We start from the raw sequence: 44,995 nt of genomic DNA on the forward strand, positions 1-44,995 counted from the left end.
CGCTCAACGCCTTCGCGATCGCCTTCGAAGGCCGCATCACCCCAACCGGAAACTAACCAATGCCAAGCCGGATCCACCGTTCATCGGACACTCCCATCGCCGACCGTGCCCGGCTCGCGGGTGCCGAGCGTCCCACGGCGACTAGGTGATGGATGTACGGCATCCATGCTCATGTCGAGCAGTGTGGCAAGCTCTCGGTGCTCGTCAGGTGCCAGCCATTGCGCTTGTGCGGTGTGCAGGCAGGCGATCGCCGCCGCGGCAAGGGCTTGTGCGCTAAGTGATCTGTCGCCGGTGGCGTCGGCCGGAAGGCGGGTTTCGAGAGCTGTGGCGATCTCCGTCTGCCATGCGGTGTGTTTGCCTTGTTGGAGGCTGGGGCGTTCGAGCATGAGCCTGCCCAGGGCTTCAGCGTTCGGGTCCGTACCTGCTTGGTCGAGTAATGGGTCGAAGGCGCGGCGCAGGGCGTCCCATGGCGACTCGCTCAGTGGCCGCTTGGCGAGTGTATGGCCGATCGCCTGGCCGATGGAGGCGAGTGCTCCGGCAAACACCTCGTCCTTGCTAGCGAAATAGCGGAAGTAACTACGCCTGGAGATGCCCGCGGCCTGTGCGATCTCCTCGACCGTGGTCACCTCGAACCCCTGGCTCAGGAACAGTCTCATCGCCGCATCGATCAACTCGGCGCGCACAGCGCGCCGAGTCCGTTCCCGAAGTGACACGTCTCTTTCCCTCACCCCGTCATGCTAGCCTGTCTGAGACATGTGTGGCACCCGAGTGTCACTAGTAGCACTAACGTGCCATATGAGGTGAGATCATGACTAGAAAGACGATCGTCATCACGGGCGGTTCCGATGGGATCGGGGCAGAGGCGGCGCGGCAGATCGCGCGTGCACGACCCGAGAGCAGGCTCATCATTGTGGGACGATCGGCCCAGAAGACCGCGGCCGTTGCCCGCGAGGTTGGGGCAGCGGCTTACTTCGTCGCGGACTACACGCGGTTGGACGATGTGCGACGCCTAGCCGCGGACATTCGAGGCTCAGTCGATCAGATCGATGCCCTAGCGAACAACGCCGGAGGCGTCTTTGGTGAACGTACCGTGACCGTTGATGGCAACGAGAAAACCTTCCAGGTCAACCTTCTCGCCCCATTCCTGCTCACGCATCTGCTCCTAGATTCACTGCGGGCAGGGGAGGGCGCCGTGGTCAACACGTCGAGTGCCTCGGCGAAGCTCGTGGGAAGGGTCGATGTCGACGACCTCAACCACGAGAAGACCTATGCGCCGATGCGGGCCTACGGCGATGCGAAACTTGCGAACATCCTGTTCGCGCGAGGCATGCATACCCAATATCAGTCGACGGGGATCAACGCAGTCGCATTCGATCCCGGCAACGTTCGCACCAGTTTCGGAGCGGAGAACAACGACCTGCTCACCCGACTGTTGTATCGGACCCCGCTGTCACGGTTGGCGTTGATCTCACCAGAAAAGGGCGGAGCGAACCTCGCGTACTTCCTGACTGGCACCCCCGGCAGCGACTGGGTGCCGGGGCGTTTTTACGCACAACAGAAGCTCGCGAAACCGCGACAGACCAACAAGCAAGTCAACGACGAGACACTCATCGACCGGTTCTGGCGCCAAACGGCCCAACTCGCTGGGGTAAAGCTCTGAGTCACGGGTTGATGGCGGCCGACGGCGGGTACTGATTATCTCGATTGCGGCTGTCCCCAATCGTTCAATGATGTCGTGATGCTGCTGATTAGTCGGACGAAGCTTCTGTCGCCCCGTCGATGCGGTGTTCGCAAAGCGAATCGCGACCCAGCCGATCTGTCGCGTCACGGATCGGAGAGTGGGTTCGCGGTGTCAAATTGACCGACCTGGGGCACTGAAATCGATTTCTACTGCCGCAATTCGCAGGCGTCGGCGTCATCGTCGTCTTGGAGAGTGCTCGAAACAAGCTGCCGTAAGCAGCGCCCATAGCGGTCGACCGGCAGATATGACAGCTCCCGCAATCGCTGCTGCGTGTTGGCTAGATCCAGGTCAATGCTCAGCTCCAGTGCCCATCCCACACTGTCCCGGTCGTGAATCTGGCCGCATTCACCCGGTGGAGTAGAACGCCGCCACGATCGCACGCGATGGGCAGCCACTGGTTTAGAAACCGGGACAGCGGGGCGTTGGCGTGCGCAGCCTGTTTCTGAACCCTCCCACGGCACACAGATGACTGGTTACCGCGACAAGAGCAACCGTGGCTGTCCGACCACGGAACACAAGGCCGTCAGGGCTGCGACGATAGACCCTGGCGCAAGTGTTCTCGGATCTCGATAACCCGGGCAGATCGCCGCGGTCCGGCAGGTGCATCGTCGTCGCCAGTGCAAACGCGAGCCCGATCAATGGTCGGCGATCACTCATCGCCTTCCGTAGCACGCCGGTGCGCCAGACTGCCCTCGCGGTAGAAGACGTAGCCCGCGTGGTGCAACACGTCGCCGTCGAACTCGCCGTCGGCGCTGAACCCGGTGTCATCGCGGTACTCGATGCGGTCACCGGTGATCCAGTACCGGCCGGTGTAGGCGCTCTGGCGGTTGCCGCGCGCCTCGTCGTACCGGCCATCAGGCAGGAGCTCCTGCCTGATGTGTCCATCGGCGGTGACCCACATGCCCACATAGGGATGCTCGGCTGCCCACTCCGAGCCTCCCGAACGGGAGGTGGCTGAGTCGTTCATCGTCTCCTCGGACCTGGATGCTTCCGCCATGGTGGGCGTGTCGTCGCGCTCTGGCGAGTTGTCGGCACACGCGGCCGCCAGGAACGCGGCGAGGCACACTGCCACAGAACCGAGAATAGTCTTCATGCCTCGACCATGGCTCGGATCGCCGACGTCTCCCAGGACGCACACAACCTGGGAGCACCACACCCGGGATGCCGATGAGTGTCGTGGACATCGCGCACCCGCAGGCAGTTCGCGGTGAGGTCTATTCGTTGGCGTATCAAGGCCGTTGCGTTGTGGGGCGGATGACGATTTCGTTGACGTCAGTGCCGTCGCTGGCGTTGATGGCGTAGCTGATCCCTTGGGCGATGGCCACAGGAGGCAGGGTGTTGGCGCGGTATTGGCGCATTGCCTCACGCGTTTCCGGGTCGGAGATCGAGTCGGCGAGTTCCGATTCGGTGACGCCTGGGGTGACGGTGGTGACCCGCAGCCATGGTTCGGATTCGACGCGCAGCCCTTCACTGATAGCCCATGCGGCGTATTTGCTGGCGCAGTAGACCGCCGCGGTCGGCAGTACTTCGTGCGCGCCGGTGGAGGCCACGGTGATGATCTGTCCGCTCCTTTGCCGGCGCATCACCGGCTGTGCCGCGGTGATCCCGTGCAGCACGCCGCGGATGTTGACGTCGATCATGCTGTTCCACTCCTCGACGCGTGCCTGTTCAAGCGGTGAGAGGGGCATGATTCCAGCGTTGTTGATCAGCACATCGAGTCGCCCGAACCGTTCGACGGCGTAGTCGACGGCAGCTCGTACGCTGCTGAGGTCGGTGACATCCAGCGAGGCGGCGACTGCGGTGCCCCCCTGACGGCTGATCTGCGAGACCAGCGCTTCCAACCGTTCTTGACGACGTGCGCCGAGAACTACGGTGTGTCCCTGTTCGGCCAGGTGTAGGGCGGTTGCTGAGCCGATACCGCTGGAGGCTCCGGTAATCAGCACTGTCTTGGGGTCCGTCTGTCGCGGTGATGTGCCGGGTTCGCTGATGTCGCTGTTCATGCTGGTACTCCGGGTTCTTGGTGACGTGCCGGGCGATTGCCCTGTGTATGCGAACCCCAAGATTTCCCGCAGGTGACGAATCCGGCCAGGCCCTGATGAGCCTGGGTGTGGCAGGGCCACGCGACACCGTTCGATGAGGCGCTTGTCGAGCTGACCTCCCTTCCGTGGCTCGAGTCCGCTCGGTTAGGACCGTCCCCAATCGTTCAATGATGTCGTGATGCTCATGATGAGTCGGGTGAAGCTTCTGTCCAGGTTTCGGGGTAGCTGGAAGGCGTTGGTGGTCTCCAGGTCGACGAAGCCGTGCAGCGACGATCGCAGGAAGCGAGTGGCGTCGATGAGGTCATCCCCGTCGAGCCGGTAGCCCGCGAGAATCGTGTAGAGCACGTTGACCAGCGTGGCGGAGACTTCTTCGTCGTCTTTGTCGCCGGGTGCGGGTGCCCGCATGGTCAACGGGTACTGGCCAGGATGGGTCTTCGCCCATTGCCGGTAGGCGATGGAGATGCCGTGGACCGCCTCCTCGCGTGCCTTGCCGATGGCGGCTTCCCCGAGAACGGTAGCGAGTTCAGCTTTGGCGTGCAGCATGATTCCGCGGCGAAGCCCTGTCGCCCCTTCGATGTGCTTGTACAACGAGGGCGGCCGCACTCCCAGGTGTTCAGCCACGGCCGCGATACCTAGCTCTTTCCCTGGCTGCTGATCGAGCATCTTGGCCGCGGACTCGATCACTGCCCGGGTACTCAGACCGGCTCTAGGCATGGCGGTGCACGTTGCGCAGAAATCCGATGATGGCGTCCCCCGTAGTCCGTGGTTGTTGCGCATGTGGGTAGTGACCAGCATTGTCGACGATCGCTATGGCACTTCCCAGGGCGTTGCTGACCCAGGACGCCTCGGCGGCTGGGTCAGCGAAATCGGGATCCTGGTGGCCCATCACCACCAGGGAGGGTGCCTGCACGCCGCCCAGCGCGTGCTCGGCGTGCTCGTGGTCGGCGCGGGTGGTGAGCTTGAAAGCTTTGGTGTAGCCAGGGCGCTTCATCGCGGCCAGTACGGTTTTCCGGTAATGCTCGAAATCGTCAGGTTTACGTCCACTGTAGAGTGTTGGTAGATAGGCGTTCCACATCGCGCGAGCCCACGGCCCGCCCAGTGCGACTCGGAGTAGCAGTCGTTGGAATGTCGACACGTGCGTCGGGTTCCGAACGAACGGGCCAATCAACACGAGTGCCTCGGTCAGCTCAGGATGCTCGGCCGCGGCGATCACCGCCGAGGCCGCCGACATCGAGTTTCCGACGACGACGGCAGGCGAACCAACATGGCGCAACAGCGCCGCGATGTCCGATGCGGTCTCGACGTCGCCGTAGGAGTCGAAGGTCGGATCACTGTCCCCGTGTCCCCGGAGGTCTACCGCGGCGACCTGGTATCCGGCTTCCACCAGTTGGGGCGCCAGAAAGCGGTAGGACGAACGCAGCTCGCCCATCCCGGGAAGCAACAGGACGAGTGGTCCTTCGCCCTGAAGATCGTATGCGATCCGGCCGCCGTCAACGGTGAGGTACCGGGGGTCCTGCTTCCTGCCTGAAGCCGTGTTTACCATAAGGCTATGGTAATTAGCTAAATGGTGAATGTCAATATCCGCCGTCGAGCTGGCAGAGTTTGCGTACTGGCCTCATTTGTTCAATGTGGACTCAAGGAACGTGTGGATGTGGGCGGCGACTTCGTCGAGATGGGATTCGAGCAGGAAATGTCCGCCAGGTAGTAGTTTGATGTGGGCGTTGGGTAGATCCCGGGTGAACGCAGTGGCACCGGCTGGTCCGAAGATCTCATCGTTTTCGCCCCAGACGGCCAGAAGCGGAACCTGCGATGCGCGGAAGTATTCGTGCAGCCTGGGGTATAGCGGTGGGTTGGTGGCGTAATCGCGGAAGAGTTGGAGCTGGACGAGGTCATTGCCTGGCCGTGAGATCAGCGCGACGTCGTGCTCCCATGTGTCTGGATCCACCAGCTTCGGGTCGGGTACGCCGTGCACGTACTGCCATTTGATGGCGTCGAAGCTCAGAGCAACACGGATGGCGCTCTCGGTCTGCTCGTTCTGATTCTCGGCGTATGCCCAGACGTCGGCCCAAAAACCGTCGACGAAGCCTTCGTCGTAGGCGTTGCCGTTCTGACTGATGATCGCCGTGATTGCCGACGGGTTCTCCAACGCCAGTCGCCATCCGATGGGGGCGCCGTAGTCCTGCACATAGATCGCATAGCGCGTGATGTTCAGGTTTGCCAGCAGCGCGGCGGTGAGCTGGGCGAGCCTGTCGAAGGTGTAGGCGAAGTGCTGGATGCTGGGTGCGTCCGAGAAGCCGAAGCCCAGGTGATCCGGTGCTACCACGTGATATTGCTCGGCGAGCAGCGGGATGAGTCGACGGAACATGAATGAGCTTGTCGGGTAGCCGTGCAGCAGCACAATCGTCGGTGCATCGCTGGGGCCTGCCTCGCGGTAGAAAATCCGGTGTCCGTCGACCTCGGCGAACTGGTGATGGATTGCAGTCATCAGCCTAACCTTCTAGATATATGTTTGATGGTTATACGGACAGTCGACCAGCGGAGTGCTAACCTGTCAAGTGAACGCAAGGGGGTTAGCTGTGAATTCGGTGACACGTGAAGACGAAGATTTGCTGTTGGAGCTGCTGAACACCACGCCTGTGGTGGGCAACGAGCGGGTCGATCACCTTGCTGATTCACCTACGGCTGAGAACTGGGCGAGAGCGCAGGGTGGCGCCGGTACGGCCGGCGAGATCAGGTCGCTGCGGAGCGTCCGTGGCGCGATCCAAGATGTCACCCGTGGTAGGTCGCCAGCACAGGTCCTTGCGAGGCAGCTTGAACGGATCGCGCTACGTCCCCGATTGCACGAGGGATCGCTCACGTGGGAGTTGGACGTGCCGGCAGACGAGACCCTCGCGGCACGAGCACTGCTTGCGTGGGCGACGATCAACGAGCGTGCTCCCGGTCGACTCCGTCCTTGCGCCAACTCCGAATGCTGCCGGTTTCTCCTCGACCGCAGCAGGGCCAACACCGCCCAATGGTGCTCGATGGCGATTTGTGGCAACCGATTCAAGGCCCGCCGTCATTACCGGCGTACCCGGTCGGCTAGCGACTAGGGAAGCCGCGCATTTGGTGAATCTGTCGCGTCACAGGTCGGTGAGGTGGATTCGTTCGCCTTGGTGGCCGTAGATGGCGATGATTTCGGCTGGTTGATCGTCACGGGCATTGGCGATCCAGTGTGGAGTCATCGTGTCGAACTCGGCGGCCTCGCCGGTTTTGAGCAGGGTTCGCTGGTCGGCGAGAACGAGGTTGACCGAGCCGTCGAGGACGTAGAGCCACTCGCGTCCGGGGTGAGTGTTGTAGTGCGGAGGCCGAGACTTCGAGATCGGTTTATAGATCACTTTGAAGGCTTGGAGACCACCAGCGCGCACGCCGAGTGGGATGAAGGTCAAACCGTGCTTACGGACCGCTTTGAGATGCACGCGTGGATCACCGACACGAGGCGCCGCCACAAGTTCATCCAACGGCAGACCGTAAACCCGCGCCAAAGGGAGGAGCTGTTCAAGCCCGGGGCGGACTAGACCACGTTCGAGCCGAGAGATCGTACTTATCGAGATTCCGCTGCGGTTGGCTAGTTCAGCCAGATTCAATCCCAGTGCTTGGCGGAATCCGCGCAGCCGAGAACCAACCGCGTCGAGGACCTCATCGTCATCCATGTATCGCTCCGGCCGTCGTTCCTCGCCATACATCCTGGCCGTGTGGGATCGATTTGCAGTTCTGCAAAGACGTTAGCAATTTCGCAAGTCCTGGTGCAATCCTCACTGATGTCACGGCAAGGCGGGGAACCGCGATGATCGACGAGGGGTTCAGCTATGCGTCACGAAATTCCGGCGGAGTTCTGGGAAAATCTCTACGCTTCCAGATCAACTCATGCTCATCCAGACGAATGCGCGTCTCGCTGAGATGGTGCCCGACTTGCCTACCGGCGATGTCTTGGACCTGGGGTGTGGCGACGGTGGTGATGCGATCTGGCTGGCCAGCCGTGGCTGGATGGTCACCGCCATCGACATCTCGGCCACTGCGGTCCAGCGACTTGACTACCTAGCCAACGTACGTGGACTCGATGACCGGATCACTGCGACCGTCCACGATCTACAGACTTCGTTTCCAAGCGGCATGTTTGATCTGGTCAACGCGCATTATTTGCGCACCCCCTTCGCTCTGGATCGTGCACAACTCCTGCGAACCGCGGCACACGCGCTTGTCCCGGGTGGACGTCTGCTTGTGGTCGATCACGGATCGGCTGCCCCCTGGTCATGGAATCGAGACTCGAACGTCCGATATCCCGGCCCGCACGAGATCTATGCAGAACTCGACTTGGACCCACTCGTCTGGAGCGCCGAGACAACAGCAACGCTCCAGCGTACCGCCACCGGCCCTGGGGGACAGACCGCTCAGGTCACTGACCATGTCCTGCTCGTCCGCCGTACCACCGGACCCTAGAAATCACAGCGATCCCATCGCACAGAAAGGAACCGACCGTGCCTACTACCTCCCGCCGCGACACCCCACCGCCTCGTACCGGCGAGAGCGAGAGCGACGTCCTGCGAGGTTTCCTTGACTATCTTCGGATGTCTATTGCCGGCAAGGTCGAGACGGCGCCTGAACCTGAGGTGCGTCAGCCCCAGGTGCCCTCGGGCACGAGTCTGCTCGGCCTGCTCAATCATCTGACCTACGTGGAGCGTTCGATGTTCCTCGGCGCCGAGGTCACCGACTGGCAGGCAACGTTTCGGGCCGCTCCAGCGGACAGCGTTGCCGACGTCATTGCTCGCTACCGGGAGACCGTGGAGCACGTGAACAAGGTACTCGACCGTTGTACTGATCTCGCCGCACCTGTCCCTCGGCCGCGCGCGGGACGCCGCACTCCCAGCGTCCGTTGGGTACTTGCCCACATGATCGAAGAGACCGGTCGACATGCGGGACACATCGACATTCTCCGCGAGTTGATCGACGGTGCGATCGGCCGCTGATCCCACCACACCGCGAGGGCGGGAAACGATGACCACCGCAACCCACCAGGCTGAATCTGTGTCGGACTGCGGCTGCAGGCGCACGAGCGGAGCCGTCACGTATAGGAGGACTGGTAGCGCCATCCTCGCTACCAGTCGCCGCCATCCTCGATCAAGCTCGACTTCAGTTCGCGAAGACGTAGGGCTTGAGCTCGGGTTCCTTGTCGGTGCGTTGTTGCAGCACGAGTTCGCTGGCGATGCCGCTCATCGCGTTGACGTACTCGGTTGGGAATCGGGTCGCTTCCACGCCGGGCATGAACGGCTGGGTGCATACCGACCGCGGCACTCGGCTCGGCCGCGTGGGTCCGTCGTGATCTAGTGCGTCCATCGCTAGCGCGTAGGCGACCGGGTCGTAGGTTCCGACGGCGATGTGCTCGGATGTCAGGCCCAGCGGGCAGACGTCCTGGATGGCGACGTTGGTGATGCGGCCGTCGCCGCTGTGTAGTGAGCTGGTGCCGGTGTCGTCCAATGCGGGGCGCACGAACTCGTCGGTGTGCGTGTACACGTTGGTGTAGGAGATGCCTGCGAAGGTTTCCTGGCCGGAGTTGGTGGCCTTGGTGAAATTCGAGTCGGAGGTTTGCTGCCACAGCGACGGTGCGCAGCCGAGCACCGGCGGGCACAGCGCGTTGACCAGGAATGAGCCGTGATTGGTGGCGCCGAAGCTAACGTAATCGTCCACCATCGGGCGGATGTCCGGCCAGAAGCGCATGGCGAAGCGTGGCACCAGGCCGCCCTGGCTGTGGCCAAGGACGTCCACCTGGCGGCCGCTGGTCTCGTGGATGTGCCGCACGGCGTGCACCACGTATTCTGCGGAGACCTGGGCGTCGCTCATTGCGCGGTTGGGCAGCGTGACCGCGCAGTAGGGCCGGTCGAGCCGGTCCAGGGCGCGGAACCAGTTCCACTCGAAGCTCTCGCCAGGATTGCTGGTCGTCCCGTGCACAAGCAAGACCACGTTGTGCTTCGAATTCTGGGTGTTGGCGGTGCAGTTGAGGCTCTTGGCCAGGGTCGGCGCGGAAACTGACAGCGCCGGGCCGGGGCGGTTGATCGGCGCGAATTCGCGGCTGTCGTTCCCGGCGGCTGGGCTGGCCGATCCCGCAGGGGCGATAAGGACACTGAGCGCCAGCGTCAGCATTGCCGTGATCAGCGCGGCCGGTGCGTGCCTGCGTGCGGTTTTGCTCACCAGGCTCCTCCAGTGGTGAATGCGCGGGTGGGACCCCTCGTCGTCATTGCCGGTGCGGGCGGACAACGCCCGTTCAGCAGCTTTGTCTACCCCATCTGAGCTAGGGATGCAACAGATTCGATTATGTTTCAACTGAAGCATATATCGGCAGTTGGAACTCATGACCCAAGGTCATGATGCTAATCTGACTCATAGATGAGTCTCTTCAGTTGTTGAAGCAGCAATTGCGTAAACTGGGAGGTGTCGGATCGTCGACACGCCGCTAGCGCGACGCCTGGCCAAGGTTGAGCGGCAACCAGATCCGCTGACCGCGTTCAAGATCGCCCGGCGCTGGTTCAAGGCGGGTGAGCGCATCGAGATGCAGGATCTCGCCGCCAATGTCGGTATCAGCAGGGCGACATTGTTTCGCTGGGTCGGCAGCCGCGACGAGTTGCTGACGGAGGTGCTCTGGTCGCTGGCTGAGCCGACGCTGCGCGACGCGGTCGCCTCGGCGCAAGGGGAGCGCGGTGCCCGGGTCGCGGCCGCCCTCGGCAGCTTCGCCGAGGCACTGCACGCGGCGGACTACTTCCGTACCTTCCTGCGGCGCGAGCCCGAACGCGCGCTGCGCGTGCTAACCACCAGGGCAGGCTCATTGCAGGGGCGGATGACCGCGGCTATGCAGGACCTGTTGGTCGCCAACCTGGACGCCGACGCACTCCCACTCGACCTACCCGACATGGCCTACCTGCTGGTGCGGGTCGCGGAGTCGTACATCTACGCTGACATCATCATCGGTGCCGAACCGGATCCGACGAAGGTGTATCAAGCGGTGGCGACGCTCCTACGTGACTGAGGTCGTTCGGCAGGCAAAGACGTCGTGTGGGTCCTTCGTCGAGATCGCAGAGCGGTGAGCAGGCAAATATCGATGCCTGCGCTGCGTTTCGACGGGTGTGCTGGCGCCAGTACCGCATCCCCGTCGTGCACGAAGAACTTCTCGGCTGTGGGAGTGAGGTGCGGCCCCACCGCCTTGACCGCAACTCCCGATAGACGTCATGGGTACGGGATCGGCGTTTCCGCGAGTCTACATAGGATAGATAGGCGGGAGGAGTTTTCTGCGCGCGTTGTCCGGGCCGGGTCACGCGCCCCCGATTGTGTCCTTGATCCAGGGCTTGTGGGCCACGGTGTCGGTCCATATCATTGGGCCGACGCATCGAGGGTTGGTGTCGAAGTCGCCGTCTCGGCTCATGACGCCGCTGAGTTCCCATCCGCGCCAGTTGTGCTGTATTACGGGTCCGCCGGAGTCCAGGGTGCACGCCTGTGCCTTGCCGCTTGGATGTTCGGAGCACGTGTCGCTTTCTGGTTCGAATCCCGTGCATGCCTTATCGCGCACGATTTCGGTGTCCAACTGTTGCAGAGTGGTCGGAGGTTCTGGACAGTCGGTGCCGTCCTCACAGGTCATCCCCCAACCCATGATGCGTACGGGGGAGGAGGGTTCGGTTCTCGTGTCGGCGATCCGGATCGGTTCCTGCCTGACTGGCGCGTCCAGCTTCAGCAGGGCGATGTCGCGTCGTAGTGCTAGGGGCTCGGGATCATAGTCGGGATGTTCGACGATCTTCGTGACATTGCGTTCGGTGCCGCCTTGCTGTCGATCATTGCTACCGATCTGGACCGACATGTCCTTTGCGGACAGATGGGTGCAGTGGCCGGCGGTCACAACCCAGTCGGGGGCGATCAGTGCGCCGCCACAGTAGTGTTGCCCCTGCGCGTCACGGATCGTCGTGACGAACGAGTAGTCCTCGGTGGCATCCGTGCCGTTGATGATGGCGTTTGCTGGCGTTGCCATCGCCAGCGCGGCCATACCGGCCATGCCCACCGTTGTAGCCAACGCAGCGAACCGCCACAGTCGCCGATGAGCCTGCTGTCCCATTCGTTGCCCGCTTTCTCCGCGCTCGTATCGAACTTCGATCAGTAGTCACCACCTTCGCGTCGAATGCATGCCGAGTGCGTCAGGCGTGAGTCGGATCGTTCTAGTACTTTCGGCTGAGAGTTTGCTCCGCAACTCTGGCCGAAAGTTCCGTGCTGGATAGGCGATTCCGGTAGTGGTGACCCGGTCACGGGATTGAGCTAACCCCGGCTGGTCACCAGATTGCCGTCGCGACCTGCAGCGCGACGATGAGGACGCAGATGGTGATGTTGGCGGTGCGGTGTTCGAGGAAGATGGCGATGAATTCGCGGATAGTGGCGCTTGGCCAGAAGTACCATGCCGTCGGTGATCCGATGACGTGGCCATTGACCTTCGCTTTGCGGGCGAGCAGGGCGGCGCGTAGGACGTGGAAGTTGTTGGTGACGATGACACACCGGTAGTCGGCTTGGTGTGTCCGCATGAGTTCCTTGCTGTAGGTGAGGTTCTCCCACGTCGTTTGTGACTGTTGCTCCAGCAGGATGTTGTCTTGGGATACGCCATTGGAGGTCAGGTAATTGGCCATAGCCTCGGCTTCGGGTATCGCTTCGTCCGCCCCCTGTCCGCCAGAGGTGATCAGTACCGGGTTTCTGCCCTTTGCCGTTTCGGCATCGAACACGCGATGTCCACGATCGAGCCGACTGGCCAGCAGCGGCGATACGCGCTTGCCTTCGAGGAGTCCGGCCCCGAGCACGACGATGAAATCGACCGCGTGCCGGATCCGGATCCGGCCGTACACGAAAACGTAGAGCAGGAAACAAATGAACAGCAACGACATGTAGGCCAGTACACTGTTGACTGCGGATGACGTTACCCAGAGTGGTTTCCAGCCGATCCGTCCAATGAGGAAGTTGACTGGGACAAACGCGGCCATGGCGATTCCGGCTAGCAGGGACAACAGGTTCGCAGGACGTCGCCCCTCGCGACGAAGCATGGTGATGCCGTTGCAGATCAAAAACACGGCGACGGCCAATATTGACAACGAGGCGAGCGCGACGCCCACGAACAACAGGAACGCGGCAGCGGCCCCTGACACCGAAGCCACCACGAACAACACGCCCATCGCGAGGAACACGAGCGCGAAGAACAGGTAAAAGCCGTTGCGGAGCTTACGTTGGTCTCGCCCGAAGCTGACCAAAAACACCAGCAGGAACAGTCCAGCGATGACGAACGGAACAGGCGAAATCGTCATGCCACCCACCACGATCCACAGTGGTCGCGTGTTGAACCCAACGCCGAATCGCGCTGTGTCGACGTGGCGGGGTCATCTCCAGCGACGGTCACCGGCAAGCCGCCAGTGGAAATGATCGCCCACCGACGAGCCGCCATTCCCGCCACGTCAACTGCTCTCTGTGAGTAACACACGGCGGCGATTAGACCATACAGAGTAATCGGAATGGTGACCGTGGTGCTGATGTGGTCATAACAGGCGCACCGATCTTCACCGGCGTTCTCCCGCTTGGCGGGCTCTGCGTGTCGCCGCGCTGATTCTCGACGAAGTGAGCCAGCTCCTCGCGCCGAAGTTGGTTTATGCGGTGGTGCGCGCATTTCAGTGCTTGCGGCCGTCCATGACGTTCACGGTGACTGGTCTGATGCCGGCAGGTCGTTGACAAACAAACAAGTCTGTTTGTTTAATGTGTCGGACATGCTGATCGACTATGCGAGGTGTACGGGTGAGCAGCCGGGTTGCGATCGTGACCGGAGCGGGCGCGGGGCTCGGCCGTGCCTACGCGCTGGACCTGGCGCGAGCCGGACTACGGCTCGTGGTGAACGACCGGGACGGTACAGCCGCCGCACGGGTCGCCGGCGAATGTCACGAGATTGGTGTGGAAGCCGAATCCGACGAATCGGCCGTCGGTGCGCTCGGCGTGGCAGGGGAGTTGGTCGGCCGGACACTGGAGCGGTTCGGCCGCGTGGATGCCTTGGTCTGCAACGCCGGTGTGGTACGTGATCGGACAGTTCATCGCTTGACCGACATGGATGTGCAGGAGGTGCTGTCCGTGCATCTCGGTGGCGTCATCGACCAGGTGCGGGCGGTCTGGCCGCACTTCCGGCGGCAGCGATACGGGCGGGTGGTACTCGTCTCGTCGGCGGCCGGCCTGTTCGGCAGTGTGGGGCAGGCCAACTATGCAGCGGCGAAAGCGGCGGTCGTGGGTCTGGGGCGGACGCTCGCCGCGGAGGGACGTTCGTACGATATCGCGGCGAACGTCGTCGCGCCGGTGGCGCAGACTGACATGGCCATGACGGCGCTTGGCGACGCTTTCGCCGGCTTGTCGGCCGATGACGTGGCCCCGTTGGTGACCTACCTGTGTTCGGAAGGCTGCATGGTTTCCGGCGAGCTGTTCGCCGCGGGCGGTGGCCGGGTAACGCGCATCGGATGGGCGGAGTCGGCGGGTGTGCGGCTGCCGCACGGTTTCACTGCCGCCGATATCGCCGCGGAGATCGACACGATCCGGGATATGTCCGGCTGTGCGTTTCCAGCGGACGTGGCTGAACATCTGAAGCCCCTGCTACGTCAGAAGCAGCCGCAGTGAGCGCGCGGCTGGAGCGTCACGGCGGAGCCCTGTATGTCGTGCTGGATGTCCCCGCGCGGCGAAACGCCCTCAACGCAGAGGGTTTCGCCACCCTGCGGGAGGCCTGCCGCGTGGCCCGCGATGAGCACCCCACCGCGCTGGTCATCACCGGCGCCAACGACACCTTCACCGCCGGCGGTGACCTCGAGTGGTTCACCAGCCTGGCCGAGAGCCCAGACAGTCTGCGGGAGGTGTTCAGCCAGCTCGCCCAGGTGATGTGGGACTTGGAGGACCTGCCGTGCCCGATCGTTGCCGGAGTCGGCGGTGTGTGCGTGGCGGGCGGCCTGGAGATCGTGTGCCTGGCCGACATCGTCGTTGCCGCGCGGAGCGCGACGTTCGCCGACGGGCACGCCCGCGTCGGACTGTTGCCGTTGGCCGGGACCGTGCACCGGCTGGCCGCAAGGGTCGGATCGGCGGCGGCAAACCGGTTGTTGCTCACCGGTGCCGTCATCGACGCCAACGAAGCACTGCGGATCGGTCTCGTCGGCCAGGTCGTCGAGGACGGCCGGCTATCCGCCGCTCTCGACGACACATGTGCGGCGCTTTCGGCCTCGCCCGCGCGCGTGCTCGCCGCGCTCACTCGGCTCTCGCGGCAGACGGACGGCAACCGCGTGCGAGCCCGCCGGAAGGAGCTTGACGAGGCACTCGCCAACGCGGGCAGCCCCAGTGTGCTGGAAGGCCTGAACTCCTTCCTGGAACGCCGCGAACCCCGCTTCGGACGGAACGCGTAACCCACCCGCCGCTTCAATGAGGAGGCTGCAGTGAGCGGATCGACAGTTATCACCCTGCTGCGAGAGCACGCCGAGAAGCATCCCGGCGCGCGCTTTGCGACGTGTGCTGACGCCACCTACACCTATGGAGAGCTGGACCGACGGACCGATCGGCTCGCCGCCGGTCTGCAGCAGCTCGGGGTAGCCCGAGGCGACCGGGTCGCGGTGTTGTCGCCGAACCGCGCCGAGGTGCTCGAGTTGTTCTTCGCGCTGCCGAAAACGGGTGCCGTGCAGGTTCCGCTGAACGCGTACCTCAAGGGAGATTTCCTGTGTCATCAACTCACCGACTCGCAGGCCGACGTCGTCGTGGTTGACCGGCCGGGGCTGGCAGCTGTCCGCGGGGTCGCCGACTCCCTGCCGGGGCTGCGTGCTGTGGTGTGCCTGGACGGCCCCGATAACGCAGATGACCCCGGCGACGCGCTGCCGTTGACGGCCTACCGGCGACTGGCCGTCGATGCCGAGCCGGAGCCAGTAGAGCTGACAGCCTCGGATTTGATGTCCGTCGTCTACACCTCGGGGACGACTGGTTTCGCCAAGGGCTGCATGCTCAGCCATGGGTACTACACCCGCGTCGGCCAGGTGATGGCCGACGCGGTGGACATGGCCGAGGGCGACGTGCTCTACACGGCACTGCCAATGTTTCACGGTGCGGCGCGGATGATGGTGCTCACCGCGGGCCTGGTGCACGGGTTGCCTGTGGTGATCGAACCAGCGTTCAGCGCGAGCACCTTCCTATCGAGGGCAGCCGATGTCGGGGCGACGATCGCGTTCGGAGTCGGCGCCATGGGGATGGCGTTGCTGGCGCAACCGCCCGCCCCTGCCGACGTCGAGCATCAGCTGCGGACCTTTGTACTCATTCCGTTCCCGCCCGAGCGGCAACGGGAGTTCACCGAGCGCTTCCGGGCTGAGGCATGGGCCGAACTGTACGGTCAGACCGAATGTGTACCGATCACCTGGAACCCTATCGCCGGTGCGCGCGAGCCGGCCAGCTGTGGACGCGCGGGCAGCGACCTCACGGTGGCTATCCTGGACGACGAGGACCGTCCGGTGCCACCCGGCGTGGTCGGCGAGATCTGCTTACGGCCACACGGTCCGCAAACCATGTTCAGCGGCTACTGGAACAACGCCGAAGCCACCGTGCGGGCCACCACGTCACTCTGGTATCACACCGGCGACTACGGACGCAGCGACGTCGACGGCCACATTTACTTCGTCGACCGCAAGAAGGACGCCGTGCGACGCCGAGGAGAGAACGTCTCGACACTTGAGGTCGAGGCCGCGATCGTCGCCCATCCCGCGGTCGCTGAGGCCGCGGTGCACGCGGTGCCCGCCGCGACCGAGGACGAGATCAAAGTGTGCATCGTCGCAACAGGTGACGTGCGCCCCACGCCAGCCGAATTGTTCGACTACTTCCGCGAAAAACTTCCCTACTACGCGATGCCCCGCTACGTCGAGATCGTCGACGACCTTCCCAAAAACGCCGTCGGCCGGGTCATGAAGTTCCAACTCCGTGAGCGGGCGTTGTCCGATGACGTCTGGGATTTCGAGCAGCTTGGTCTCACGGTCGACCGGCTCCAACGTCGATAACACCCACTCGGCTGGGCACTACTAACCCGCTCAAATCAGCACACCGGGAGACACCGATGCTCAACGACGAGCTCCGCACCGGATTCGCGCTACCTGGCCCGCCGGGCGATGAACCCCCCACCGGCGTCGGCCGTCGCAGGGTATTGACCTGGCTGGTTGCGGCTCCCGCGCTGACCATGGCCGTCAAACTCGGGCTGGACGGTAAACCTGCCGCCGCCGATCCGTTGGGTCTCGGCGAGTTCGTCGACATCGGTGATCTGCTGTACGCGGTCAACCTGCCCACCGCACTCGACCTGGTAATCGAGGTGACGCCGGACAATCGAGTGGTCGCCGCGCTGACCCGACTCGAGTCCGGTCAGGGCATCACCACGATGATGGCCATGCTGCTGGCCGAGGAACTGGGCGCTCGATTGTCCGATGTGGATATCACGCTCGCCGACGCGGACCCACTTGAGGTGTTGATGTTCACCGGTGGTTCGAACACTGCCAGGGTGCTCTACGAGCCGACGCGCATCGCCGCCTCGGGTATGCGGGCGCGGTTGGTCACCGCGGCCGCCAACCGCTGGGGCGTGCCGGCGGGCCGGCTGATCACCAAGGACACCAAGGTGTATGCCCCGGACGGGCGGTCGGCCACCTTCGCCGAACTCTCGGGCGACGCGGCCAAGGTCCTCACTCCCGCTATCGCGCCGAAACCCAAGCCGGATTCGGAGTGCACGGTTATCGGCAAGCCTACGGGTCGCATCGAAACTCCCGAGTTGGTGCGTGGCCAGGCGAAGTACACGCTGGATCTCGACGTTCCCGGCGCCTTGCCGACCGTAGTGGCCCGCCCACCGACCATCGGCGGCACGGTGCAGTCAGTGGACGACTCCGCGGCGCGAGCGCTGCCAGGGGTGGTCGCCGTGACCCGCCTGCCAACCGGGGTAGCGGTCACCGGCAGGACCTTCCACGACGCGTTCCAAGGTCGCGACGCGCTGACGGTGCGATGGAAGCCGGGCCCGGTCGCGGGTATGTCCGATGGGGACATCACGAAGAAGCTCAAAGCGGCCGCGTTGCCTTTCCTGGTCCCGCCGGTGCTGGGCAAGGCAGTTGATGGCACCTTCGACTTCGCCTACCTGAGCCACTCGCCGATGGAGGTGCGAGTAGCTATTGCCGACGTGCAAGGCGGCAAGGCGACGGTATGGCTGCCGAGTCAGGCACCAATCGACGCTCAAAACAAAATCGCCGCCGCCGTCGGATTACTGCCCACCGCCGTGACGGTGCACGTTCCGCGGGCAGGCGGCGCCTTCGGCGGACGCCTGACCCACGAGCCAGGGATCGAAGCTGCGGAAGTGTCGAAGAAAATTGGCCGTCCGGTCAAACTGATGTGGAGCCGCGTTGACGACATGAAGCACGGCCGGTTCCGGCTAGCCAGCCACCACGAGGTTCGCGCCGTTGTGCAGGGCACGAACGTCACCTCGTTCGAGCACCGGTGCGCCACCCCGGAGATGGAGTTCGACCACGGGCTCGGCGAAGCCGCGACGGCCGCCGGCTTCAGTCTGCCGCCGACCAGAGCGGCGCTCATCCAGGCCGCTTTCCAGCTCACCCAGCAGACGCCCTACCACTTCGGCCTGGTCAACCAACTGCTCAGCGAGGTCAATGTACCGATACCGAACGCCACCTGGCGCTCGGTCTACTCCGGACAGGTCGCGGTGACCAACGAGATCATGGCCGACGAGATCGCCAAGGCCGTCGGCCAGGACCCGCTCACCTTCCGACGGGCGAAGGTCAAAGCCGACGCCGTCCGCGGAGTGCTGGACACCGTCGCGGACAAGGGTGACTGGGGGCGGTCCATGCCCGAGGGCACCGCCCAGGGCATCGCACTGCACGCGGAATACAAGTCAGCGGTCGCCTTCCTCGTGGAGCTTGATTGCCGAGAGGAACAACCCAAGGCGACGAAGATCGTCGCGGCCGTCGACGTGGGACTGTGCATTAACCCGCGTGGCGTCGAAGCCCAGATGCAGGGCGCGGCCGTCGACGCCCTGTCCACTATCTTCTGGGCCGGTAACCATATCGACGACGGTGCGGTTCGGGAGAGTAGCTTCAGCGACTTCCGCTATGCCCGCATGCGCCAGGTCCCGTCGACCACGGTGCACATCAACTCGACCTCGTCGCACATCGGCGGTGTCGGCGAGCTGGGCTATCCCGCCGCCGCGGCGGCCTTCGCCAACGCCTACGCCAGAGCCACCGGTAAGAAACCTCGTAGCTTTCCGATCTTCCATGGAGCCTGACGTGCCTGAACAGAACCTCACCGTCAACGGCGAAACCGTCGCTGTCGACGCGCCCGACGACATGCCGCTGTTGTGGGTCCTGCGTGACCTGCTTGGCGTAACCAGCCCCAAGTACGGCTGCGGTGTGGGCGTCTGCGGCGCCTGCACCAGTCATCTCGATGGCGATGCATTCCGTCCCTGCGTCCAAACCGTCGGCGAGACCACCGGCAGGGAAGTCACCACACTGGAGGGCCTGGCCGCGGACGCGCTGCACCCCGTTCAGCAGGCCTGGATCGACGAGGACGTCGCACAGTGCGGTTTCTGCCAAGCCGGACAGCTCATGACCGCGGCCGCTCTGCTTGTGCGCAACCCGAACCCGAGCGACGCCGACATCGACGAGGCCATGAGTGACAACGTGTGCCGTTGCGGGACCTACCACCGCATCCGGTCGGCGATCAAACGTGCCGCTCGCGGCTGACGGTCGCTTTCTCGCGGTACCCACCTGCCGAATCACACGGCGGAACAGGCCGGCCTGTTTGCTAACGTCCCAGCCATGACGGCGTCCCCAGGACAAACGCAAGACGGTGCCGGACAGGTCCGGCAAGCGCGCTCCGAGCAAACCCAGGCGAAGCTGCTGCAGGCTACTATCGATCTTCTGGTCGAGGTCGGGTTCGCGCACGCGTCGACACCGTTGATAGCCCGGCGCGCCGGGGTGTCGCGAGGCGCCCAAACGCATCACTTTCCGACTCGTATCCAACTGGTCACCGCAGCCATCGAATGGTTGGCCGACCGGCGACTGGCTGAGCTGGAACTCGCCGGTCAGGACCTTCCTGGCGGCACGCGGCGGATCCCGGCGGCGCTGGATCTGTTGTGGACGACGTTCGGCGGCGACCTATACAAGGCGGTACTCGAATTGTGGATCGCTAGCCGGACAGATCCAGAACTCCGGCATGCGGTGGCATCGGCCGAGCGCCGGCTCGGCCGACAGCTCAACGCATCCCTGGACCGGCTCTTCGGCGAACCGCTGACCGCGCGGCCACAGTCCGCAGAACGGGCCCAGTTCGTACTGTCACAGCTGCGCGGACTGGCCCTGCTCGACACCTTCGACGGAGTCAGCAAGGCACACCGGGACGCACAGTGGGCGTTCACGCGTCAAGCGCTCATCACGTTCCTGACTGGTGACTCCGCCCGGACCTAGGGCTTACCGGAGAGAACGGCCGTCGCGTTTGCGAGAGGTCCCGCTGATCAAGGACTCGTCCGATCCATTGATCACTCATCGGCGGTCAATACTTTGCGGTGGGCCGAAGGCCAGGACTCTGGCGACATAGGTCGCCAGTTGTGCCCGCATTCTTTCCCGCGGAACACGCTTTTCTCCCGCGAGGTGTTCGACGAGATCGGCCCGTGTGGCGGCGAGCAGGGCATGGGCGGTGAAGTCGCTGTCAGTCAGGCCGGGGATCTGCTCCAGCACATCTCGGAGCAGACCGTGCCACCGCTCGTAGTGCTCCGCCCCGTACGGGCTGCTGCTCCCGCCTTCCTCTAGTGCCAGCGCGAGGCGCCGGTTGTCGAGTTTGAAGCACAGGACGGCATCGAGCAGAGCGGGCACGCGATCCTGCGGCGGGGTCGCGGGCCCCAGGGGCGACGTGCCGGCCTCGACCGCCTCCCTGATCGGTTCGAATCGTCCCTCGTACAGCGCGCGGAGCAGCCCGGCGCGATCCCCGAAAGCCCGGAAGAGCGTGCCCTTGCCGACGCCAGCCGCAGCCGCGACGTCGGCCATGGTGACGTCCTCGGGACTTTCGTGGCGAGCGAAAAGGGTGTCGGCGGCCTCGAGCACGGCCTCCCGGTTGCGGGCGGCGTCCTTACGGGACCTGTGCTCTGGCATACAGCTCCTCTATTTGCAAAGCGGACCCATGGTCCGTATTCTTGAACCGGACCGGAGGTCCGGATTGCCTGAACTGGAGGATACCCATGTCCGCACCGATTTCGCCAACGGAGCTGTACCGCTACAGCCTCCGGCTGCTGCTCGACAAAGACATTCCCGCGTGGGTCGACCTGTGGGCCGACGACGGCATCATGGAGTTCCCGTTCGCTCCCGACGGCTGGCCCCGGCGCCTGGAGGGTAAGGATGCCGTCGCCGCCTATATGCGCCACTATCCCGACCACATCGACCTGCACGACTTTCCCGTCCTGCGGATCCACCAGACAACCGATCCGGAAACCATTGTGGTGGAGATGCGCGGCGTCGGCCGCCTGGTGGAGACGGATGCCCCCCTCGACATGACCTACATCGCGGTCGTGACCGTGCGGGAGCGGCGCATCACCTCCTACCGCGACTACTGGAACCCGCTCACCGTCCAGGAACCCGGCGCCGACTTCACCGGGAGCACCCGATGACGACCAACGGCATCACTCTGGTCATCGGTGCCACCGGCACCACAGGCAGACCGACAGCAGCACAGCTGATGGCCGCGGGCCACCGGGTCAAGGCCGCCAGTCGCCGGGCCACCCCGGTCGCCGGCGCCGAGGCGGTCCCCTTCGACTGGTACGACGCGGCCACCTACGCGGCTGCTCTCGACGGCGTCGACCGCGTCTACCTCATACCGCCCCTGGGGGACACTGACCCCGCGGCCACCATGCTTCCGTTTCTCAAGCAGGCCAGCACCGCCGGTGTGCGCCGCGCGGTGCTGCTGAGCTCTTCAGCCATTGCCGAGGGCGGCCCGGCGGTGGGAATGGTGCATCGGGCGCTGCCCGAGCTCGTCGAGCAGTGGGCGGTACTGCGGCCCTCGTGGTTCATGCAGAACTTCATCGGCACGCACGCGCATGCCCGCAGCATCCGCGACGAGGGCGTCATCTGGACCGCCACCGAGAACGGTCGCGTCGGTTTTGTCGCCGCTGAGGACATCGCGGCTGTCGCCGTACGCGCGCTGACCGACGAGCAGACACCCAACACTGATCTCGTACTGACCGGCCCTGAAACACTCGGCTACGACGACATCGCCACGATCATCAGCGAGGTCACCGGCCGGCCAGTCGTCCATCGCCGGCTGTCCTACGAGCAGATGCGCGATCGCCTCACGGCAGAGGTACCGGTGGAGTTCGCTGCCATCTTGGCCGGCATGGACCGTTCCATCGCCGAAGGGGCGGAGGACCGCGTCACCGACACCGTCCAGCGGCTCACCGGGCGCCCCCCGTACACCTTCCGGGCCCTCTTCGAGAGGGAGATGCGATGCGGCAGCTGGTCGTCTATGGGGGCACAAATGTCGGTGAAGTAGTCGCAACCGCCTCCCGCGACTACGACGGCTGGCACGACGAGGTGGTCTGGGCCTTCGGCCAGTACGCCCGGAGGCGTCCGTCAAGGCTCAAAGATCGTCATTGCCGTCGAATGCTCGACGAGCCTGCTGCACCTGTCCGATGTGCCGGGTGGCCCACAGAAGCAGGGCATCGATGAGGTCCTGCAAAGTTCGCCCGAGCGTGGAGATGCGGTATTCCACAGCGACTGGTCGGGTATCGATCACCGACCGCTCGATCATGCCGTTGCGTTCAAGCCGGCGCAGCGAGGCCGTGAGCGACTTCTGCGAGACAGTAGGAATGGCACGACGCAACTCGTTGAACCGCCGCGAACTCTCGCAGAGCTTGTCCAATATGAGCAACGACCATTTGTCGAGAATCTGGTCGAGCAACTCACGATGCTCACCAGTGATCTGCGAATGGAGGGCCTCGTCAGGGGCGGTTTCCTTCATGACACTTGGTTCCTTTGAAGTGCTCTTATGACACCAGGTACATAGGAGATACCTGATTACTCCACGAAAGGAAGGTACTCCGTGCCTGTTCACACCTTCACCCCGGAAGGAATGTTCCAGCCGGTTCCCTATCACCACGTATCCGTGGCCACAGGTAGCCGATACGTCAACATCGCGGGCCAGATCGCCCGTGACGAAAACGCCAACAGGCTGGCCCCCGGCGACCTCGCAGGCCAACTGGCCCACGCTCTACGCAATACGGCAAAAGGGCTAGCGGGGGCCGGAGCCAGCTTCGCCGACGTCGTTCGCCTGCGGTTCTACGTCACCGGCTGGGAGCCAGCGATGTACGCGGACTTCATGCGCGGCATCGAGAGTGTCGTGGAAGAACTGGCGATTCCACAGCCGCTGCCGCCGCTGTCGTGCATTGGCGTGGACTACCTGTTTGAGCCCGATGTTCTTGTGGAAGTGGAAGCCGAAGCCGTACTCGAATAGCCGCCTCATCGCTGCCGACGCGCTGGGCACGAGCTCTAGCTTGCATACGGTTCCCGTGAGTTCGCGGGCACGAATCCGATCCACCGGGGCGTGCGCAAAGTGACCGCTAGTGAACCAGTGCGTGGGTGGCGTCGGGTATCTGATGGTCGGTTGCGGGTATCGCGGAGTTGCTCGACCGTGTCCCGAGCAGATTGCGGTGGTTGCTTTCCTCCGCGCCCCCTCGCGCGTAGGCGGGGCGGCCGCTCGTGCCGTCGATCGCGGCCGGACGGTGGCTGCCCTTATATGGTGGGCGCATGGCGTTGTCAGACGTAACGAGTGTCGACGTTCGCCGCCGACCTCGCGACCGGAAGTCGCAGATCCTGGTAGCGGCGCGTGGCTTGTTCGTGGAGCAGGGCTATCCCAATGTGACCATGGCACAGATCGCGGAGCGGGTGGGCATTACCGCGGGAGCGCTATACCGGCATTTCAACAACAAAAGTGTCCTGCTGGAAAAGGTTGTCGACGCGAGCTTCGCCTGGGTCGACGAACCACTGGCGGTCGAGGACCTTGGCGGCCAGATCGAGATCATCCTCTCCTTGGCCGCCGACAGCCCCCATCTCGCGGACCTCTGGGCGCATGAAGTCCGATACCTTCCCGAGCAGCGACTACACGATCTCCGTCGGCGCATGAGTGCATGGCGCGGTGTGGTTGCCGCCGCACTGGGCCGACGCCGACCTGATCTGGCCGAGGAACAGACCCACGTTCTGGCGTGGGCGATACAGTCGCTGATGTCCTGCCTAGGGCGCCGCGCCTTGCGCGCACCGATGTCGCTTCGCGTTCCGGCTGTGCGAGCGGCCATGCACGCCGTCGCCACGGCGGGGCTCGTGCCGCTTCGTGGCTCGGTGGCTAATGATCGCCAGGCTTCCGCGCGACTCGCCTCGGTGTCGGTACGGGAACGTCTCCTGGTCGCGGCCTTCGAACAGTTCGCGGAGCGCGGGTACTCCGAGACGACGATGGCCAGCCTCGGGGCGGTCGCGAATGTGACCGGTCAGAACCTGTACAGCTACTTCGAGAGTAAGGCCGACGTGCTCAAGGCCGTCATCGACCGGGGCCATCACGCGCTGTGGCTCGGGCTCGACGACGCTTTCGCGTGCTCGACGACCGCGTCAGAGGCGCTTTATCGCTTGGTCGAGAACTACATCGCGCGCGCCGGTTCCTGGATCGCGGCGGTGGAGGACCCTACCGGTGAGGTCGTGCTCGGTGAGACCGCGGTAGCGGCCCAGCGGGAATACGTCGCGGAGTGGATCGCCTTGCTTGTTCGGGCCTGCCCGGATCTTGGTGCGGCCGAGGCCCGGGTTCGGGTGCAGTTGGCGCTGTTCGTGATCTCCGACCTGCACGGTGCCCCGCCGCTGAGGCGGGATGCCGCGTTCCGCGAGAACCTCATGCTGATCGTGATGACGATCCTCTTCGACGGCGCCGAGGTCGATGCCGAGCCCATTCGGGGCAGCAACAGCTGACGCGGAGCACACATATACGAGGTGGCGGCGGGTTGAGGTCGTTGCCCGGACCGGCCTGACCTAACAACTCCCGCCGGAACATCGCCGGGTTCCGAAGTTCGCCGCGCCACCTTCCCTGCCCCACGGACGGCACCCCGATCTCCGCTGCCGCTTGACGGTAAGTAAATGATGTGTAACCGTAGTGTTGAGTCGATCCGGCAAGTGTGCCCGGGTAATTCGCCGCGTAAGTATGCTCTCTATGTTCATTATTCAGGGCATGGTTCGGATTGGCTTGAACGATCCCTCGACGAATTATGTGAACTACTGTTCAGTGGTAAGCAAGGGAGCTGGCCGTAGTGGGTGACGCATACGTGTCCTCGTGGCAGGACGCCTCCGTCCTGGCGCTTCGCGAGGTCGTCGACAAGTTCGTGGCGAATGAGCTGGTCGCCCACCGGGCGATGTGGGGGTGACGGCCTGATCCTGACGGTTGCCAAGACGGACCCCGGAGCGGCAATCACCGTCCATATCGGACGTGTCTGTTTCGGCTCATGCGTCGAACGTCATCCGGCCGGCACACTCGATGTCGTCACAGCCGCGATGACCAAGTGGTGGGTGATCGAGCAACAGGTAGCTCTCATCGACCGGTGTCTTCATTGTCGTGGCGGATACGGCTACATGCGGGAATACCCGGTCGCCAGGGCGTACCAGGACGCGCGCATTCAGAAGATCCCGGCGGCGCCACCGAGATCATGAAGGACATCATCTCCGTGCTCTGTGATGTCGACCGTTCAACTCCATCAGGATCCGAAAGGCGGCGAGGATGAAGGAACCGTTTGTTCGCTCGGGACACAACGAGAAAACGCTGGCTGAGGTCAAGGAGCGCGCCGCACGGTTCGCCGGGGCACTGCGGACGCTCGGTCTTGAGCACGGCGACCGGTACGCCATCGTGCTTCGCAACGAGATCGCGTACATGGAGGTCAGCCTCGGGGCCGCGTCGATCGGCGCTGTTCCGGTTCCGGTGAACTGGCACTGGACCGGCGCGGATCTGCGGCACCTGCTCGCCGACTCTGGTGCCAAGGTCGCGGTCGTCCACACCGACCTTCTTCCCGCGGTGGAGGCCCAGAAGCCCGATGAGCTGAAGATCATCGAAGCGGAAGTGCCCGACGAGGTCCGCACGGCTTACCGCCTCGGTGATGTGCCGCTGAGCGGGCGATACCCGGTGCTGAGCAAGTTGATCGATCGCGGCGACCCGCCCGCTGATCCGTCGACGACGGCGCCGATGGCGGTCATCTACACCTCTGGCACCACCGGGCTCCCGAAGGGAATCCTGCGTGAACCGATCCCGCCCGAGAACGCCGCGGACCTGGTCACACTCGTCGCGGACTTCCTCAGTCTCGCACCAGGGCGAACGACCGTGCTGCCGGCGCCGCTCTATCACACCGCTCCCAATGTCAACTTCACCTTCGCGGCCGCGCTCGGCATGAGCATGGTGATCATGCCCAAGTTCGACGCGGACGGGTTCCTGCGGCTGGTCGAGGAACACCGCGCCGACACCGTGCAAGTGGTTCCGACCATGTTGGTGCGCATGCTCCAGCTGCCGGAGGAGGTGCGGCGTAAGTACGACCTGTCTTGTCTGAAGGCTGTCGTGCACGCGGCGGGGCCGTGTCCGCCCGACGTCAAGCGGGCGGCCATCGACTGGTTGGGACCGATCGTCAGCGAGTACTACGGCGGTTCTGAGGGTGGTGCGTGGGTGTATTCCACGTCGGAGGACTGGCTCGCACATCCCGGCACTGTGGGAAAGCCGCTAGCGGGGGTGGGTATCCGCATTCTCGGACCGGATCGGACGGAGCTTCCCGTGGGGGAGACCGGGGTGATCTACGGTCGACCGCCCGCGTTCTGGCCGAACTTCACCTATATCGGCAACGAGGACAAACGTCGGGAGATCGATGGCGGCGAGGGTTACTACACCATCGGTGACATCGGATATCTCGACGAGGACGGGTTCCTTTACCTCACCGACCGGGTCACCGACATGGTGGTCTCCGGCGGAGTGAACGTGTATCCCGCCGAGATCGAGGCTGCGCTGCTGTCGTTGGAAGGTGTCGCCGACGTCGCGGTGTTCGGCATACCCGACCCCGATCTGGGCGAGGCGGTCGCCGCCCACGTGCAACTTCTACCGGGCACGGCACTGACTGAGCAAGACGTACGAGACCACGTCCGGCGCCACCTGGCTTCGTACAAGGCGCCCAAGGTCATCGTCTTCGACGACGACCTGCCGAGGGAGGACACCGGCAAACTCTTCAAACGACGACTCAAGGCCCGGTACTGGCCAGCGAAGACGGAGGTCGTCTCGTGACGGGCTTGTCCTCCACGTCCGGCGTGACGACCGAGTTCGACGACGCGATCGCGGTGGTGTCTTTGGCCCGTCCCGATCGACTCAACGCACTGAATCGCGACGTCTTGGCTCAGCTTCTCGCTGCGCTGCGCGAGGTGGCGGATCGACGCGACATCCGCGCGCTCGTGCTGACTGGGGAAGGCTCGTCGTTCTCCTCGGGTCTCGACCTGGACTCAGGTCTGATCGACTCCGGAGATCCCGACCCGGTTGCGGGATCCCAGGCGGCCCTGCAAGCAGGCGTCGACATCATCCGGACGATGCGGGACATGTCCCAACCCGTCATCGCCGCCGTCCGGGGTCATGCGATAGGCGCCGGTTTCGCCATCACCGCCGCCGCGGACATTCGCTTCATCGCCGCCGACGCACGGTTTTCGGCACCGTTTCTCAGACTCGGCGTCACCGTCGGCGATCTCGGTCTGTCGTGGACACTTCCCCGTATCATCGGCCAATCGCGCGCGGCGCACCTACTCTACTCGGCAGGAACCATGACCGCCGAGGACGCGGTGAACTCCGGTTTCGCACCCCACGTTTCGGAGTCCCCATTGGACGAATCACTCGACTTCGCCAAGAACCTCGCCGGCTGGCCGCCGTACGGAGTCGAGCACAGCAAACGACTCCTCGACTCCGCCCGAGAAACGACGCTGCGCGCCCACCTCGACTCGGAGGCGCGCGCTCAGGTCATCGGCACACTCACTGAGCCCGCTAAGGCCGCGATGAAGGCCGCGCTCGCGCGCGATTCCCGGAAGGGCGCCTGACCTTGAGCGCAGGCCCACTCGCCGTGATCCGCATCGAGCGACAGGGCTCCGGCCTTCGGCGGATCGTGGACGCGGTCACGGTGGGCGGCGCTAGCCTGCTGGCGCTGAACCACTAACCGTCGCGCTCACCCTGAAATTGCTCGTCCTCGGACAGCCGGTGACCGCAGCACCGAAGGCACGTTAGATCAGCGGAAAACCTAGGAGTGACATGGCAAGCAACGTGATGGTGGCTGGTGTCGGCATGATCCCGTTCACCAAGCCGGGCAGGAGTGATCCATACGATCTCATGGGCGCGGAAGCGGCCCGCAGGGCACTCGCGGATGCGGGGATCGGCTACGACGCGATCCAACAGGCGTACGTCGGATACGTCTTCGGGGACTCGACATCGGGCCAGAAGGCCTTGTACCGCGTGGGGCAGACCGGAGTTCCGGTGATCAACGTCAACAACAACTGCTCCACCGGGTCCTCAGCGCTCTTCCTCGCGCGGCAGGCGGTGCAGAGCGGCACCGTAGATGTCGCCCTCGCCCTGGGGTTCGAGCAGATGGTCCCCGGTGCGATCGGCCAGGCCTTCCCTGACCGTCCAGCGCCGTTGGAGCGCTTCGAGCGCGTGCGGGACGAGGTTCGCGGAGTTCCCGATTCCCAGGTACCCAACGCCGCGGCCTTCTTCGGTGCCGCGGGGCAACAGTACGTCGACGAGCACGGCATCGACCCCGCCGTCTTCGCGCAGATCACGGTCAAATCCCGCAAGCACGCCGCGAACAACCCCTACTCGGTGTTCCGCGACCCGCTGGCCGTGGAAGACGTCCTCGCCTCGCCGCACATCTACGGCCCGCTCACGCGATTCCAGTGCTGCCCGCCGACCTGCGGCGCCGCCGCGGCGGTCGTCGTTTCCGAGGCGTATGCCAAGAAGCACCGCTTGCGATCCGATGTGGTGATCGTGGGGCAGGCCATGACGACCGACGATGCGGCTTCCTTCGACGGTGACATGCATCGTCTGGTCGGATACGACATGGCGGTCTCCGCCTCCCGGGCCGTCTATGAGCAGACCGGAATCGGCCCCGAGGACGTTCCCGTCGTCGAGTTGCACGATTGCTTCACCACCAACGAATTCATCAGTTACGAGGCGCTCGGGCTCACCGCTGAGGGAACCGCGGAGAAGTTCGTCCTCGACGGTGACAACACCTACGGAGGCCGGGTGGTCACCAACCCTTCCGGAGGGCTCATCTCCAAGGGGCATCCGCTCGGCGCAACCGGCCTGGCGCAGTGTGCCGAACTCGTCTGGCAGCTCCGGCGCCAGGCAGGGGACCGGCAAGTCGAGGGCGTGAACGTGGCCCTTCAGCACAACCTCGGGCTCGGTGGCGCATGCGTCGTCACGATGTACCAGAAGGTTGGTGGCTGACGTGCCTTTCGACCCCTCGATCATCGGCACCAGCCGGAACGGCGGCACACTACTCGTCACCCGCGACAGGCTCCGGTTGTTCGCCAAAGCCACCGGACAGACGGACCCGGTGTTCATCGACCTCGACGCCGCGACGAAAGCCGGGCATCGTGACTTACCGGTGCCACCGACGTTCTTCTTCGCCGTGTCGCTGGAAGCACCCGATCCGTTCGACTACCTCGCCGATCTCGGTGTCGACCTCAGAGCGATCCTGCACGGCGAACAGGCCTTCGTCTACCACCGGGTGGCGTGTGCCGGCGACGAACTGAGTACCCGCGCGACGATCACCGACACGTACTCGAAGAAGGGTGGGGCGCTGAACTTTCTCGTCACCGAAACCGTAGTGACCAACCAGGACGGCGCGGTGGTCGCCACCCTGACGGAGACGCTCGTCCAGCGCCAGATCCAGGAGGTGAACGCCTGATGGCAACGGCACTCGACGCCGGGGGCGAGCTGGAACCACTGACCATCCCACCGATCAGCCGGACCACCCTCGCGCTCTTCGCCGGAGGTTCCGGCGACCACAACCCGATCCACATCGACCTCGACGTGGCGGCGTCGGCGGGACTCGACGACGTGTTCGCGCACGGGATGCTCTCGATGGCCTACCTGGCACGACTGCTCACCGACAACTTCCCGGTCGAGCGCATTCGCTCCTACACGGTGCGCTTCGCGGCGATCACACCCATCCACGGGCAACCGACCTGCGCGGGCACCATCAGGCAGGTCGACACGGTTGACGGCGAGCGACGGGCGACCCTTGACCTGACGGTGACCCTCGCCGACGGAACCACGACCCTCGCGGGCGAGGCCGTCGTAGCGCTTTCCTGACGTCACAAGAAAACCGGCAGTCGCGTCCACGACGACGCGTTCGAAAGACAAGGCAGAACATGGGAAAACTGGAAGGCAAATCGGCCCTGGTCACCGGAGCGGGCAGGGGCATCGGCCGGGCCATCGCGCTCAAGCTCGCCGCTGAGGGCGCGTGTGTCGTCGTCAACGACCTGGACGGTGACCCGGCCAAGGAGGTTGTCAAAGCGATCGGAACGAGCGGCGGGAAGGCGGTCGCCGTGCCCGGGAGCGTCACCGCCGACGGGTTCGCCCAGCAGTTCGTCCAGACGGCCGTCGACAGCTTCGGCGGTGTCGACATCGTGGTCAACAACGCCGGGTACACGTGGGATTCGGTGATCCAGAAGATGACCGACGACCAGTGGCGCGCGATCGTGGACCTTCATCTCAAAGCTCCCTTTGACATTCTCCGTGCTGCCCAGCCGGTTATCAGCGCGGCGGCCAAAAAAGAGCGAGCCGAGGGACTCGTCGTCCATCGCAAAGTCGTCAACATCTCCTCGGTTGCCGGAATCTTCGGCAATGTCGGCCAAGCGAACTACTCCGCGGCGAAGGCGGGCGTCGTCGGCCTGACCAAGACGCTCGCGAAGGAGTGGGGCCGCTACAACGTCAATGTCAACTGCGTCGCCTTCGGCTTCATCCGCACCAGACTGACCGAGGCCAGCGCCACAGGTGATTCGACGATCGAGGTCGAAGGCCGGGAGATCAAGGTCGGTGTGAATCCTCAACTGCTGGAGGCGCTCAAGACAACGATCCCGCTCGGGCGGGCAGGAACCCCCGAGGAGGCGGCGGGAGCGGTCGCGATGCTGACCTATCCCGAGGCGGACTACGTCTCCGGTCAGGTCCTCGTCACCGGCGGCGGCTTCGAGGGCTGACGCCGTCCGCGACGTCCCTCACCCACGAAAGGCTATGAGGATGACCAGGACTGAAGAATTCGGCGAGGCTGAGGTGCGGACCCGCCTCGCGCAGGCCGGCACCGTGCGGGATCTGTTGTTCGACACGATGACCAGCCATCCCGACCGTGTCGCTCTGCGGTCGCACGAATCCGGAGCCGAGTGGACCTACGCCGCGGTGCGAGCGCGGATAGGCGAGGTCGCCAACCGACTTCGTGAAGCCGGAGTCGGCCATGGCGAGCCGGTGGCTCTCATGATGCGCAACGTGCCGGAGTTCCATGTGGTGGACGCCGCCGCCATGGTTCTGGGTGCGGTGCCCTTCAGCATCTACAACACCTCCTCGCCCGAGCAGGTGGAGTTCGTGCTGTCGGATTCCGGGGCACGGGTGGCCGTGGTCGAGTCCTCCTTCGTCCCGCTACTCCGGGATGCGGAGCGGCTGGGAGGCTCGATCACCACGATCCTGGTGATCGACGGGACGGTCGAGGGATGCGAGGACCTGCTTGGTGAGCTCTCCTCGGACACGACGACATTCGACTTCGCCGCATCCGCCGCCATCGAGCCGCATGATCTTCTGACACTGATCTACACCTCTGGGACGACAGGCTCACCCAAGGGCGTCGAACTGACCCACGCCAACATGCTCGCGCAGCTGCGCGGCGTTCACACCACGATGCCGCTTCCCGGCGGGGGACGGCAGGTCGGTTTCCTTCCCGCCGCGCACGTCGCGGACAGGTGGTCTTCGCACTACTCGTCGTTCATGACCTATGGCAACACTTTGGTCACCGTCGCCGACGCGGCGAACCTCGCCGCCGCCGTCAGGACTACCCGCCCGACGCTGTTCGGCGCCGCACCACGGATCTGGGAGAAGTTCAAGACGGCACTCGAGGAGTCCTATCCCGGAGACCTGACAAGCGATGTCGCGACCGACCCGGCGCTGGCCGCCGCGCTACGTGAGAAGCTGGGGCTGACGGAGGCTCGATGGCTCATCTCGGGCGCGGCCCCGACGCCCGTCGCCGTGGTCGAGTTCTTCAACGCGCTCGGGCTGCCGCTCTGTGAGCTTCTCGGGATGTCGGAGGTCTCCGGCGTACCGACGGTGAACACGCCTACGGCGAATCGGGTGGGCAGCGTGGGGCGGCCACTGGAGAACGTGGAAGTCGCGGTAGCCGAGGACGACGAGTTGCTGCTCCGCGGCCCGCAGGTCATGAAGGGCTACCGAGGTCAGGCGAGTCGTACGGCGGAGACGCTCGACGCCGGCGGATGGTTGCGCACAGGAGACCTCGCGCGGATCGATGACGATGGCTTCGTGTGGCTCACCGGCCGCAAAAAGGAGCTGATCATCAGCGCGGGCGGAAAGAACATGTCTCCGGCCAACATCGAACTCGCGCTGCGGTCGGCGGGCCGGCTGATCGCCCATATTTGCGTGATCGGCGATGCGCGGCCCTACAACGTCGCACTCATCGTTGTGGAGCCTGACGCGGCAGGTGGTCGTGCGTTCGACGATCCTGGACTGATCGCCGAGGTAGGCGCTCAGATCGACCAGGGCAACGCCGCTCTCTCGCGGGTCGAGCAGGTCAAGAAGTTCACCATAGTGCCGCGACCGTGGGAACTCGGCGTCGAACTCACCCCCACCATGAAGGTCAGACGTGCGGCCGTGCTGGATCGCTACGTCGACGACATCGAGCGAATGTATGCGAGGCCCGCTGGTCCGCATGCCGTGTGAGTCCCAGTCATCCGCCATTGATCGCGCTGCTCGGCATGAGCCTGGGCGGCTATCGGGCACCTCGTGCCGCAGCCATCGAGTTCGCAGCGCCAGTTGTTGTCCAATTCGCTGTGGACGTCCGGAGTCTCGTCGGCGAAAAGACTTGTACGCCGAGATGGTCAAGTACGACCTCACCGGTGTCGCTCGAAGAAACCATCGCGTAGGCACGGACATTCCTGAACGTCGAACGAGAGTGGGTACGTGACGATGAAGCTGGGCCTGGTGGTCGACTACGCCGGTGGTTTTCAGCAGACCGCCGAACTCCTGGTGGAATACGAGCGCGCCGGAGTGGATGTGATCGCCATTCCAGAGGCATACTCGTTCGACGCCGTGAGCCAACTTGGATACGTCGCGGCGAAGACCAAACGAGTCCAGTTGATGTCGAGTGTGCTTCCGATCTACTCGCGAACGCCGACGCTGATCGCCATGACCGCGGCAGGCCTCGACAGTGTCTCGGATGGACGGTTCATACTGGGCTTGGGGGCCTCTGGCCCTCAAGTTATCGAAGGTTTCCACGGGGTCAGATACGACCGGCCGCTCGGTCGTACCCGTGAAGTGGTGGAAATCTGCCGACAAGTGTGGCGGCGAGAAACGCTACGCCACCGCGGCCGCGACTACCGCATTCCTCTGGCTAAAGAGGACGGTGGTACCGGACTGGGTAAACCGCTGAAGCTCATCAACAATCCGGCACGAGCGGATATCCCCATCTCGATCGCGGCACTGGGCCACAAGAACGTCGAACTCGCCGCCGAGATCGCCCAGGGCTGGCAACCGGGCTTCTTCCACCCACTCAAGGCACGCGCGGTGTGGGGCACCGCGCTCGACGTGGGGTTGGCACGGCGCGCTCGTACACTCGGGGCACTGGAGATCCAAGTCCAGGTTAACTTCCTCCTCGGCCAGGCCAGCCCCTCGGAGGAACGCAAGGTTCGCGACCAGATGGCCCTCTATCTCGGAGGAATGGGAGCACGGGGAAAGAACTTCTACAACGAGCTGGCATGCCGCTACGGCTACCGGAGTGCCGCCGAGGAGATCCAGGCCCGCTACCTGGCCGGCCACAAGGAAGCAGCCGCCCTCGCCGTACCCAGTGAACTCATCGACGCGGTCACGCTCATCGGCGACCCAACCACGGTACGACGACGGGTCAACGAGTTTGCGGCCGCCGGCGTAACCACACTTCTGCTCAACCCGCTGGCAGCCACGGCCGAGGACCGGGTCGCCCAGGTGCGAGACCTCGTCGCGCTAGTCGCGGGCGAGGCTGGCGGGTAGGGAACGTCGAGCATCTGGCGGGTCATGTCGTAGTTGAACAGGGTGCAACCCTCCGAAGGGGAGGATGGGACGAGGAGCACTGTCGACGGCGCGGCAGGGTCTGCGGAGCGAGACCACGCGGGATCGGCGAGTGCGAGGTTGTGAAACACGTGCCGACGCCATAGTTTTGCCGATGTGGACGTCAACACGCGCCGGTTGTCGCACTTCGTCACCCTCGCCGACGAGTTGAGTTTCACTCGCGCGGCCGCGATCCTGCATATCTCGCAGCAAGGACTCAGTCGCAGCATCGCCGAACTGGAGGCGCAGGTCGGGGTTCCGCTTCTGGTGCGCACCACCCGCTCGGTCGCGCTGACCGAGGCAGGAGAACGTTTCCTTGGCGGTGTTCGCGCGGCATTGAGCGCTCTGCACGAGGCAACGTCGGCAGCTCGTGCCACCTGCGACGAGTTCCAGCAGCCGCTCCGCATAGGTTTCAGTGTGTCCTCGCTGCTTGAGCTGAACGCACCGATTCTTCGTGCCTTTCGCGCGCGTTACCCCCGTGTCGCCATCGAACTGGAATCGTTCCAATGGGATGACCCGTCTTGTGGCTTGTGTTCGAACACCACTGACGTCGCCTTCGTGCGGACGCCCATCGAATGTCCCGACGTCCACGTCGAGCGGATGTTCGTCGAACCGCGCGCCATCGGAGTCGACCAGAGCCACCCCCTAGCAGCCGCCGGTTCCGTGACCCTGGACGACCTTGCCGGTGAGCGGATTCTCGCGCCGCGCACCGACGACGCGGCGTGGTCGAAGTTCTGGACACTACGCGATACAGGGCTGGACGAACAGTCGCTTCCGAGTATTGGGCCCATCGTGGGTTCGATGGAGGCAGAGCTGGAGAAAGTCACGTCAGGAGAAGCGATCACAGTCACCGCGGTCAGCATGTCGCGGTTCGCTCCTCGTCCGTCGATCGTGTACGTGCCGATCACCGACGTCGCCGGGTCGGAGCTGGTTCTGGCGTGGCGCGGTCCGGCGAGTCCCCTGGTCGAAGCGTTCCGAGCCACGGCGATCGAGGTTCAGGAGCGGGAGAAGAACCTGGTTTCGCGGATCGAGACCGCGACCGGAGACCCCGAGGAGTTCTGAGCGCACTGGCACAGGAGTGGCGGCGCGGACTCCCGTGCGCGGATGAGCCGATTGACAACTCCCAGGCGTGAATGTCGGCTGACGTTTTGTTTCACTTCCCCGCCACCGAGGTGATTGGCTGAGAAGTGACGAACCGGGAAGACTTTCTCGACCGACGAGTAGGAGTTCGGGCGCATGCCGACTCACCCGATACAGGGCACCACTGACGTTGGTGTCGCCGGGGTTGAGCAGAACGTGGAGCGTTCCCTCGCTGCCGAGGTCGACGGGTACCGGAAAGGCGCGACACTCGGCCTGATCGTCAATCCGTACGCCGGGATGGGCGGAAGCGTGGGACTCAAGGGCACCGACGGGCCGCACATTCTCGCGGAGGCGAAGCGGCGGGGCGCGCGTCCGTTGTCCGGTGTGCGGGCTGTCCGTGCACTCACCCGGCTCACGGCATCGAGAACGCGATTCAGCATCGTTACCGGCGCCGGTGACCTGGGGGAGGAGAGTGCACTGGCCGCCGGTCTCGACCCTGTCGTCGTGCCTCGCGCCGAGCAGGGTGCCCGTGGGGAGGCTGACACGAGGGCGGCAGCGAAGGCGATGGTCTCGTCGGTCGATCTCCTCCTGTTCGCGGGCGGGGACGGAACCGCACGTGACATCCTCAGCGTGGTCGGTGACCGCGTGCCGGTACTCGGCATCCCGGCGGGGGTGAAGATGCACTCGGCGGTGTTCGGCACCACTCCCGAGAGCGCGGGCGATCTTGCGGCACTGTTCCTCGACGGCAGTACCGCAGCCCAGCTGCGAGACGCCGAGGTCATGGATCTCGACGAGGCAGCCGTGCGTGCGGACCGGCTCTCGGCGCGCCTGTACGGCTTCGCCCGCAGTCCCTACGAACGGCATCTCGCGCAGAACGCCAAAGCAGGAGCCCGGGTGAGTGCCGACGCGGAGCTGGAAGCGGCCTGCCGAGGCGTTGCGGCACGGATGCGGGAGGGAGTCCTCTACATCGTGGGCCCCGGCACCACTATGCGGAATGTGATGGACGCACTCGGCGCGCCCTCGACCTTGCTCGGCGTCGACGCCGTGCTGGACGGTGCTCTTGTCGGAGCCGACCTTGACGAACGGACTTTGCTCAGGCTCATGCAGGGGCGGGAGACCCGCATCGTGGTCGGCGTGCTCGGCGGCCAAGGCTACCTGTTCGGGCGCGGTAACCAGCAGATCAGCGCCGAGGTGATCAAGCGGGTCGGCCGCGAGGGGATCGTCACGATCGCTCCGGTGGACAAGCTCATCGCCCTTGAGGACGCACGTCTGCGCGTCGACACCGGTGACGCGGAGGTCGACGCGATGCTCTCCGGTTACCTACGAGTGCACACCGGGTCGGATCACGACGTCCTCGTCAGAGTTCTTTCCTGACCACTCGTACCCGCACGTGAAATGACCGGAACGACAAGCGTTCCCGTTGACAACCGATACCAGGGAGAATTCGGTGACTGAACATGTTGCCCACCGGTACATGGCCAATTCGGTACCGGCGATCAAGCAGGAGATGCTGGACGCGATCGGCGCCGGTTCCGTGGCGGAACTGTTCGATCAGGTCCCGGCCGGACACCGGCTCGCGTATCCGCTCGAACTTCCGCCGGCACTGTCCGAAAGCGAGCTTCGACGCCATCTCGTCGAGACGTTGTCGAAGAACCGGACCACTGAGCAGTATCTCAACTTCCTGGGCGCCGGCTGCTGGCAGCACCACGTGCCAGCCGCTGTCGACGAGGTGGTGCGCCGTAACGAATGGCTCACCTCGGTGTCCGGTGAACCGAGTTCCGATCACGGACGCAACCAGACGTGGTTCGAGTACTGCAGCCAGCTCGGTGAACTCCTCGCGATGGATCTGGTCGGCATGCCGGTACGCAGCTGGGGAGTGGCCGCGGGGCACGCGATTCGAATGGCCGCCCGCATGACCGGGCGGGACGAGGTGGTGGTGGTCCGGGCGATCGACCCCGAACGGCTGTCGGTCATCCGCAACTACTGCGAACCGGTCGAGATGCCGAACCACATCACGGTCCAGCTGGTCGACTTCGATCCCGAGACGGGCCTGATGGACCTCGACGACCTGCGTGGCATCGTCGGCGAGAGGACCGCCGCGGTGTACTTCGAGACTCCGTCGTACCTCGGAGTGATCGAGCATCAGGGGGCGGAGATCGCCGCCATCGCCCACGCCGCCGGGGCCGAGACGATCGTCGGCGTCGATCCGATCTCGCTCGGTGTGCTGGCGGCGCCCGTCGACTACGGCGCCGACATCGTGGTGGGGACCACCCAACCCCTCGGTGTGCACATGAACACGGGCGGCGGAGTGGGTGGTTTCATCGCTTCGCGCGACGAGGAACGTTATGCGCGTCAGTATCCGACGCTGTTCATCAGCATCACGGAGACGGCGCAGGACGGCGAGTACGGCTTCGGTCTTGCCCTGTTCGCGCAGACCTCCTATGGCCTGCGCGAACAGGGCAGGGATTGGACCGGCCACTCGGTCTACATGTGGGCCATCGCCAATGCGGTGTACATGGCGCTGATGGGCCCCGAGGGTTTCAAGGACGTGGGTGAGCTCATCCTGCAGCGCGCTCACTACGCGGCGCGGCGGATCGCCACGATCGACGGTGTGCGTGTCGCTTTCCCCTCGGGATTCTTCAAGGAATTCGTTGTGGACTTCACCGGTACGGGCCGCAGCGTCGCCGATGTCAACAGGGCCCTGCGCGACTACGGGATCTTCGGAGGCAAGGACCTCTCCCGCGACTTCCCCGAGTTCGGGCAGAGCGCCCTCTACTGCGTCACCGAAGTCCACACCCAGGCAGACCTACTGCGTCTGGTCGACGCACTTTCGGAGGTAGTAGCACGATGAGCACTGAGCTTCGCGGTTATCACGCCCCGGTGTGGAACGAACCGGTCATTCTGGAGATGGGGTATCCCGGCCGTCGAGGACTCGCCGTACCCGAAGCCGAGGCGGAGGTGCGAGCCGAAGTCGGAGACGTCGCCGACCTGATTCCCGCCGCGTTGCGGCGACAGGACAGACCGGCGCTTCCCGAGGTCTCGGAGCCGGAGGTGTTGTACCACTACCTGCGGCTCTCGCAGCAGACGCTCGGCATGATGGGCATCAGCCTGTTCGGTACCTGCACGATGAAGTACAACCCGCAGGTGAACGAGGCGATCGCATGGCGCCCCGAGGTCACGGAGGCGCACCCGCACCAGGACGACGACACCCTCCAAGGCACTCTCGAACTCGTGCACAGGTTCGACACCATCCTGCGCGAGCTGTCCGGGATGGACCAATTCGTCTTCCAGGCGGGTGGCGGTGCCGACGCTGCGTACACCAGTTGCGCTGTAACGCGTGCCTATCACGCTTCCCGTGGAGAGCTGGAACAGCGCGACGAGATCATCACCACGATTCAGACCCATCCGTCGAACGCCGCGACGGCCGCGGCGGCGGGCTTCAAGGTCATCACACTGATGCTCGACGAGGACGGCTACCCGTCGTTGGATGCCCTGAAGGCCGCCGTGTCCGATCGGACGGCCGCTCTTATGGTCAACAATCCCGACGACATGGGTGTCTACAACCCGGAGATGCGCGAGTGGGTGCGGGTGGTGCACGACGCCGGTGGCCTGTGCTTCTACGACAGCGCCAACTTCAACGGCATGATGGGCAAGATTCGTGCCCGCGAGATCGGCTTCGACGCCTGCATGTTCATGCTTCACAAGACTTTCGGTGCTCCCAAGAGCGGGGTCGGGGGACCGGCCGTCGGCGCCTACGGTTGCTCGGCGGAACTGGCGCCGTTCGTGCCGACTCCGGTCGTCGCCCACGACGGTGAGCGGTACTACCTCGATCACGACCGCCCGAAGAGCTGCGGCAAGATCCGCGAGTTCTGGGGCAACGTGCCCGTCGTGTTGAAGGCCTATGCCTGGATCCGTGCTATGGGGGCGGAGGGCGTGGCCGAGGCTTCCGACATCTCCGTCCTCGCGAACAACTACATGGAGCAGGGTCTGCTGGCCATTCGCGGGGTCACTCGTTCGCATGCCGACGCGACCAGCCCACGTCTGGAGATGACGCGCTACAGCCTGGCCCGGATGAAGGAGGAGACGGGGGTGGGCGTCCACGACGTGCAGAACCGCATGACCGATTTCGGCGTGGATGCCATGTGGACCAGCCACGAACCATGGCTCGTTCCCGAACCGTTTACGCCCGAGGCCGGGGAGATGTACGGCAAGGAAGCGCTCGACACCTGGATCGCGGTCCTCGCGCGGATTTCCGAGGAGGCGTATTCCGATCCCGAGATTGTCAAGACCGCGCCGCACAATCAGGCGGTCCATCGCGTCGATCACGAGGCGATGGAAGATCCCGAACGGTGGGCGATGACCTGGCGGGCCCATCGGCGAAAGAGGAGGACCGACGGCGCGGAGGGCTGAGTGTGCGGGCGGCGTGGGCTAGGTGGCGGCGATTCTTCCGATCACATCGGCGGGGCTCAGCCGACGAGCGTTCTCCGCGGCCATGGCTTCGGCGCGGCTGCGGAACTCGCTGTCGGTCAGCACTTTACGTACCGCGGGGGAGATGCTGGCCGCGTTGTCGACGGTGATCGCGGTGCCGGCAGCGGCGGCGCGGGCGGCGTTGATCGGCTGATCGGCGCCCTGCGGCCACAGCACCATGGGAAGGCCGTGCGCCAGGGCACCAAGGACTGTGCCCGCCCCGCCGGAGCCCACGACGAGATCTGCTCGGTCCAGCAGTTGGCCGAGTGGCACGAACGGCACGAAGCGCACCTCGATGCCGTTCGGTGTCGGACTCGGCTGTTTGTCGCCCGCAGCTGGGTTCTTCAGCGACGCACCCAGCGTGGCGATCACGTTGATGTCGTGGCCCGCGAGCGCGCCCACCGTCGCGGCGAGCACGTCGGGATCGGAGAAGATGGTGCCCAGGGTGACCAGGGCGGTGGGTTTGGTCGGGTCGTCGAAGGTCGGCAGTTCGACAGCCATGTCGCGGCGGCGTCGATGCGCTTGTGCGCGCAGCGGCAGCACCGGGACATCACTGGACCACTCGGGATCCTGCATCGGAGCCGGGCACGGGTCGAGATATCCGTGTGGTGCAGCGACGTCCAGTTCTGCGTCGCGGTAGCGGGTGGCCGCGGCGCGCTCGATCTCGGCGAGTACGGCGGGGGTCGCTGGACCGAACCCCGCGCGGTACCAAGCGATTCCACGATCAGCGGCGACCATCGGGCCGATCGCGTCGAACGCCTCGGACACGACGAGGTCGGGGGCCCACGTGCGAGCCAGTGTGATCGTGTCGGCGCCGCCCAGGTCCACGCGCGAACCACCGAAGATCTCCCCGATGAGTTCGGGACTCGGGTGGAACGGGTCGGCACCGGTTCGGTGGGCCGCGTCCTGCGAGAACTCCATCGGCATCGCACCCGCGGTCAGGAACTCCACCTCGGCTGCGAGCTCCGGGCCGACCTCGTTCTGTACGCCCGCGCTCGTGGCCAGTGCGACGGTATGGCCCGCGTCCACGGCAGCGTGCATCAACGGGGCCAACGGCAGGACATGTCCGTAGGCGGGCGTCGCACTGAACAGGATTCGCATGGCACCAACCTAAGCACAGATTCCGTGCCGACCCGTGCACGGCGGGGTTTGCGACGTGGGGCTGCTCATGCTCGGAGGTCCTGTTGTGCGGCCTTGACCGCCAACGCGGAGGACAGGAGCGCGATGGATTCGTGGGCGGCTTCGTCGTCACGTGCGCTCAACCAGGCGGATGTGATTCCGCTGGAGGCGGCAACCAGCACCTGGGCGAGCAGCTGGGAGTCAACGGACAGCGGAGTACCGACGGATTCCTGCCATTGGCGGAGTATGCGATCGGTCTGGTCCACATAGGCGGTGTGCTCCCGGCTGGCTATGTGGGCGAGCTCAGGCGTGCGTGCCGCTACGTCCACCAGCTCCGCGGTCAGGAGGTGGTACTCGGGGTCCGAGCGGACCCGGTCGAGGATCGCGCGCAGCGCGGCGGCGATACCGGTTTCGAGGTCTCGGGTGTGGGCGACGGCCTCCCACGCGTTGCCGAGAGAGGCATCCAGCTCGCGCTCCAGCAGAGCGCTGAACATCTCGTCCTTGGAACGGAAGCAGTAGTGGAATGCTCCCTGCGGTAGCCCGGCCCGGTCGGCCACGGCCCGTGTGGTGGCTGCCTGGATGCCGCCGTCGCGCATCACCGCCACAGCGGCGTCGAGGAGCTGCGCGCGACGCTCGGCTGTCGGCCTATGCTCTCGCGTCGTGGATGCCACGGGCGATCCTCTCGTCGTGATCAGCGTGTCCGCGCCGAGCTCCGGTCACCGACTCCCGCACGCCACATGGCGATCGGCTCCACCGGAGGCGGAAAACCTGCCACCGTACCGATGGAAGTGAATCCGAAACGTGCGTACAGGGCGGCACTGCGCTCGGTCGACGCCTCGAGATAGGCCGGTGTCCCGGTCCGGTCGATCGTGCTCAGTCGTGTTCGGAGCAGGGCGGATCCCACGCCGTGGCCGTGTCCGGCCGGGTGCACGCCAATCACCGCCAGGTACCAGTGGGGCTCGCCTGGGCGTGCGGCGTGGAGTGTGCCCTCGAGCGTTCGTGCACCGAGCAGGCGACGCAGGCCGAAGGCCCGCGTATATGCCCTGAGATCGCGCAGCTGTTGCACCATCGTTCCCCGTGCCCGGCCGGGGGCCGACCACACGGCCACTCCCAGTACGTTCGACTCGCCCTCTGCTCGGGCCAGATCGACCGCTCCATGGCGGAGACCCTCGCGGATGAACACTTCGTACAAGTGCGCAAGGCGCTTCTCGTGATCGTTCGGCCGCCCGCCGACGAACGCCGACATCATGGCGTCGTCACGGAGTGCGCCAGCCAGGACCTGCGCTGCTTCTTCGACATGGACGGGTGCGGCAGGCATGACGGTGACCATGGGCCTCCTCTGTGCGACACGGCGGGCCGAACACCATCGTAGCCATAGTTTAGGTCAGATGACCAGGTCGGTCGACCAAAAAGTGACGATTACGGATCGCCCAGCGGACCATTGGTCGCCGGCGGCACCATCACGCACCACCTGTCCAACGGACATCGGCGGGATGAGCGAGGGCGAACGCCGGTAGATGGCCGAATGACTCAACGGGATCGCGTGGTCCGACACAGGTGGAGCGCGAGCCGATCACACCGCACTGGGAACGACTCTCGTGCCGGACGCGGCCTTGGTGATCGGTGCCCATTCCTGCCACACCCGTAGGCGTTCGGCGTAGACGATGGTGAGAATCGCCTCCGCGGTGGGCTCCGGGGCGCCGCGGACCCACTCCTTGGCGGTTGCCTCGCGGGCGTCGGCGTAATCGGGATGGGGGTTGGTGGTCCGCCGGCTCGTGCTGCCGGCGAACACCGTGGCGTAAGGGCCCGGCTCCACCGCGGTCACGTGGATGCCGAACGAGGCGACCTCCTGAGCGAGCGAGTCGGATAGGCCTTCTATTCGACTCGCTCGCCAGTCAAACTCGGCGTCGACGGCTGCCGGAAGCTCTTCGGTCGGGGTGGCCAGCAGTGCCGTTCGAAGGCAATGAACGGCACGGTCGACGCTCCCATCATTTCCACGCTAGTAGTCTACTGTGGATATAAATCAGAGGAATCGGCGAGAGGAGTTCCCGTACTGTTGCGGAGTTCGTGGCGTCCCACAGCGACCCGACATTCATCGGGCGGCTTTCCCCGCATGTCTGCCCGGTTTATGTGGGGCCGCTGTGGAACCGGTGTGCGCCTTTGTGGCGCACCGGGACCTTCACGGCTGCTGCCGTCGTTAGGTGTAGGGCCGCGTGAACGGGTTGGGATTTTGTCATTGCGGTAGCTTGAGTGATAACGGGCGACCGTCACCGAGGCCGGGTTGAATAACGCGACTTCGCCTGGTTGCGCCTCGCGTGCGTTCTACCGGATGCGTCACCCAGGCAGGCAAAAGCACGTTCGCCATATGCGCCATCCGCGTCTTAGTCGCCGAGGGCTGAAGTGTTGCCGCGGAACCTCTCGGGTGAACTATGAGGACAGTCACATTGTGGTCATCCGGCTCGGGCGCGGCCGGAGCGCTGGTGGTGAACACATTTGACGTGAACACAGTAAGGCAAGATCAACGCCTCCCATTTTGACTCCCAGCAACGACAAAACCCCCAGCGGTGTGGATCACCGATGGGGGTTTGACCTGCGGTAACAGGTGGTGCGCGATACTGGGATCGAACCAGTGACCTCTACCGTGTCAAGGTAGCGCTCTCCCGCTGAGCTAATCGCGCGAGGCGGAGGCGGGAATCGAACCCGCGTACAGGGCTTTGCAGGCCCTTGCCTAAGCCACTCGGCCACTCCGCCGATGCACCGAGGTTACCCTCGGAGACTTCGGCCCGGCTTCCGAAGGGCCGCTCGCGAGCGGACGACGGGACTCGAACCCGCGACCCTCACCTTGGCAAGGTGATGCGCTACCAGCTGCGCTACGTCCGCATACCGCCAGTCCGGTCAACGATCTACCGGTCGATCCGGCCTCGCTGTCTTCCTTGCGGTGTGCCGAAACTTTAGCTGACCGTCAGTTCCGCGCCCAACCCGGGGGGTGGTTTTGCCCCTTGCGAGGTCCGAGTGGGCGCCCGCGTCAGGTGAACTACTGGCGATCGTTCGAGATCAGGTGGGTTAGCGCCTCGTCAACATCGACCCACAGGTGCTCGTTGCCTGGCAGCACGACGTCGTAGGTGCGGTCCAGGAAGTCCGCGAGCTCCTGTGCCGAGGCTTCGAACATCGCGTGCCCGGACGGTGAGTTGAGTTCGATCAGTACGGCCTCGGGGTCCTCGGTTGACGGACGGATGCGCACATCCCCGTCGCCGGCTTCGGCGATCAGGCCATCGGCCAGTAGGTCCCTGGCGTACACCCATTCGACCCAGCCAGCACGGCCGGTACGGAACGCCGCAACCACCGCGTACGGATCGCGCGTGTCGTAGCGCAACTCCACCTTGACGGGGACTGAAGGTGCGCGCGGCGCCAACAGGTCGAAGACCGCCGTCGAACGGAGCGTGACGTGATCATTTCGCATCGTCGCTTCCCCTTCTGCTCCTTCCCGGCCGTCTTCCCCGACCGAGCTTCCCCGGTGAGACGCCGAACGCTGCCCGGTCGCTCGCGATTTCACGGTAGATCACCCATATGTGCCACTAGGTGGTGGCACATGTCACGTCTAGCGACTGTCGATCATCCCGTGTATCACTCCTCCATACTGCTTGGTAACAAGCGATTCCAACAGCTTATTCGCGCGAATGTTGGACGTGTCGCCCGTATTCGCCACCGAATGGCGTACGGCTCTTGGGTCTTCGTTTCACCAGGTATGCGGGCCAACACGGGATGTGATCATTGGTGCGCTTCGGCGAAGGCGCATGGCCGCGCCGTGCGGGCGGTGTGGCCCTCGGCTGGCGGGTCGCGCGGTATGCCACCCCGGATACTTGCGGGGAAACACGTCGGGTAAAGTTCACCGCACGCAGTCACCGGGCGATTAGCTCAGCGGGAGAGCGCTTCGTTCACACCGAAGAGGTCACTGGTTCGATCCCAGTATCGCCCACGCACGCGTTAGGGCCCCTGACCTGTACGGCGGTTTCAGGGGGTCGACGCAACACTGCTGTTAGTTGGTGGTGATTAGATCACGCAGACGCTCGGCTGGGGTATCCCAGCCGAGCGTTTTGCG

Annotated in this window: 45 protein-coding genes and 4 tRNA genes; 29 read left to right on the top strand and 20 right to left on the bottom strand. The window is 64.6% G+C overall.

Features of this window, described 5'->3' with window-relative positions; all coding sequences use genetic code 11:
* Positions 1–80 precede the first annotated feature (80 nt).
* Positions 81–713: a TetR/AcrR family transcriptional regulator gene (locus EV191_RS28555; protein ID WP_165913150.1), complete on the bottom strand. Its 633-nt coding sequence runs from the start codon at positions 711–713 to the stop codon at positions 81–83.
* A 95-nt stretch (positions 714–808) separates the two neighbouring features.
* On the opposite strand from EV191_RS28555, the gene EV191_RS28560 reads away from it, so the two are divergent.
* Entirely contained in the window at positions 809–1,660 is an 852-nt protein-coding gene (locus EV191_RS28560) for an SDR family NAD(P)-dependent oxidoreductase (RefSeq protein WP_132881054.1), read from the top strand.
* Between the two features lie 730 nt (positions 1,661–2,390).
* Here the strand turns inward: EV191_RS28560 and EV191_RS28565 are convergent.
* The 5 genes from EV191_RS28565 to EV191_RS28585 all read right to left on the bottom strand — a co-directional run bounded on the left by EV191_RS28565 (position 2,391) and on the right by EV191_RS28585 (position 6,265).
* A complete protein-coding gene (locus EV191_RS28565) occupies positions 2,391–2,813 on the bottom strand; it encodes an Atu4866 domain-containing protein (RefSeq protein ID WP_424565511.1) in 423 nt (140 codons plus the stop codon).
* Between the two features lie 157 nt (positions 2,814–2,970).
* A complete protein-coding gene (locus tag EV191_RS28570; protein ID WP_132881055.1) occupies positions 2,971–3,741 on the bottom strand; it encodes an SDR family oxidoreductase in 771 nt (256 codons plus the stop codon).
* Between the two features lie 183 nt (positions 3,742–3,924).
* On the bottom strand, positions 3,925–4,494 hold the full coding sequence (locus tag EV191_RS28575; RefSeq protein WP_165913152.1) for a TetR/AcrR family transcriptional regulator: 570 nt from the start codon (positions 4,492–4,494) through the stop codon (positions 3,925–3,927).
* Positions 4,487–5,323: an alpha/beta fold hydrolase gene (locus tag EV191_RS28580; RefSeq protein WP_132881059.1), complete on the bottom strand. Its 837-nt coding sequence runs from the start codon at positions 5,321–5,323 to the stop codon at positions 4,487–4,489. The genes EV191_RS28575 and EV191_RS28580 overlap by 8 nt, the downstream gene beginning before the upstream one ends.
* 72 nt (positions 5,324–5,395) lie before the next feature.
* Positions 5,396–6,265 carry an alpha/beta fold hydrolase gene (locus EV191_RS28585; RefSeq protein ID WP_132881060.1) on the bottom strand — a complete coding sequence of 290 codons (870 nt, stop codon included), beginning with the start codon at positions 6,263–6,265 and terminating at the stop codon, positions 5,396–5,398.
* A gap of 100 nt (positions 6,266–6,365) precedes the next feature.
* Here EV191_RS28585 and EV191_RS30925 point away from each other — a divergent pair, with 100 nt between their 5' ends.
* Positions 6,366–6,872 carry a CGNR zinc finger domain-containing protein gene (locus tag EV191_RS30925; protein WP_132881062.1) on the top strand — a complete coding sequence of 169 codons (507 nt, stop codon included), beginning with the start codon at positions 6,366–6,368 and terminating at the stop codon, positions 6,870–6,872.
* Between the two features lie 30 nt (positions 6,873–6,902).
* Here EV191_RS30925 and EV191_RS28595 read toward each other — a convergent pair whose 3' ends face one another.
* Positions 6,903–7,472, bottom strand: coding sequence for a helix-turn-helix domain-containing protein (locus EV191_RS28595; protein WP_132881063.1), 570 nt, complete (start codon positions 7,470–7,472; stop codon positions 6,903–6,905).
* Between the two features lie 214 nt (positions 7,473–7,686).
* Between EV191_RS28595 and EV191_RS28600 the strand changes: the two genes are divergently transcribed.
* Both EV191_RS28600 and EV191_RS28605 read left to right on the top strand, forming a co-directional pair.
* Positions 7,687–8,259, top strand: coding sequence for a class I SAM-dependent methyltransferase (locus EV191_RS28600; RefSeq protein WP_132881065.1), 573 nt, complete (start codon positions 7,687–7,689; stop codon positions 8,257–8,259).
* A gap of 38 nt (positions 8,260–8,297) precedes the next feature.
* Positions 8,298–8,786 carry a DinB family protein gene (locus tag EV191_RS28605; RefSeq protein ID WP_132881066.1) on the top strand — a complete coding sequence of 163 codons (489 nt, stop codon included), beginning with the start codon at positions 8,298–8,300 and terminating at the stop codon, positions 8,784–8,786.
* Positions 8,787–8,949: 163 nt separating this feature from the next.
* Here the strand turns inward: EV191_RS28605 and EV191_RS28610 are convergent, their stop codons facing one another.
* Positions 8,950–10,005, bottom strand: coding sequence for an esterase/lipase family protein (locus tag EV191_RS28610; protein ID WP_243659307.1), 1,056 nt, complete (start codon positions 10,003–10,005; stop codon positions 8,950–8,952).
* Positions 10,006–10,363: 358 nt separating this feature from the next.
* Here EV191_RS28610 and EV191_RS28615 point away from each other — a divergent pair, with 358 nt between their 5' ends.
* The gene (locus EV191_RS28615) at positions 10,364–10,837 is read left to right on the top strand and encodes a QsdR family transcriptional regulator (protein WP_165913153.1); all 474 of its coding nucleotides are present in this window, start codon (positions 10,364–10,366) and stop codon (positions 10,835–10,837) included.
* A 282-nt stretch (positions 10,838–11,119) separates the two neighbouring features.
* Here the strand turns inward: EV191_RS28615 and EV191_RS28620 are convergent, their stop codons facing one another.
* Together EV191_RS28620 and EV191_RS28625 are read right to left on the bottom strand one after the other, a co-directional pair.
* A complete protein-coding gene (locus tag EV191_RS28620) occupies positions 11,120–11,851 on the bottom strand; it encodes a S1 family peptidase (RefSeq protein ID WP_132881070.1) in 732 nt (243 codons plus the stop codon).
* Between the two features lie 271 nt (positions 11,852–12,122).
* The gene (locus EV191_RS28625; RefSeq protein WP_132881071.1) at positions 12,123–13,136 is read right to left on the bottom strand and encodes a YdcF family protein; all 1,014 of its coding nucleotides are present in this window, start codon (positions 13,134–13,136) and stop codon (positions 12,123–12,125) included.
* Positions 13,137–13,617: 481 nt separating this feature from the next.
* Here EV191_RS28625 and EV191_RS28630 point away from each other — a divergent pair, with 481 nt between their 5' ends.
* The 6 genes from EV191_RS28630 (at position 13,618) to EV191_RS28655 (ending at position 20,318) form a co-directional block, all read left to right on the top strand.
* A complete protein-coding gene (locus tag EV191_RS28630) occupies positions 13,618–14,478 on the top strand; it encodes an SDR family NAD(P)-dependent oxidoreductase (RefSeq protein WP_165913154.1) in 861 nt (286 codons plus the stop codon).
* Positions 14,475–15,248 (top strand): enoyl-CoA hydratase/isomerase family protein, encoded by a 774-nt coding sequence (locus EV191_RS28635; RefSeq protein WP_132881074.1) that lies wholly within the window; start codon positions 14,475–14,477, stop codon positions 15,246–15,248. The genes EV191_RS28630 and EV191_RS28635 overlap by 4 nt, the downstream gene beginning before the upstream one ends.
* A 30-nt stretch (positions 15,249–15,278) precedes the next feature.
* Positions 15,279–16,874: an AMP-binding protein gene (locus EV191_RS28640; protein WP_132881076.1), complete on the top strand. Its 1,596-nt coding sequence runs from the start codon at positions 15,279–15,281 to the stop codon at positions 16,872–16,874.
* A 56-nt stretch (positions 16,875–16,930) separates the two neighbouring features.
* The gene (locus EV191_RS28645; protein WP_132881078.1) at positions 16,931–19,141 is read left to right on the top strand and encodes a xanthine dehydrogenase family protein molybdopterin-binding subunit; all 2,211 of its coding nucleotides are present in this window, start codon (positions 16,931–16,933) and stop codon (positions 19,139–19,141) included.
* A gap of 1 nt (position 19,142) precedes the next feature.
* Positions 19,143–19,598, top strand: a complete 456-nt coding sequence (locus EV191_RS28650) for a (2Fe-2S)-binding protein (RefSeq protein WP_165913155.1) — start codon at positions 19,143–19,145, stop codon at positions 19,596–19,598.
* Between the two features lie 75 nt (positions 19,599–19,673).
* Positions 19,674–20,318 carry a TetR/AcrR family transcriptional regulator gene (locus tag EV191_RS28655; protein ID WP_132881081.1) on the top strand — a complete coding sequence of 215 codons (645 nt, stop codon included), beginning with the start codon at positions 19,674–19,676 and terminating at the stop codon, positions 20,316–20,318.
* A 75-nt stretch (positions 20,319–20,393) separates the two neighbouring features.
* Here EV191_RS28655 and EV191_RS28660 read toward each other — a convergent pair whose 3' ends face one another.
* Positions 20,394–20,999, bottom strand: coding sequence for a TetR/AcrR family transcriptional regulator (locus EV191_RS28660; protein WP_132881083.1), 606 nt, complete (start codon positions 20,997–20,999; stop codon positions 20,394–20,396).
* A gap of 86 nt (positions 21,000–21,085) precedes the next feature.
* Between EV191_RS28660 and EV191_RS28665 the strand changes: the two genes are divergently transcribed.
* Both EV191_RS28665 and EV191_RS28670 read left to right on the top strand, forming a co-directional pair.
* On the top strand, positions 21,086–21,511 hold the full coding sequence (locus EV191_RS28665; protein ID WP_132881084.1) for a nuclear transport factor 2 family protein: 426 nt from the start codon (positions 21,086–21,088) through the stop codon (positions 21,509–21,511).
* Positions 21,508–22,389 carry an NmrA family NAD(P)-binding protein gene (locus EV191_RS28670; RefSeq protein ID WP_132881086.1) on the top strand — a complete coding sequence of 294 codons (882 nt, stop codon included), beginning with the start codon at positions 21,508–21,510 and terminating at the stop codon, positions 22,387–22,389. The genes EV191_RS28665 and EV191_RS28670 overlap by 4 nt, the downstream gene beginning before the upstream one ends.
* Before the next feature lie 87 nt (positions 22,390–22,476).
* Here EV191_RS28670 and EV191_RS28675 read toward each other — a convergent pair whose 3' ends face one another.
* Complete coding sequence (locus EV191_RS28675; RefSeq protein ID WP_132881088.1) at positions 22,477–22,857, bottom strand: winged helix-turn-helix transcriptional regulator; 381 nt, start codon at positions 22,855–22,857, stop codon at positions 22,477–22,479.
* 81 nt (positions 22,858–22,938) lie between these two features.
* Here EV191_RS28675 and EV191_RS28680 point away from each other — a divergent pair, with 81 nt between their 5' ends.
* The 15 genes from EV191_RS28680 to gcvPB all read left to right on the top strand — a co-directional run bounded on the left by EV191_RS28680 (position 22,939) and on the right by gcvPB (position 39,720).
* The gene (locus tag EV191_RS28680) at positions 22,939–23,349 is read left to right on the top strand and encodes a RidA family protein (RefSeq protein WP_243659308.1); all 411 of its coding nucleotides are present in this window, start codon (positions 22,939–22,941) and stop codon (positions 23,347–23,349) included.
* 293 nt (positions 23,350–23,642) lie between these two features.
* Positions 23,643–24,845 carry a TetR/AcrR family transcriptional regulator gene (locus EV191_RS28685; protein WP_132881090.1) on the top strand — a complete coding sequence of 401 codons (1,203 nt, stop codon included), beginning with the start codon at positions 23,643–23,645 and terminating at the stop codon, positions 24,843–24,845.
* Between the two features lie 414 nt (positions 24,846–25,259).
* Positions 25,260–25,577 (top strand): acyl-CoA dehydrogenase family protein, encoded by a 318-nt coding sequence (locus EV191_RS28690; RefSeq protein WP_243659309.1) that lies wholly within the window; start codon positions 25,260–25,262, stop codon positions 25,575–25,577.
* A gap of 67 nt (positions 25,578–25,644) precedes the next feature.
* Positions 25,645–27,180 (top strand): AMP-binding protein, encoded by a 1,536-nt coding sequence (locus EV191_RS28695; RefSeq protein ID WP_132881092.1) that lies wholly within the window; start codon positions 25,645–25,647, stop codon positions 27,178–27,180.
* Positions 27,177–27,974, top strand: a complete 798-nt coding sequence (locus EV191_RS28700) for an enoyl-CoA hydratase/isomerase family protein (protein ID WP_165913156.1) — start codon at positions 27,177–27,179, stop codon at positions 27,972–27,974. Before EV191_RS28695 ends, EV191_RS28700 begins: the two co-directional genes overlap by 4 nt.
* A 208-nt stretch (positions 27,975–28,182) precedes the next feature.
* Positions 28,183–29,373: a lipid-transfer protein gene (locus EV191_RS28705; RefSeq protein WP_132881095.1), complete on the top strand. Its 1,191-nt coding sequence runs from the start codon at positions 28,183–28,185 to the stop codon at positions 29,371–29,373.
* Positions 29,366–29,836, top strand: a complete 471-nt coding sequence (locus EV191_RS28710; RefSeq protein ID WP_243659310.1) for a MaoC family dehydratase N-terminal domain-containing protein — start codon at positions 29,366–29,368, stop codon at positions 29,834–29,836. Before EV191_RS28705 ends, EV191_RS28710 begins: the two co-directional genes overlap by 8 nt.
* Positions 29,836–30,243, top strand: a complete 408-nt coding sequence (locus tag EV191_RS28715; RefSeq protein ID WP_132881097.1) for a MaoC/PaaZ C-terminal domain-containing protein — start codon at positions 29,836–29,838, stop codon at positions 30,241–30,243. The genes EV191_RS28710 and EV191_RS28715 overlap by 1 nt, the downstream gene beginning before the upstream one ends.
* Positions 30,244–30,302: 59 nt before the next feature.
* Positions 30,303–31,130, top strand: a complete 828-nt coding sequence (locus tag EV191_RS28720) for an SDR family NAD(P)-dependent oxidoreductase (RefSeq protein WP_132881098.1) — start codon at positions 30,303–30,305, stop codon at positions 31,128–31,130.
* Between the two features lie 40 nt (positions 31,131–31,170).
* On the top strand, positions 31,171–32,868 hold the full coding sequence (locus EV191_RS28725) for an AMP-dependent synthetase/ligase (protein WP_132881100.1): 1,698 nt from the start codon (positions 31,171–31,173) through the stop codon (positions 32,866–32,868).
* Between the two features lie 246 nt (positions 32,869–33,114).
* Positions 33,115–34,173: an LLM class F420-dependent oxidoreductase gene (locus EV191_RS28730; protein ID WP_132881121.1), complete on the top strand. Its 1,059-nt coding sequence runs from the start codon at positions 33,115–33,117 to the stop codon at positions 34,171–34,173.
* 174 nt (positions 34,174–34,347) lie between these two features.
* The gene (locus EV191_RS28735) at positions 34,348–35,292 is read left to right on the top strand and encodes a LysR family transcriptional regulator (protein WP_132881101.1); all 945 of its coding nucleotides are present in this window, start codon (positions 34,348–34,350) and stop codon (positions 35,290–35,292) included.
* A 174-nt stretch (positions 35,293–35,466) separates the two neighbouring features.
* On the top strand, positions 35,467–36,684 hold the full coding sequence (locus EV191_RS28740; RefSeq protein WP_132881103.1) for an ATP-NAD kinase family protein: 1,218 nt from the start codon (positions 35,467–35,469) through the stop codon (positions 36,682–36,684).
* A 73-nt stretch (positions 36,685–36,757) separates the two neighbouring features.
* The gene (gene gcvPA / locus EV191_RS28745) at positions 36,758–38,161 is read left to right on the top strand and encodes an aminomethyl-transferring glycine dehydrogenase subunit GcvPA (protein WP_132881105.1); all 1,404 of its coding nucleotides are present in this window, start codon (positions 36,758–36,760) and stop codon (positions 38,159–38,161) included.
* Positions 38,158–39,720 (top strand): aminomethyl-transferring glycine dehydrogenase subunit GcvPB, encoded by a 1,563-nt coding sequence (gcvPB, locus tag EV191_RS28750; RefSeq protein WP_132881106.1) that lies wholly within the window; start codon positions 38,158–38,160, stop codon positions 39,718–39,720. The genes gcvPA and gcvPB overlap by 4 nt, the downstream gene beginning before the upstream one ends.
* 18 nt (positions 39,721–39,738) lie before the next feature.
* Here the strand turns inward: gcvPB and EV191_RS28755 are convergent, their stop codons facing one another.
* The 8 genes from EV191_RS28755 to EV191_RS28790 form a co-directional block, all read right to left on the bottom strand.
* Positions 39,739–40,878 carry a glycosyltransferase gene (locus tag EV191_RS28755; protein WP_243659311.1) on the bottom strand — a complete coding sequence of 380 codons (1,140 nt, stop codon included), beginning with the start codon at positions 40,876–40,878 and terminating at the stop codon, positions 39,739–39,741.
* Between the two features lie 65 nt (positions 40,879–40,943).
* A complete protein-coding gene (locus EV191_RS28760; protein WP_132881108.1) occupies positions 40,944–41,567 on the bottom strand; it encodes a TetR/AcrR family transcriptional regulator in 624 nt (207 codons plus the stop codon).
* Positions 41,568–41,587: 20 nt separating this feature from the next.
* Positions 41,588–42,226, bottom strand: coding sequence for a GNAT family N-acetyltransferase (locus EV191_RS28765; protein ID WP_132881109.1), 639 nt, complete (start codon positions 42,224–42,226; stop codon positions 41,588–41,590).
* A gap of 243 nt (positions 42,227–42,469) precedes the next feature.
* A complete protein-coding gene (locus tag EV191_RS28770) occupies positions 42,470–42,721 on the bottom strand; it encodes an SDR family oxidoreductase (protein ID WP_207894822.1) in 252 nt (83 codons plus the stop codon).
* A 778-nt stretch (positions 42,722–43,499) separates the two neighbouring features.
* Positions 43,500–43,574 (bottom strand) — tRNA-Val (locus tag EV191_RS28775).
* Position 43,575: 1 nt separating this feature from the next.
* Positions 43,576–43,647, bottom strand: a tRNA-Cys gene (locus EV191_RS28780).
* Between the two features lie 56 nt (positions 43,648–43,703).
* Positions 43,704–43,776: transfer RNA gene (locus tag EV191_RS28785), tRNA-Gly, on the bottom strand.
* Positions 43,777–43,930: 154 nt separating this feature from the next.
* Positions 43,931–44,356, bottom strand: a complete 426-nt coding sequence (locus tag EV191_RS28790) for an SsgA family sporulation/cell division regulator (protein ID WP_132881111.1) — start codon at positions 44,354–44,356, stop codon at positions 43,931–43,933.
* 444 nt (positions 44,357–44,800) lie between these two features.
* Between EV191_RS28790 and EV191_RS28795 the strand changes: the two genes are divergently transcribed.
* Positions 44,801–44,872 (top strand) — tRNA-Val (locus EV191_RS28795).
* The last annotated feature ends 123 nt before the right edge of the window (positions 44,873–44,995 follow it).

It is taken from the genome of Tamaricihabitans halophyticus (assembly GCF_004340875.1).
Classification (GTDB): Bacteria; Actinomycetota; Actinomycetes; order Mycobacteriales; family Pseudonocardiaceae; genus Tamaricihabitans; species Tamaricihabitans halophyticus.

Excerpts from the sequence above, each read along its gene's own strand:
- EV191_RS28560 (WP_132881054.1), top strand. The coding sequence starts at position 809 with ATGACTAGAAAGACGATCGTCATCACGGGCGGTTCCGATGGGATCGGG.
- EV191_RS28570 (WP_132881055.1), bottom strand. The coding sequence starts at position 3,741 with ATGAACAGCGACATCAGCGAACCCGGCACATCACCGCGACAGACGGAC.
- EV191_RS28575 (WP_165913152.1), bottom strand. The coding sequence starts at position 4,494 with ATGCCTAGAGCCGGTCTGAGTACCCGGGCAGTGATCGAGTCCGCGGCC.
- EV191_RS28580 (WP_132881059.1), bottom strand. The coding sequence starts at position 5,323 with ATGGTAAACACGGCTTCAGGCAGGAAGCAGGACCCCCGGTACCTCACC.
- EV191_RS28585 (WP_132881060.1), bottom strand. The coding sequence starts at position 6,265 with ATGACTGCAATCCATCACCAGTTCGCCGAGGTCGACGGACACCGGATT.
- EV191_RS28595 (WP_132881063.1), bottom strand. The coding sequence starts at position 7,472 with ATGGATGACGATGAGGTCCTCGACGCGGTTGGTTCTCGGCTGCGCGGA.
- EV191_RS28600 (WP_132881065.1), top strand. The coding sequence starts at position 7,687 with ATGCTCATCCAGACGAATGCGCGTCTCGCTGAGATGGTGCCCGACTTG.
- EV191_RS28615 (WP_165913153.1), top strand. The coding sequence starts at position 10,364 with ATGCAGGATCTCGCCGCCAATGTCGGTATCAGCAGGGCGACATTGTTT.
- EV191_RS28620 (WP_132881070.1), bottom strand. The coding sequence starts at position 11,851 with ATGGCCGGTATGGCCGCGCTGGCGATGGCAACGCCAGCAAACGCCATC.
- EV191_RS28625 (WP_132881071.1), bottom strand. The coding sequence starts at position 13,136 with ATGACGATTTCGCCTGTTCCGTTCGTCATCGCTGGACTGTTCCTGCTG.
- EV191_RS28645 (WP_132881078.1), top strand. The coding sequence starts at position 16,931 with ATGCTCAACGACGAGCTCCGCACCGGATTCGCGCTACCTGGCCCGCCG.
- EV191_RS28655 (WP_132881081.1), top strand. The coding sequence starts at position 19,674 with ATGACGGCGTCCCCAGGACAAACGCAAGACGGTGCCGGACAGGTCCGG.
- EV191_RS28660 (WP_132881083.1), bottom strand. The coding sequence starts at position 20,999 with ATGCCAGAGCACAGGTCCCGTAAGGACGCCGCCCGCAACCGGGAGGCC.
- EV191_RS28665 (WP_132881084.1), top strand. The coding sequence starts at position 21,086 with ATGTCCGCACCGATTTCGCCAACGGAGCTGTACCGCTACAGCCTCCGG.
- EV191_RS28670 (WP_132881086.1), top strand. The coding sequence starts at position 21,508 with ATGACGACCAACGGCATCACTCTGGTCATCGGTGCCACCGGCACCACA.
- EV191_RS28675 (WP_132881088.1), bottom strand. The coding sequence starts at position 22,857 with ATGAAGGAAACCGCCCCTGACGAGGCCCTCCATTCGCAGATCACTGGT.
- EV191_RS28685 (WP_132881090.1), top strand. The coding sequence starts at position 23,643 with ATGGCGTTGTCAGACGTAACGAGTGTCGACGTTCGCCGCCGACCTCGC.
- EV191_RS28690 (WP_243659309.1), top strand. The coding sequence starts at position 25,260 with ATGAGCTGGTCGCCCACCGGGCGATGTGGGGGTGACGGCCTGATCCTG.
- EV191_RS28695 (WP_132881092.1), top strand. The coding sequence starts at position 25,645 with ATGAAGGAACCGTTTGTTCGCTCGGGACACAACGAGAAAACGCTGGCT.
- EV191_RS28705 (WP_132881095.1), top strand. The coding sequence starts at position 28,183 with ATGGCAAGCAACGTGATGGTGGCTGGTGTCGGCATGATCCCGTTCACC.
- EV191_RS28715 (WP_132881097.1), top strand. The coding sequence starts at position 29,836 with ATGGCAACGGCACTCGACGCCGGGGGCGAGCTGGAACCACTGACCATC.
- EV191_RS28720 (WP_132881098.1), top strand. The coding sequence starts at position 30,303 with ATGGGAAAACTGGAAGGCAAATCGGCCCTGGTCACCGGAGCGGGCAGG.
- EV191_RS28725 (WP_132881100.1), top strand. The coding sequence starts at position 31,171 with ATGACCAGGACTGAAGAATTCGGCGAGGCTGAGGTGCGGACCCGCCTC.
- EV191_RS28730 (WP_132881121.1), top strand. The coding sequence starts at position 33,115 with ATGAAGCTGGGCCTGGTGGTCGACTACGCCGGTGGTTTTCAGCAGACC.
- EV191_RS28740 (WP_132881103.1), top strand. The coding sequence starts at position 35,467 with ATGCCGACTCACCCGATACAGGGCACCACTGACGTTGGTGTCGCCGGG.
- gcvPB (WP_132881106.1), top strand. The coding sequence starts at position 38,158 with ATGAGCACTGAGCTTCGCGGTTATCACGCCCCGGTGTGGAACGAACCG.
- EV191_RS28755 (WP_243659311.1), bottom strand. The coding sequence starts at position 40,878 with ATGCGAATCCTGTTCAGTGCGACGCCCGCCTACGGACATGTCCTGCCG.
- EV191_RS28765 (WP_132881109.1), bottom strand. The coding sequence starts at position 42,226 with ATGGTCACCGTCATGCCTGCCGCACCCGTCCATGTCGAAGAAGCAGCG.
- EV191_RS28790 (WP_132881111.1), bottom strand. The coding sequence starts at position 44,356 with ATGCGAAATGATCACGTCACGCTCCGTTCGACGGCGGTCTTCGACCTG.